The 55,495-nt window shown below is 59.2% G+C and carries 57 protein-coding genes, 1 other RNA gene and 6 pseudogenes (2 of these 64 running past the window's edge); 32 read left to right on the top strand and 32 right to left on the bottom strand.

The genetic code is table 11. The annotated features are described in order from the left end of the window. The 3 genes in view from BST95_RS17855 to BST95_RS17845 are tightly spaced (at most 60 nt apart) and all read right to left on the bottom strand, a layout consistent with a single transcriptional unit that may run on beyond the window. On the bottom strand, window positions 1-426 hold the 5' portion of the coding sequence (locus BST95_RS17855; protein WP_169843992.1) for an ABC transporter ATP-binding protein. 348 nt of this gene lie to the left of the window's left edge; the window shows 426 of its 774 coding nt (coding positions 1-426); its start codon is at window positions 424-426; its stop codon lies off the left edge, out of view. Continuing rightward, window positions 426-1,556, bottom strand: coding sequence for an MlaE family ABC transporter permease (locus BST95_RS17850; RefSeq protein WP_084200782.1), 1,131 nt, complete (start codon window positions 1,554-1,556; stop codon window positions 426-428). The genes BST95_RS17855 and BST95_RS17850 overlap by 1 nt, the downstream gene beginning before the upstream one ends. Before the next feature lie 60 nt (window positions 1,557-1,616). Continuing rightward, window positions 1,617-2,123: a DUF3806 domain-containing protein gene (locus BST95_RS17845; protein WP_229801621.1), complete on the bottom strand. Its 507-nt coding sequence runs from the start codon at window positions 2,121-2,123 to the stop codon at window positions 1,617-1,619. Between the two features lie 171 nt (window positions 2,124-2,294). Here BST95_RS17845 and dapA point away from each other — a divergent pair. The 3 genes and pseudogenes from dapA to BST95_RS17830 all read left to right on the top strand — a co-directional run bounded on the left by dapA (window position 2,295) and on the right by BST95_RS17830 (window position 4,985). Beyond that, window positions 2,295-3,166, top strand: a pseudogene (gene dapA, locus BST95_RS17840) (4-hydroxy-tetrahydrodipicolinate synthase). Next, window positions 3,166-4,221: an outer membrane protein assembly factor BamC gene (gene bamC / locus BST95_RS17835; RefSeq protein ID WP_066050640.1), complete on the top strand. Its 1,056-nt coding sequence runs from the start codon at window positions 3,166-3,168 to the stop codon at window positions 4,219-4,221. Before dapA ends, bamC begins: the two are co-directional and overlap by 1 nt. 8 nt (window positions 4,222-4,229) lie before the next feature. Continuing rightward, window positions 4,230-4,985, top strand: a complete 756-nt coding sequence (locus tag BST95_RS17830; RefSeq protein WP_084200781.1) for an MBL fold metallo-hydrolase — start codon at window positions 4,230-4,232, stop codon at window positions 4,983-4,985. Here BST95_RS17830 and BST95_RS17825 read toward each other — a convergent pair. Next, the gene (locus BST95_RS17825; protein ID WP_084200780.1) at window positions 4,982-5,863 is read right to left on the bottom strand and encodes a lysophospholipid acyltransferase family protein; all 882 of its coding nucleotides are present in this window, start codon (window positions 5,861-5,863) and stop codon (window positions 4,982-4,984) included. The genes BST95_RS17830 and BST95_RS17825 overlap by 4 nt on opposite strands. Further along, window positions 5,860-6,357, bottom strand: a complete 498-nt coding sequence (locus BST95_RS17820; RefSeq protein WP_084200779.1) for a leucine-rich repeat domain-containing protein — start codon at window positions 6,355-6,357, stop codon at window positions 5,860-5,862. Before BST95_RS17820 ends, BST95_RS17825 begins: the two co-directional genes overlap by 4 nt. Window positions 6,358-6,450: 93 nt before the next feature. Between BST95_RS17820 and BST95_RS17815 the strand changes: the two genes are divergently transcribed. The 3 genes from BST95_RS17815 to BST95_RS17805 are packed head-to-tail and all read left to right on the top strand — an operon-like array spanning window position 6,451 to window position 9,337. Beyond that, window positions 6,451-7,743, top strand: a complete 1,293-nt coding sequence (locus tag BST95_RS17815) for a hypothetical protein (protein ID WP_084200778.1) — start codon at window positions 6,451-6,453, stop codon at window positions 7,741-7,743. After that, the gene (locus BST95_RS17810) at window positions 7,688-8,518 is read left to right on the top strand and encodes a class I SAM-dependent methyltransferase (protein WP_084200777.1); all 831 of its coding nucleotides are present in this window, start codon (window positions 7,688-7,690) and stop codon (window positions 8,516-8,518) included. The genes BST95_RS17815 and BST95_RS17810 overlap by 56 nt, the downstream gene beginning before the upstream one ends. A 60-nt stretch (window positions 8,519-8,578) precedes the next feature. After that, window positions 8,579-9,337, top strand: coding sequence for an SDR family NAD(P)-dependent oxidoreductase (locus BST95_RS17805; protein ID WP_084200776.1), 759 nt, complete (start codon window positions 8,579-8,581; stop codon window positions 9,335-9,337). On the opposite strand, the gene dapE is transcribed toward BST95_RS17805, so the two are convergent. The 3 genes and pseudogenes from dapE to BST95_RS17790 all read right to left on the bottom strand — a co-directional run bounded on the left by dapE (window position 9,323) and on the right by BST95_RS17790 (window position 11,868). Continuing rightward, window positions 9,323-10,456, bottom strand: coding sequence for a succinyl-diaminopimelate desuccinylase (dapE, locus tag BST95_RS17800; protein ID WP_102106173.1), 1,134 nt, complete (start codon window positions 10,454-10,456; stop codon window positions 9,323-9,325). The two genes, BST95_RS17805 and dapE, sit on opposite strands and share 15 nt — an antisense overlap. Window positions 10,457-10,469: 13 nt before the next feature. After that, a pseudogene (gene dapD / locus BST95_RS17795) lies at window positions 10,470-11,488 on the bottom strand (2,3,4,5-tetrahydropyridine-2,6-dicarboxylate N-succinyltransferase). Between the two features lie 23 nt (window positions 11,489-11,511). Then, on the bottom strand, window positions 11,512-11,868 hold the full coding sequence (locus tag BST95_RS17790; protein WP_084200774.1) for an ArsC family reductase: 357 nt from the start codon (window positions 11,866-11,868) through the stop codon (window positions 11,512-11,514). Window positions 11,869-11,944: 76 nt separating this feature from the next. Between BST95_RS17790 and BST95_RS17785 the strand changes: the two genes are divergently transcribed. Then, on the top strand, window positions 11,945-12,373 hold the full coding sequence (locus tag BST95_RS17785; protein WP_084200773.1) for an MAPEG family protein: 429 nt from the start codon (window positions 11,945-11,947) through the stop codon (window positions 12,371-12,373). A 5-nt stretch (window positions 12,374-12,378) separates the two neighbouring features. Here the strand turns inward: BST95_RS17785 and BST95_RS17780 are convergent, their stop codons facing one another. The 4 genes from BST95_RS17780 to gatC are packed head-to-tail and all read right to left on the bottom strand — an operon-like array spanning window position 12,379 to window position 15,891. Then, window positions 12,379-12,669, bottom strand: a complete 291-nt coding sequence (locus BST95_RS17780) for a PA4642 family protein (protein WP_084200772.1) — start codon at window positions 12,667-12,669, stop codon at window positions 12,379-12,381. Then, on the bottom strand, window positions 12,666-14,108 hold the full coding sequence (gene gatB, locus BST95_RS17775; RefSeq protein WP_084200771.1) for an Asp-tRNA(Asn)/Glu-tRNA(Gln) amidotransferase subunit GatB: 1,443 nt from the start codon (window positions 14,106-14,108) through the stop codon (window positions 12,666-12,668). Before gatB ends, BST95_RS17780 begins: the two co-directional genes overlap by 4 nt. Beyond that, window positions 14,108-15,574: an Asp-tRNA(Asn)/Glu-tRNA(Gln) amidotransferase subunit GatA gene (gene gatA, locus BST95_RS17770; RefSeq protein WP_084200770.1), complete on the bottom strand. Its 1,467-nt coding sequence runs from the start codon at window positions 15,572-15,574 to the stop codon at window positions 14,108-14,110. The genes gatB and gatA overlap by 1 nt, the downstream gene beginning before the upstream one ends. 29 nt (window positions 15,575-15,603) lie before the next feature. After that, window positions 15,604-15,891: an Asp-tRNA(Asn)/Glu-tRNA(Gln) amidotransferase subunit GatC gene (gatC, locus tag BST95_RS17765; RefSeq protein WP_066050602.1), complete on the bottom strand. Its 288-nt coding sequence runs from the start codon at window positions 15,889-15,891 to the stop codon at window positions 15,604-15,606. Window positions 15,892-16,128: 237 nt separating this feature from the next. Between gatC and BST95_RS17760 the strand changes: the two genes are divergently transcribed. The 6 genes and pseudogenes from BST95_RS17760 to BST95_RS17735 all read left to right on the top strand — a co-directional run bounded on the left by BST95_RS17760 (window position 16,129) and on the right by BST95_RS17735 (window position 24,684). Next, window positions 16,129-17,166: a rod shape-determining protein gene (locus BST95_RS17760; protein WP_066050600.1), complete on the top strand. Its 1,038-nt coding sequence runs from the start codon at window positions 16,129-16,131 to the stop codon at window positions 17,164-17,166. Window positions 17,167-17,271: 105 nt separating this feature from the next. Continuing rightward, complete coding sequence (mreC, locus tag BST95_RS17755) at window positions 17,272-18,129, top strand: rod shape-determining protein MreC (RefSeq protein WP_308428298.1); 858 nt, start codon at window positions 17,272-17,274, stop codon at window positions 18,127-18,129. 97 nt (window positions 18,130-18,226) lie between these two features. Then, on the top strand, window positions 18,227-18,619 hold the full coding sequence (gene mreD, locus BST95_RS17750; RefSeq protein ID WP_240500228.1) for a rod shape-determining protein MreD: 393 nt from the start codon (window positions 18,227-18,229) through the stop codon (window positions 18,617-18,619). A 1-nt stretch (window position 18,620) separates the two neighbouring features. Then, complete coding sequence (locus BST95_RS17745; protein WP_084200768.1) at window positions 18,621-19,229, top strand: Maf family protein; 609 nt, start codon at window positions 18,621-18,623, stop codon at window positions 19,227-19,229. Further along, on the top strand, window positions 19,226-20,683 hold the full coding sequence (gene rng / locus BST95_RS17740; protein ID WP_066050591.1) for a ribonuclease G: 1,458 nt from the start codon (window positions 19,226-19,228) through the stop codon (window positions 20,681-20,683). The genes BST95_RS17745 and rng overlap by 4 nt, the downstream gene beginning before the upstream one ends. Before the next feature lie 9 nt (window positions 20,684-20,692). Then, window positions 20,693-24,684, top strand: a pseudogene (locus BST95_RS17735) (YhdP family phospholipid transporter). Here BST95_RS17735 and yjgA read toward each other — a convergent pair. The 13 genes and pseudogenes from yjgA to BST95_RS17665 form a co-directional block, all read right to left on the bottom strand. Beyond that, window positions 24,681-25,202 (bottom strand): ribosome biogenesis factor YjgA, encoded by a 522-nt coding sequence (gene yjgA, locus BST95_RS17725; protein ID WP_066050585.1) that lies wholly within the window; start codon window positions 25,200-25,202, stop codon window positions 24,681-24,683. The pseudogene BST95_RS17735 and the gene yjgA sit on opposite strands and share 4 nt — an antisense overlap. Next, window positions 25,195-26,547 carry a magnesium transporter gene (gene mgtE / locus BST95_RS17720; protein ID WP_066050582.1) on the bottom strand — a complete coding sequence of 451 codons (1,353 nt, stop codon included), beginning with the start codon at window positions 26,545-26,547 and terminating at the stop codon, window positions 25,195-25,197. The genes yjgA and mgtE overlap by 8 nt, the downstream gene beginning before the upstream one ends. 92 nt (window positions 26,548-26,639) lie before the next feature. Further along, window positions 26,640-26,909, bottom strand: coding sequence for an HPr family phosphocarrier protein (locus tag BST95_RS17715; RefSeq protein WP_066050579.1), 270 nt, complete (start codon window positions 26,907-26,909; stop codon window positions 26,640-26,642). Window position 26,910: 1 nt separating this feature from the next. Then, window positions 26,911-27,765 carry an RNase adapter RapZ gene (gene rapZ / locus BST95_RS17710; protein ID WP_084200765.1) on the bottom strand — a complete coding sequence of 285 codons (855 nt, stop codon included), beginning with the start codon at window positions 27,763-27,765 and terminating at the stop codon, window positions 26,911-26,913. Between the two features lie 4 nt (window positions 27,766-27,769). Beyond that, a complete protein-coding gene (gene ptsN / locus BST95_RS17705) occupies window positions 27,770-28,222 on the bottom strand; it encodes a PTS IIA-like nitrogen regulatory protein PtsN (protein WP_084200764.1) in 453 nt (150 codons plus the stop codon). A gap of 8 nt (window positions 28,223-28,230) precedes the next feature. Beyond that, the gene (hpf, locus tag BST95_RS17700) at window positions 28,231-28,518 is read right to left on the bottom strand and encodes a ribosome hibernation-promoting factor, HPF/YfiA family (RefSeq protein ID WP_066050572.1); all 288 of its coding nucleotides are present in this window, start codon (window positions 28,516-28,518) and stop codon (window positions 28,231-28,233) included. Between the two features lie 133 nt (window positions 28,519-28,651). Further along, window positions 28,652-30,140 (bottom strand): annotated as a pseudogene (locus tag BST95_RS17695) (RNA polymerase factor sigma-54). Window positions 30,141-30,295: 155 nt separating this feature from the next. Continuing rightward, on the bottom strand, window positions 30,296-31,021 hold the full coding sequence (lptB, locus tag BST95_RS17690) for an LPS export ABC transporter ATP-binding protein (RefSeq protein WP_084200763.1): 726 nt from the start codon (window positions 31,019-31,021) through the stop codon (window positions 30,296-30,298). Then, a complete protein-coding gene (lptA, locus tag BST95_RS17685; protein WP_169843990.1) occupies window positions 30,999-31,559 on the bottom strand; it encodes a lipopolysaccharide transport periplasmic protein LptA in 561 nt (186 codons plus the stop codon). Before lptA ends, lptB begins: the two co-directional genes overlap by 23 nt. Continuing rightward, window positions 31,543-32,100 carry an LPS export ABC transporter periplasmic protein LptC gene (lptC, locus tag BST95_RS17680; RefSeq protein ID WP_084200761.1) on the bottom strand — a complete coding sequence of 186 codons (558 nt, stop codon included), beginning with the start codon at window positions 32,098-32,100 and terminating at the stop codon, window positions 31,543-31,545. Before lptC ends, lptA begins: the two co-directional genes overlap by 17 nt. Continuing rightward, window positions 32,100-32,618, bottom strand: a complete 519-nt coding sequence (locus tag BST95_RS17675) for a KdsC family phosphatase (protein ID WP_084200760.1) — start codon at window positions 32,616-32,618, stop codon at window positions 32,100-32,102. The genes lptC and BST95_RS17675 overlap by 1 nt, the downstream gene beginning before the upstream one ends. Next, window positions 32,618-33,601 carry a KpsF/GutQ family sugar-phosphate isomerase gene (locus BST95_RS17670; protein ID WP_229801619.1) on the bottom strand — a complete coding sequence of 328 codons (984 nt, stop codon included), beginning with the start codon at window positions 33,599-33,601 and terminating at the stop codon, window positions 32,618-32,620. The genes BST95_RS17675 and BST95_RS17670 overlap by 1 nt, the downstream gene beginning before the upstream one ends. A gap of 12 nt (window positions 33,602-33,613) precedes the next feature. Further along, window positions 33,614-34,588 (bottom strand): calcium/sodium antiporter, encoded by a 975-nt coding sequence (locus tag BST95_RS17665; RefSeq protein WP_084200758.1) that lies wholly within the window; start codon window positions 34,586-34,588, stop codon window positions 33,614-33,616. 175 nt (window positions 34,589-34,763) lie between these two features. Between BST95_RS17665 and BST95_RS17660 the strand changes: the two genes are divergently transcribed. The 5 genes and pseudogenes from BST95_RS17660 (at window position 34,764) to hisD (ending at window position 38,985) form a co-directional block, all read left to right on the top strand. Next, entirely contained in the window at window positions 34,764-35,435 is a 672-nt protein-coding gene (locus BST95_RS17660) for an MlaC/ttg2D family ABC transporter substrate-binding protein (RefSeq protein WP_066050547.1), read from the top strand. Window positions 35,436-35,529: 94 nt separating this feature from the next. Beyond that, window positions 35,530-35,769: a BolA family protein gene (locus BST95_RS17655; protein WP_084200757.1), complete on the top strand. Its 240-nt coding sequence runs from the start codon at window positions 35,530-35,532 to the stop codon at window positions 35,767-35,769. A 22-nt stretch (window positions 35,770-35,791) separates the two neighbouring features. Beyond that, window positions 35,792-37,054, top strand: a complete 1,263-nt coding sequence (gene murA / locus BST95_RS17650) for a UDP-N-acetylglucosamine 1-carboxyvinyltransferase (RefSeq protein WP_084200756.1) — start codon at window positions 35,792-35,794, stop codon at window positions 37,052-37,054. 2 nt (window positions 37,055-37,056) lie between these two features. Next, window positions 37,057-37,692: an ATP phosphoribosyltransferase gene (gene hisG / locus BST95_RS17645; protein WP_084200755.1), complete on the top strand. Its 636-nt coding sequence runs from the start codon at window positions 37,057-37,059 to the stop codon at window positions 37,690-37,692. A 1-nt stretch (window position 37,693) separates the two neighbouring features. Beyond that, window positions 37,694-38,985 (top strand): annotated as a pseudogene (gene hisD / locus BST95_RS17640) (histidinol dehydrogenase). Window positions 38,986-38,990: 5 nt separating this feature from the next. Here hisD and BST95_RS17635 read toward each other — a convergent pair. Beyond that, entirely contained in the window at window positions 38,991-40,094 is a 1,104-nt protein-coding gene (locus tag BST95_RS17635; RefSeq protein ID WP_084200754.1) for a S1C family serine protease, read from the bottom strand. 114 nt (window positions 40,095-40,208) lie between these two features. Here BST95_RS17635 and BST95_RS17630 point away from each other — a divergent pair, with 114 nt between their 5' ends. Then, the gene (locus BST95_RS17630) at window positions 40,209-40,970 is read left to right on the top strand and encodes a Nif3-like dinuclear metal center hexameric protein (protein WP_084200753.1); all 762 of its coding nucleotides are present in this window, start codon (window positions 40,209-40,211) and stop codon (window positions 40,968-40,970) included. Here the strand turns inward: BST95_RS17630 and BST95_RS17625 are convergent. After that, window positions 40,886-41,446 carry a Z-ring associated ZapG family protein gene (locus BST95_RS17625; RefSeq protein WP_084200752.1) on the bottom strand — a complete coding sequence of 187 codons (561 nt, stop codon included), beginning with the start codon at window positions 41,444-41,446 and terminating at the stop codon, window positions 40,886-40,888. The genes BST95_RS17630 and BST95_RS17625 overlap by 85 nt on opposite strands. A 202-nt stretch (window positions 41,447-41,648) precedes the next feature. Here BST95_RS17625 and zapE point away from each other — a divergent pair, with 202 nt between their 5' ends. The 7 genes from zapE to BST95_RS17590 all read left to right on the top strand — a co-directional run bounded on the left by zapE (window position 41,649) and on the right by BST95_RS17590 (window position 47,805). Beyond that, window positions 41,649-42,749, top strand: a complete 1,101-nt coding sequence (zapE, locus tag BST95_RS17620; RefSeq protein ID WP_084201230.1) for a cell division protein ZapE — start codon at window positions 41,649-41,651, stop codon at window positions 42,747-42,749. A gap of 167 nt (window positions 42,750-42,916) precedes the next feature. After that, the gene (gene rplM, locus BST95_RS17615; protein ID WP_066050897.1) at window positions 42,917-43,345 is read left to right on the top strand and encodes a 50S ribosomal protein L13; all 429 of its coding nucleotides are present in this window, start codon (window positions 42,917-42,919) and stop codon (window positions 43,343-43,345) included. 11 nt (window positions 43,346-43,356) lie between these two features. Then, window positions 43,357-43,749, top strand: a complete 393-nt coding sequence (rpsI, locus tag BST95_RS17610; RefSeq protein ID WP_066050525.1) for a 30S ribosomal protein S9 — start codon at window positions 43,357-43,359, stop codon at window positions 43,747-43,749. A gap of 252 nt (window positions 43,750-44,001) precedes the next feature. Next, window positions 44,002-44,598, top strand: a complete 597-nt coding sequence (gene petA, locus BST95_RS17605; protein WP_066050522.1) for a ubiquinol-cytochrome c reductase iron-sulfur subunit — start codon at window positions 44,002-44,004, stop codon at window positions 44,596-44,598. Further along, window positions 44,598-46,655, top strand: a complete 2,058-nt coding sequence (locus BST95_RS17600; protein WP_084200751.1) for a ubiquinol-cytochrome c reductase — start codon at window positions 44,598-44,600, stop codon at window positions 46,653-46,655. Before petA ends, BST95_RS17600 begins: the two co-directional genes overlap by 1 nt. An 81-nt stretch (window positions 46,656-46,736) precedes the next feature. Next, window positions 46,737-47,369 (top strand): glutathione S-transferase N-terminal domain-containing protein, encoded by a 633-nt coding sequence (locus BST95_RS17595; RefSeq protein ID WP_066050517.1) that lies wholly within the window; start codon window positions 46,737-46,739, stop codon window positions 47,367-47,369. Window positions 47,370-47,403: 34 nt separating this feature from the next. Further along, on the top strand, window positions 47,404-47,805 hold the full coding sequence (locus tag BST95_RS17590) for a ClpXP protease specificity-enhancing factor (protein ID WP_084200750.1): 402 nt from the start codon (window positions 47,404-47,406) through the stop codon (window positions 47,803-47,805). Between the two features lie 32 nt (window positions 47,806-47,837). Here the strand turns inward: BST95_RS17590 and BST95_RS17585 are convergent, their stop codons facing one another. From BST95_RS17585 to BST95_RS21055, 5 genes and pseudogenes are all read right to left on the bottom strand, one after another. Next, window positions 47,838-48,413, bottom strand: coding sequence for a BON domain-containing protein (locus BST95_RS17585; protein ID WP_066050512.1), 576 nt, complete (start codon window positions 48,411-48,413; stop codon window positions 47,838-47,840). Then, a complete protein-coding gene (locus BST95_RS17580; protein ID WP_066050509.1) occupies window positions 48,410-48,979 on the bottom strand; it encodes a D-sedoheptulose-7-phosphate isomerase in 570 nt (189 codons plus the stop codon). Before BST95_RS17580 ends, BST95_RS17585 begins: the two co-directional genes overlap by 4 nt. A 32-nt stretch (window positions 48,980-49,011) precedes the next feature. Then, on the bottom strand, window positions 49,012-49,359 hold the full coding sequence (locus tag BST95_RS17575; protein ID WP_084200749.1) for a YraN family protein: 348 nt from the start codon (window positions 49,357-49,359) through the stop codon (window positions 49,012-49,014). A 21-nt stretch (window positions 49,360-49,380) separates the two neighbouring features. After that, window positions 49,381-50,007 (bottom strand): penicillin-binding protein activator, encoded by a 627-nt coding sequence (locus BST95_RS21060; RefSeq protein WP_084201229.1) that lies wholly within the window; start codon window positions 50,005-50,007, stop codon window positions 49,381-49,383. Next, window positions 49,959-50,969: pseudogene (locus BST95_RS21055) on the bottom strand (penicillin-binding protein activator); the annotation flags it as partial. The pseudogene BST95_RS21055 and the gene BST95_RS21060, both read right to left, overlap by 49 nt. Before the next feature lie 292 nt (window positions 50,970-51,261). Here BST95_RS21055 and rsmI point away from each other — a divergent pair. The 6 genes from rsmI to BST95_RS17535 form a co-directional block, all read left to right on the top strand. After that, window positions 51,262-52,083, top strand: a complete 822-nt coding sequence (gene rsmI, locus BST95_RS17560; protein WP_255359714.1) for a 16S rRNA (cytidine(1402)-2'-O)-methyltransferase — start codon at window positions 51,262-51,264, stop codon at window positions 52,081-52,083. Between the two features lie 13 nt (window positions 52,084-52,096). Then, an RNA gene (rnpB, locus tag BST95_RS17555) (RNase P RNA component class A) lies at window positions 52,097-52,441 on the top strand. A gap of 353 nt (window positions 52,442-52,794) precedes the next feature. Beyond that, a complete protein-coding gene (mraZ, locus tag BST95_RS17550) occupies window positions 52,795-53,250 on the top strand; it encodes a division/cell wall cluster transcriptional repressor MraZ (RefSeq protein WP_066050892.1) in 456 nt (151 codons plus the stop codon). 9 nt (window positions 53,251-53,259) lie between these two features. Beyond that, window positions 53,260-54,177 (top strand): 16S rRNA (cytosine(1402)-N(4))-methyltransferase RsmH, encoded by a 918-nt coding sequence (gene rsmH / locus BST95_RS17545; protein WP_066050888.1) that lies wholly within the window; start codon window positions 53,260-53,262, stop codon window positions 54,175-54,177. Then, the gene (gene ftsL, locus BST95_RS17540; protein WP_084200747.1) at window positions 54,174-54,509 is read left to right on the top strand and encodes a cell division protein FtsL; all 336 of its coding nucleotides are present in this window, start codon (window positions 54,174-54,176) and stop codon (window positions 54,507-54,509) included. The genes rsmH and ftsL overlap by 4 nt, the downstream gene beginning before the upstream one ends. Beyond that, window positions 54,506-55,495, top strand: the 5' portion of a protein-coding gene (locus BST95_RS17535; protein WP_066050498.1) for a peptidoglycan D,D-transpeptidase FtsI family protein. It continues 747 nt past the right edge of the window; 990 of the gene's 1,737 nt are visible here — the first part of the coding sequence; its start codon is at window positions 54,506-54,508; the stop codon falls past the right edge of the window. Before ftsL ends, BST95_RS17535 begins: the two co-directional genes overlap by 4 nt.

Below are 55,495 nucleotides of genomic sequence, written 5' to 3'. Positions count from 1 at the left end.
ACTGATCTCCGAGGGATAGTACTCCTGATAACCCGCGAGCCCGACGAGGGCGAGCTTATAGGCCACAATGTCGGCGATATCGTCCGCGGCAAAGTCTGTGTAGAGCTGCAGCGGCAGCGCGACGTTGCCACCCACGGTCATAGCACTGAACAAGCCTCCGGACTGGTAGGTAATGCCCCAGCGGCGGCGCATGGCCTCGCGGTGGTCAGCGGTGGCGTTCACGAAGCTGTCACCGGAATAAAGTATGTCCCCGGAGGCGGGAGGCAGCAGCCCCAACATGTGTTTTAGCAGGGTGCTTTTACCGCAACCACTGCCGCCCATGATGACGAAAATGTCGCCGCGGTGAATGTCGAAGTTCAAGTCGCGCTGAATCAGCAATGATCCGTAGGCCATGGTCAGGCCGCGAACGGCGATATGGGTATCCATCAGATACCCACCTGCTGGCAAATGATATTAATCGCCGCATCAGCCACGATCAGATAAACGATAGACGTGACGACGGCCTCGGTGGCGGCCTGGCCGACTGCGGCAGAGCTGCGGCCGCTGTTAATGCCAGCGCGACAGCCAGCGGCCGCGATCAGAATGGCGAACACCACGCTTTTGCACATGCCAACCAGGATATGGTTCATGTGCAGAGCGGTCTGGCCTTCAGCGATATACATCAGTGGTGTGATTCCCATGCCGCCGGCGACGATACCGCCGCCAATAATGCCGAGCAGATTGGCGTACACGGTCAGCAGCGGCATGATGACCACCAGAGCCAGCATGCGTGGCACAACGAGAAATTCCATGGGCGAAATTCCCATGGTGGTGATTGCGTCAATCTCTTCGTTGGTCTGCATGGTGCCCAGTTGCGCGGCATAGGCGGCGCCGGTGCGTCCCGCCATCACAATTGCCGTCATCAATACGCCCATTTCGCGGAGCATGCCGATAACCACCAGGTCGGCCACATAGATTTCCGCGCCGAACTGCTGCAGCTGCACCGCACCCAGATAGGCCAGAATCATACCGACCAGCAGGCTGGTCAGGCTGATAATGGCAAAGGCATTGGGCCCGGCCTGATAGCAAAACTGCCGGAAATCGGTGTAGCGGGTGTTGGCCCGGCCGCGGACGAGGTTGACCAGCGCGACGCTGAGTTCGCCGATAAAGGCCAGCGTTTCCCGTGTTCGCTTCCAGAATGTCCTCAGCAGCCCCGCTGGGTTCAATTGCTTCCATACGGATGTGGGGGGAGGGTCCGGGGGCGTGTGCTCGGGAACGGCAGTCGCCACGCTCAGCAGGCGCTCGACGCCCTCGGGCATGTCCCGGGTGCTGAACGCCAGTTCGGCATCGCGACATTGATTGAAACATTGCAGGAGAAACGCCATCAGGACTGAGTCCCACTGGCAAATGGCAGAGCCGTCGACGATCAGGCTCTTGCTCTGCACGAAGGGTAACTCGTCCCGGAGAATATAAAAGTCGCGGTGTGCGTTTCCCTGGGCCCAGTCGCCCGAGAGCTCCAGGATCGCCTGGTCGGGATCCTCAGTGAGAAGTTGGAAGCCAGCCGGGTTGGAGTCCATGCGGTTCGTGATCAGCCCTTTGCCATCAGTCTACTGCCAAGCTCAGCGAATACCAATGATTTACTGCTGGTAGGGCAGGGGTGGTTTGCCTGCCTGGATGGCGGCCTCGGCGCGGGCGTAGATATCAGCCACCGATTCGGTATTCCCTACTTCGTAGCGCCTTGCAATCATGGTCATTGGGAACACAAAGGTATCGGTGTTGCGATAGCGCAATGCGCGGCTGCGCCCGATCTTATCCTCGTAAATGACCCAGTGCAGATCGTGCTCTTTTGCCAACAGGTCGCCCATTACTACACCCATTGCCTGCAGTTCGCGGGTTTGTCCCGGAGCAATGAGGCGGTCGTCGATAACCCGTTGTAGTAGCTCGAGATCATTGCGTTTCACCATCTGGAAACGGCGGCCATACTCGCTTGCCACGAGATTGCCCATGAGGTCACGCTGCTGCTGGAGATACCCCAGGTCCAGTTTGGAGGGTTCGCTGATGTGCAGTTCATCCTCGTCGGCCGCCGCGATCGGTGCAGCTGTGATTAGCGCGGCCATGAACAGTGAGGCAAGGAATTTATACATAGGGACGATTCCATGGGGTTTGAGTAGCCATTCTAGGTCCCCCGCCGGCTTAGCGAAAGGGCGCTGCCGGGGCGTTGACGCGGTTGTTATTCCGCCCCCTACATGGATAATGGCCCTCTTCCCTCGGGCGAGCAGTTTCGGACGGCCCTGGATCAGTATCGGAGACAGTAAATGATTAGCGGTAGCATAGTTGCCCTGGTAACGCCCATGAATGCAGATGGTGGCGTGGACTGGGCGGCCCTGGAGCGGCTCCTGGAACTGCACATCGAGGCGGGTACAGGTGCTATTGGTGCGGTGGGAACCACCGGCGAAAGCGCTACATTGAGTGTGCCCGAACACTGTGAAGTGATTAAATTCTGTGTTGACTCTGTGGCTGGCCGCATTCCGATCATGGCTGGCACCGGTGCCAATGCCACTCGCGAGGCGATTGAACTGACACGCGCCGCTGCCGATGCCGGCGCCGATTGCTGCCTGTTGGTCACTCCTTACTACAATCGCCCCACTCAGCGAGGCCTCTATGCACACTTCAAGGCGGTAGCTGACGCTGTTGATGTGCCTCAGATTCTGTATAACGTGCCCGGTCGCACTGCTGTCGATATGGACAACGAGGTCGTTGCCGAGTTGGCGACACACCGGAATATTGTAGGCATCAAGGATGCCACGGGCGATCGGGAGCGCGGTCGTGACTTAATCGCCCGATGCGGCGATGAGATTGCCGTTTACTCTGGTGATGATCCCACTGCAATGGACCTGATGTTGGCCGGTGGTAAGGGCAACATCTCGGTTACCGCGAATGTTGCCCCCGGCAAATGGCACAGCTGTGTGCGCTGGCCATGGCGGGTGATCGCGAGGGCGCCAGTGCCATCAACGAATTGCTGACACCACTCAACAGCGCGCTGTTCCTGGAAGCCAACCCAATCCCCGTGAAATGGGCCATGGCGCAACAGGGGTTGATTGGCGAGGGCATTCGCCTGCCACTGACCGTGTTGGACGAGCAATACCACGCCGACGTTCGAGCCGCGCTGGAGGCTGCAGGAGTATAATGATTTCACTAAGCACAGCGATGCGCATTCCAGCGTCTATTGCCCTGGCGGCAGCACTGAGCGGCTGCGGCTATCTGTTTGGCGACGGGGGCATGTTCCCCGATCGTTCTCAAGACTATAAAAAAGCCGAAGAAGTCCCCGTGATCGCAGTTCCGGATGGCAAGGACTCGCGGTCGCTGCAGGAAATTTATCCAATCCCTGAAGTGGAACAGGATGTGGTACTGGCGGGCGACTTCGAGGTGCCACGCCCTACGCCACTGGTCGCGGGTAACTCCGATCAGCTGGTGCGTATTCAGCGGCTCGGTGCCGAGCAGTGGGCACTGGTCGCAGAAGCTCCTGGAGAAGTCTGGCCACAGGTGCGCAGTTTTCTGACGGGCGCGGGTATTTCGGTGGCCCGGGTGGACGCGCGTGCGGGTCTTATGGAGACCGGTTGGTTGGAGCTGGAGTCACAGCCTATTGCCAGCCGCTTCAGAATTCGCATCGACCAGGGGGTTCAGCGCGGTACCAGTGAGCTGCATGTGCTGCAGATGATCCAGGCGGGCGATGTCGATAACTGGCCCTCTACGTCGGATAACCCCGATCAGGAAACCGAAATGTTGCGCGCCCTGGCACAGTACATTGCCAACGCCGCAGGCAGCGCCCAGGTATCCATGGTGGCCAACCAGACCATTAATGCCACAGGTAAGATCGCCCTGCAGGAGACTGCAGCCGGTGAACCTTATATAGCGCTGGAACTGCCCTACGATCGTGCCTGGGCATCACTGGGCCGGGCGATTGAGAAATCGACCTTCGAGATTTCGGATCGGGATCGCAGCACCGGCGACTACTTTGCGGTATTCCTGGGTCAGGCTGCGCTTGAGGAAAGCAGCTGGTTCGATTGGCTGTGGGACTCTGACGATGATCAGCCTCACGTGGGCGAGACGTTTGTGATCAGCCTCAAGCGTGAAGACGACAACAACATGGCGATCTTCCTGCGGCCGCAAGATTCAGAGATCGCGTTCACCAAGCGTGAGCAACAGGCCATGCTCAGTTTGATCAAGGGTAATATCAACTAGGGCCTGTAGTGCGTTTTGCATCTCTCGGGTCTGGCAGCAAGGGTAATGCGACCCTGGTCCAGGCCGGTGACACACTATTGATGGTGGACTGTGGTTTCTCCGTGCGGGAAACCACTCGCCGCCTGGCCCGACTGGGCCTTGTCCCTGACGACCTCTCCGCGATTCTGGTGACTCACGAGCACAGCGATCACTGTGCGGGCGTTGCCAAGTTGTCACGCAAGTTCGACATCCCTGTATACCTTTCCCACGGCACTGCCGGCAGCGGGCGCTGTGACGGTGCCTATGAGTTGCGCTGCTTTAACAGCGAGGACTGTTTCGCCCTCGGTGACATTTCCGTGCAGACGGTGAGAGTGCCCCACGACGCAGCCGAACCCTGCCAGTACCGGTTTGATGCAGCTGGCCTCAGCCTGGGGATTCTGACCGATCTTGGCTGTATTACGCCGCATGTCGTCGAGGCTTATCGCCACTGTGGCGCGCTCGTGCTCGAGTTCAACCACGATCAAGACATGCTTCAGGCGGGCCAATATCCGCCCCAGTTGAAACGCCGGGTCGGCGGTGACTGGGGGCACTTGAACAACATGCAGGCCGCGGATTTACTCGGGCACCTGGCGCCAGCGTCCCTCAGCCACCTGGTGATTGCCCACATCAGCGAACAAAATAATGCGCGGCCGCTGGCGGAAGCCGCTCTGCAGCCGGTGGGTGAGTGTGCCCGCAATATAATCTGGGCCTGTCAGGCCGACGGCTTTGGCTGGCTGGAGGTTTAGGAGGACGGTTCCTGAGCCTGCTCGGCGGCCTCTTCGGCGGCGCGATCGCGCTTCCAGCGACGATTGCTCCACAGCCAGCTTTCGGGATCTTCGCGAATGGCTTTTTCAGCGAGCGCCACGTAGCGGTCGGTGATGACGTGGGATTCCTTGTCGTAGGGCCGCTCGGCGAGTTCATGGAACTCGATTTCATAGCGTCCCTTGCTGCGTCTATGGCACTGGGCAAAAACCACGGGAAAGCCTGTCATTTTAGCGATGGTCTCCGTACCCAGGTAAAAATTGGCTTCCTGATTCATAAAGGTCGTCCAGTACCCGCGTTCGCTGCGAATGGGCGACTGGTCGGCCACCATGACAAAGATTCTGAATTCTCTGCGGCGTCCGAGAATGTCCCGGGTGGCCTTGTCCATGGCCAGTGGGCGTGAGCCGAACTGGCTGCGAATGTCATAGATCAGCTGATCAACCTGAGCGTTGTGCAGCGGCTTGTACACGGGGTCAATGGGAATGCCCAGCTCGGCTACCGCGCCATGCAGCATCCACTCCCAGTTACCCTGGTGGATGGTGACAACAATCACGGAGCGGGTGTGGTCCTCGCTGGCCTTGCGCAAAACCTCAGGGTTGAGCACCTTCATACGATCGAGAAATTCATCCCGCTGCATCCGGCGGGCTTTGAGGATCTCCAGCGCTACCTGGGCGAGGCGGCGATAGAAACGCCTGCCGATATCCGCCCGCTCGGCTTCTGACAGCTCCGGAAATGCCCCCGCAAGATTTTCGCTGACGACTTTGCGCCGATATCTGGCCACGTGGTACAGCAGTACATAGACCAACCACGCCGTGACATACAGCAGCGGGAATGGCAGAAAGGCGATGAGGCGATAAATCATCGTTGCGGGCAGTGGCCGGGCAGTGTCAGTGTATTCAGTTGCAGCAGGGCGCCACCGCCGGGGCAGGTAAGGGAGCCGTTGCCGCGCAAGTCCAGGCTCTGCAGCGCTGGCAGGTCGTAAAGCGGGCGGGGGTCAACAATTTGATTGCTGCGTAAGTCCAGTTCAATCACCAGACTGAGTTTGTCCAGCGGTGCGACGCTGGTAATGCTGTTGTCCCGCAGGATGAGCCTGCTGAGCCCAGTGAATACTTCGATCCCGGAGAGGTCTGCAACGTCCGAATCCGAACAGTTCAGGTCGCGTAGTTGGCTGGCATGGGTGATGTTCAGGCGTTCAATCTCGTTTTGTACGCAGCTGGCCAGTGCCGGGTCCGCTATCGTGTATTCACTGAATAGCGGGCGGGGCGTGTACACCACGCGATCGTTTACCGAAAGATCGTAGCTGCCGCAGCCTGCCAGGAGCAGCAGCGCAGTCACCGTCAGAATTCTCTGGATCACTGCAGAGTTCTCCTTACAATGGGTGAGGGCCTTGGCCCGGTCACATCAGGGTTTCTATAATAACACCTGAGCACGGAGGAAAAGAGAATAGAAATGGACGAGAAAGGCAGTAATACCCATACCGATGCCGCCGCGATGTCCATCGTGCAGCGGGGTAATCTCAAAACTCTCGAGCAAACCCTGCGTAAGCAGTGGCGTCTTGGCCAGAATATTGTGTTGTGCTGGAGCGCTGACGAACGCGGTCTGCTGGTGGTCATGGTGCCCCACTACTTTCTCGGCAACTATTGTGCTGGCGATAACCATGACAACGAGGAATTTGTTCGCGAATTGATTTCCGGCAGTCGGCGGCGCAGTCGCGACGATATGTTTGCTATCTCGAAGCGTCTGGAGGTGGCGCCCATCTTTATTAAACTGAGCTCACCACTGAGTGATGGGGCCGCTGTGCTCAACGCAGTTGAACAAATGATTTGCCGCTATGGCGTCAGTTATGTTGATAGCCGTGCGGTGCTGCTGTTCGATATTGTTGAGTTTTCGCTGTTCACGCCGTTTGAACAGGCGAGCCAGCTCAACAGTCTGTCCTACTCCTTTAACTCCGCCTATAACAAGCTGGCGTCGATTGGCATTGATATTGATTTTGCCCGCACCACCACCGGTGATGGCTACTACGTCTGGAACAAAAGTCTCGGGCCGGAGGCAAATCGCGATTTGTTCTACTTCATGTTACTGGTCGTTGCCGATAACGCGGTTGCTCGCGCCGCGTCCAAAGGCAACACCGTCCCGAGAATACGCACGGCCTATCATGTGGGTGGGCACTATGAGCTCTATCAGGCTGCGGGCGTTAACCCGTCCGTATTCAGCTATATCGTCGGTGATGTCACGATTGAGCTGGCGCGTATGGTCGACACCGCAGTGGCCGAGCAGATCTTGGTCGGAGAATTTGATACGTCGATTGTCGACAGCAATCTGGGTTCCCAGAAAGTGCCGGCGCCGGCATTTGTCAGCGCTTGTAACAGAGGGCTGGCAGCACTGGCAGGCGTGCAACTTTCCGGTAAGCGCCTCAATGCCATGCGGTGCCAGCTCACTGAATATCTCGATTGCGATGCAACGCGCCAGATATTCCGCCTGCTGATTACCGATAAACACGGTCTGTCGCGGTACGCGCACAATCTTCAGGTGAGTCTCGACCTCGAGGGCAGTAGGCTTGAACTGGGTCTGGAACAAGCGCGCCTGAACAGCGCAATGACGGATACGGCGGCTCCCGAGCCGCGCCAGGAGGCTGTCGTGCCTGATTCAGCGCTGGAGCCCGCCGCGTCAGCTGAGGAATTGTTTGATGACCTGGCACAACTGCTCGCCAGGCGCAGGCAGGGTGGCGTTGGCGAGGAGTAATACGGCTGGCATTGTACCGGCGGATCCTGTCTATCTGGCCACAGCGGAAACGCTGGGAGAGCAACTGAATCTGCCAGTTCTGCCGGTGGGTACCGTGGCCCGGGATTGCATTGAGTTTGATCTGCTCCTGCATTGCGGTGACGGATTGTCCCTGCAATTGACCGGGCGGAGAGCTCCGGGGCCAGTGACAGTGGATTTTGGCGCCGCAGATATGCGTCACAGGCGCCAGTCAGGTCACAATGAGTTACTGGGGCGTGCTGTCGGGGTGGGGAAAAAATCCAGCTTGCATGTGGTCGATGCCACTGCCGGGCTGGGACGGGACAGCTTCGTGCTGGCAGACCTTGGCTGCCATGTGTTGATGTGTGAGCGCAACCCATTGATTCAGAGCCTGTTAAGTGACGGCCTGGCGCGGGCCGTTCGCGGTGACTCGTGGTTGCAGGAGGTCGCCGGACGGATGGTGCTCTGGCAGGGTGACAGTACTCTGGCGCCGCAGCGGGTAGATGATCCTCGGGATGTGATTTATCTCGATCCTATGTTTCCCGCCCGAGACAAGAGCGCAGCGGTCAAGAAAGAGATGGCGCTGTTCCAGTTTCTGCTGCAGGACGACAACCAGGATCAGGCTGGATTGCTGCACTGGGCCCTCGCCCAGGATGTGGCCAGAGTCGTCGTTAAGCGGCCGCCCAAGGCGGGCTTTCTCGATGAGCTGAAGCCCTCGCACAGTATAAAGGGCAAGGCTGTGCGCTATGATGTTCATGTGTTGCGCGCTCTGGCCTGACACCCACCCTGATCACGGGGTATGATCCTCGGCTCTTAAATAACACCTGATGGATATCGCATGCCTGATTCGAAAACTATCGCGCTGGTCACAGGCGCTTCGTCTGGCCTCGGCATAGAGTTTTGTCGCCAGTTGGCATCCCGTTGTGATGTGATTATCGCGGTAGCGCGTCGCCTGGATCGATTGGAGGCGCTGGCGGAGGAGTTGGCGGCAGAGTGCGAGGTTCACGCTGTGGCGGCGGACCTGGCGACTGTCGAGGGGGTTGCCCACACCATGGAGATGTTACGCCAGAAGGGGCCGGTCGATATTTTGGTGAACAATGCAGGTTACAGCCCCTACGGGCACTTCGCTGATTCTGCTATTGAAGAGCAGCGAGGTATGCTGGCCCTGCATTGCGATGCGACCATCACCCTGTGTCGTGCAGCGATTGGTTTTATGGCTGAGGCCGGTGGTGGCGCGATTATCAATGTGTCGTCGCTGGGCTCATTTGTGCCCGGACCGGGCCTGACCGTGTATGGGGCGACCAAAGCGTTCCTGAACTATTTCTCGCAATCGCTGGCGGCAGAGGTTGCCGATCAGGGTATCGAAGTGCAGGCGCTGTGCCCCGGGCTGGTGCGCACCGAGATCCACGACTCAATGACCGAGCAGGGCTTTGACGGTTCCCGGTTCCCCGATGAGATGTGGGCGGAGAGCGGGGAAGTCGTCGCCGCCAGTCTGGCCGCATTGGGTAGCGGCCAGTTGTTTGTGATTCCCGGTACAGGCAATGGCGATATTGCCCGTATGGGTGCTCAGGCCATGCTGACGTCAGTTGGCGGTTAACAGCCGCTCCATAATGCCTTTGTAGATGGCGGTGAGACGCGGCAGGTCCGGCGCGTTAACCTCCTCGTTGAGCTTGTGAATAGTGGCGTTAATCGGGCCCAGCTCTACCACCTGAGCTCCGGTGGGCGCGATAAACCGTCCATCGGACGTGCCGCCTGATGTCGACAACTCGGTCTCTGTACCGGTGACATCTCGAATGCTCGCCACCGCCGCCTCTACCAGGGCGCCGCTGGAGGTGAGGAAAGGCTGGCCGCTGAGATTCCAGTCAATGCTGTAGTCCAGCGCATGCGCATTCAGAATGTCTTCGGTGCGGCGACGCAATTCAGCGTCGGTCACTTCGGTTGAGAAGCGGAAGTTGAACACCACCTCTACCTCGCCGGGAATAATATTGGTGGCACCGGTGCCGCCATTGATATTGGATACCTGCATAGAGGTCGGGGGGAAGAAGTCGTTACCCTCGTCCCAGATTTCCCCGGTCAGTGCCTGTAGCGCCGGTGCCATGGAGTGAATGGGGTTGGATGCCAGGTGTGGGTAGGCGATATGCCCCTGAACGCCGTGCACCGTGAGTCGCGCATTGAGTGACCCGCGGCGGCCGTTTTTGATCACGTCGCCGAGGGAGGCCGTGCTGGAAGGTTCACCCACCAGGCACCAGTCAATCTGCTCGCCGGCATTGGTGAGATGTTCGACAACGCGCACCGTACCGTTTACGGCCGGCCCCTCTTCATCAGAGGTAATCAAGAAACCAATACGTCCGTGATGGTCGGGGTGTTCAGCGACAAATTCCTCACAGGCGACGACCATTGCCGCGAGACTGGCCTTCATATCGGCAGTGCCGCGGCCGAACAGGGTATCGCCGATCAGGGTGGGTTCGAAGGGCGGGGTATTCCACTGCTCCAGTGGACCCGTGGGGACGACGTCGGTGTGGCCGGCGAAGACCAGGATGGGGCCTGCATCGCCGCGTGTGGCCCAGAAATTTTCGACTTCGCCGAAAGGCAGTGGGGTGCAGTCGAAGCCGATGGCCGTCAATCGCTCCATCATCATCGCCTGGCAGCCGGCGTCCTCCGGGGTGACCGAAGGGCGTCGAATCAGGTCGCAACATAATTCCAGGGTCTTATCCACGTTGGTCACTCAATCAGTTGTGAGCGTGCAGCTCTTCGTTCAATTCAATGGCGGAGCGGTTGGTCAGGCATTCCACCGCGCCATTGGCGGAGTTGCGGCGGAACAGCAGATCGTTTTTACCGGCCAGGTCGCGGGCCTTAATCGTCTCAACGGTGTTGCCCTCACTGTCGAGCATAGCAACCTTGGTACCCGCGGTGACAAACAGTCCTGCCTCCACGGTGCAGCGATCGCCGAGGGGAATCCCAATGCCGGCATTGGCGCCGATCAGGCACTCCTGGCCAACGGAAAGCACAATGTTGCCACCGCCAGAGAGTGTGCCCATGGTGGAGCAGCCACCGCCAAGGTCTGAGCCTGCACCGACCTTCACGCCTGCGGAGATCCGCCCTTCGATCATGCCGGGGCCGTCGGTGCCCGCGTTAAAGTTAACAAAGCCCTCGTGCATGATCGTGGTGCCTTCGCCCAGGTGTGCACCCAGGCGCACGCGCGCGGTGTGGGCAATGCGCACGCCGCCGGGGACCACGTAATTGGTCATTTTCGGGAACTTGTCGACGCAGCTCACTTCCAGTACTTCATCGCGCAGACGCGCGGCCATCTGACGCTCGGGCAATTCCTCGAGATCGATAGCGCCCTCGCTGGTCCACGCCACATTGGGCAACACGCCAAACAGACCGGTCAGGTCGGTACCGTGGGGCTTCACCAGACGGTGAGACAGCAGGTGCAGTTTGAGATATCCCTCAGGTACGTTACCGGGGCCGTATCTTCCTTGAGCAACACTGCGGCGGCGGGGCGGCCGCTGTTGCGCATGCGATTCGCGAATGCTGCCAGCTCTGTCTCGCCGGCAGAAGTAAGCTTGTCTTCGATCTCGCGCAGTTGTTCTGGTGTCAATACAGCGCCGCTGTCACAGTGATCTGCCGCAGCCGCCAGTTCTGCCGATGGATTGAGAACCGGCTGCGGATAAAAAATTTCTAGCCACTCGCCCTTGGCGTTGAGTGTGCCGACGCCGAGGCCGAAGGCAAAGGCTGCATCTGTCATGTTGTTGTCCTGTTCTTGCCCTGTCAGAGGGTGTGGTGATTGAATATCTGGGCGTACTGATCCGCCTTGAAACCGCAGTGGTATTCGCCGCCGGTGTCCAGCAGGGGGCGTTTAACCAGTGTGGGTTCCTCGACAATCGCGCTCAGTGCGCTGTCTCGATCCATTCCCTCGCGCTGCTCGGAGCTGAGGCCCTTCCAGGTCGTGCTGCGACGATTGACCACCGTCTCCCAGCCCAGGCTGTCCAGCCAGTTGGCTACCTGATCGGCGTCAACGCCGTCGGCGCGGAAGTCGTGAAAGCGGTAATCCATGCCTTTTTCGTCGAGCCACTTGCGGGCTTTTTTTACCGTGTCGCAATTTTTGATACCGTAGAGCGTAATCACTGGCGTTCCTGTGGCTGAGTATGAAAATCAAGGGGGCGCTAGCATAGCAAAAAATCACAATAACCGAGGTGAAAAAATGGAATCGATCGACCACTCCCTGGCGCTGCCTATGCTGGGTATGCTGAGCCTGACACTGCTGGTCTGGATCTACATGTTTGTCCAGCGTGGGGGGTACATGACAGCCAACGCCATTGATATCGAAGATGTGCGCTCGCCAGACCAGGTCGCAGCGCAGATTCCGCCGGAATCCTCCTCAGCCAGCCACAACTTCAAGAACATGTTCGAGCTGCCGGTGCTGTTCTATGTGGTCTGCCTGTACCTGATGGTCCTGGGGCAGGTGGACAATATTCACGTGACCTGCGCCTGGGTATTCGTCGCGCTGCGAGCTCTGCACTCACTGATTCACTGCAGTTACAACCGGGTATTACACCGATTTTTGGCTTACTTGATCGCCAGCCTGGCCCTGTGGGCAATGGTGATGAGGGCGGTGCTCGCCGCGATGTAGCGGCCTTATGCTGCGCCGGCGCTCTTCAGTATGTCGGCGTAGGCGCTGCCATTGCGGTGCTCGCTGACAATGGCGAGTACCGTGCGGCCATCGCGGCCTGCAGCATTCACATCGCGCTGTTGCTCGGTAAACATGCCAAGAAATAGCGCAAAGTCGTCGGCGCGCATGCTCTGGTATGCCTTCAAAAGGATGTGGAAATCCTCATTGCTGCCGTCGTGAGGGCGGAAATTCAGGAAGCTGCGAACGTGGTCTTCGGTCCAGACTTCGTCGATAATTTTTTGTTTGTCTTTCTTCATTTCAGTTTCTGCGCAAGTAGTTTGTTAACCATGCCAGGGTTGGCCTGGCCCTTAGAGGCTTTCATAACCTGGCCGACAAAATAGCCGACCAGTTTTTTTCGTTTGGCGTCGTCAGCCGCCAGGTACTGCTCGACCTGTGCGGCGCTGTTGGCGATGACTTCATCGACCATGGCTTCAATGGCGCCTGTGTCGGACACCTGCTTCAGCCCTTTGGCGTCGATAATTTCATCCGCCGTGCCTTCACCCTGCCACATGGCTTCGAACACCTGCTTGGCAATTTTGCCCGAGATGGTGTTATCGAGAATGCGGGCGATCAGATTGCCCAGTGCATCCGCGCTGACGGGCGAGGCAGTAATCTCCTGTTCGACCTTGTTCAGCTGGCCGAGCAGCTCAACCTGCACCCAGTTGGCGGCAATCTTGGCATCGCCACAGGCCGCGACAACCGACTCATAGTAGTCGGCCAGCGCAATGCTGCCTGCGAGCACATTCGCATCATAGGCAGACAGATTGTACTGCGCCATGAAGCGGTCGCGCTTGGCGGTGGGCAGCTCTGGCAAACTCTCGCGGACGGCCTGGACATAGGCTTCGTCAATGACGACAGGCAGCAGATCTGGCTCAGGGAAGTAGCGATAATCGTTGGCCACTTCCTTGCTGCGCATAGAGCGTGTTTCGTCGCGGTCGGGGTCGTACAGGCGGGTCTCCTGGACCACCTTGCCGCCGTCTTCCAGTATGTCGGATTGACGTTCGATCTCGTGGCGAATCGCGCGCTCTACAAAGCGGAACGAGTTGACGTTCTTGATTTCAGCCCGAGTGCCGAATTCTTCCTGACCGTGCGGGCGCAGGGAAATGTTGATGTCGCAGCGCATCGAGCCCTCGGCCATATTGCCGTCGGAGATGCCCAGATACGTGACCAGGCTGTGCAGGGCCTTGAGGTAGGCCACCGCCTCCACCGCCGAGCGGATGTCTGGTTCGGAGACAATTTCCAGCAATGGTGTGCCGGCCCGGTTGAGGTCGATGCCGCTCATGCCATGAAAGTCTTCGTGCAGCGATTTGCCGGCGTCTTCCTCGAGGTGGGCGCGGGTAATGCCGATTTCGCGGGTGCTGCCGTCTTCCACTTGGATCTCAAACGTGCCCGTGCCGACGATCGGTGCCTCGAACTGGCTGATCTGATAGCCCTTGGGCAGGTCTGGGTAAAAGTAGTTCTTGCGATCAAATACTGAGCGCATGCCGATCTCGGCGCCGATACCCAGGCCGAACATGACGGCCATGTGCACCGCCTCTTTGTTCAGTACCGGGAGCATGCCCGGCATGGCGAGATCGACTGCGCTGGCCTGGGTGTTGGCTTCGGCACCGAACGTGGTTGGTGAGCCAGAAAAAATCTTCGACTGCGTGGCCAGTTGCAGGTGTACTTCAAGGCCGATGACTGTTTCCCATTGCATCAGGCGGCACCTCCTTCGGCGATGGCAGGCATGGCTTTGTGCCAGTCGGTGGCCTGCTGCAGGCGGTGTGACACGTTCAGCAGACGCGATTCTTCAAAGTGGCGACCAATCAGTTGCAGGCCCACCGGCTTGCCATCAACCAGGCCTGCTGGGGTGGAGATGCCCGGCAGACCGGCCAGGTTGACGGCCAGTGTGTAGACATCTTCCAGGTACATGGCAACCGGGTCATTGCTCTTGGCGCCCAGTGCGAAAGCCGGACCTGGTGTGGTGGGGCCGGCGATAACATCAACTTTGTCGAAGGCGGCCATAAAGTCGTCGCGGATCAGGCGGCGTGCCTGCTGTGCTTTCTTGTAGTAGGCGTCGTAGTAGCCGGCCGAGAGCGCGTAGGTGCCCACCAGAATGCGGCGCTTCACCTCGTCGCCAAAACCCTCTTCCCGGGTCCGGGTATACAGGTCGTGCAGGTCGGCCGGGGTGTCGCAGCGGTGGCCGTAGCGAACGCCATCAAAGCGCGACAGGTTGGTGGAGGCCTCCGCCGGCGCGATGATGTAGTAGGCCGGAATCGTCAGGGCGGCATTGGGAAGGGAAATTTCCACCAGCTCGGCGCCCTGGGCCTCAAGTTCCCTGAGCGCTGCCTGAATGCATTCGCCCGTTGCCGGATCCAGTCCGTCGCCAAAATATTCGGCGGGCAAACCGATGCGCAGGCCCTGCAGGTCGTTGTTCAGTGCAGCTGTATAATCTTCGGTGGCCTGTTCGGAAGAGGTGGAGTCCAGAGGGTCGTGCCCGGCCATTACATTCAACAGCAGGGCGCAGTCCTCGGCGGTATGGCCCATGGGGCCGCCCTGATCGAGGCTAGAGGCATAGGCAATCATGCCCAGGCGCGAGACTCGGCCGTAGGTCGGCTTGAGGCCGGTGATGCCACAGAACGCCGCAGGCTGACGGATGGAGCCGCCGGTGTCAGTACCGGTGGCTGCCGGGGCGAGTCGGGCAGCGACGGCAGCGGCAGAGCCGCCCGAGGATCCGCCTGGAACCAGCGACAGGTCCCAGGGGTTGTGGGCAGCGCCGTAGAAGCTGTTCTCGTTGGAGGACCCCATGGCGAACTCATCCAGGTTGGTTTTACCCAGAATGACTGCGCCGGCGTCGCGGAAGCGGCGAATCACGGTGGCGTCGTAGGGGGGCACAAAGTTGTCGAGTATGCGCGAGCCGCAGCTGGTGCGCATGCCTTCGGTGCAGAAGATGTCTTTATGGGCAATGGGTACACCCGTCAGTGGGCCACCCTGGCCGCTGGCCAGCAGGGTGTCGGCCTCGGCGGCAGCGGCAAGCGCCGCTTCGCGATCTACGGTGATAAAGGCGTTCAGATCGCCGTTCAACCGCTCAATACGGCCGAGATAAGTGCTGGTGAGCTCGACACTGGAAAAGCGTTTGTTTCGCAATCCCGCGGACAGCTCGGCAACAGTCAATTGGTGCATGGAGATAATCCTGAGGCGGCGCAGGCCGCTTATTCGATAACTTTGGGGACGAGATACAGCCCGTCTTCCGTGGCGGGTGCGATGGCCTGGAAGGCGTCGCGGCGATTGAGTTCGGTGACCTCGTCCGCGCGCAGGCGCGCCGTGGCGTCCAGCGGGTTGGCCATGGGCTCCACCCCGGCGGTATCGGCGGCCTGGAGTTGGTCCACCATGCCGAGAATCTCGGTAATTCGCTGGGTTACTTCGCCGATCTGGTCGGCGCCGATGCGGATGCGTGCGAGTTCCGCAATTTTCTCTATTTCGTCTTGCTCGATAGCCATGCTTGTATAACCAGAGGAGGGCCGCCCCGGGGGCGGCAGGGGGCGTAAACTTATCACATTTGCGCCTTGCCCAAAATCCCCGGCGTTGATACAGTTGCTCGAATAAGCCGACAACATATAAGTCGGTCAAAATCGCCCGTAATCTGGCTCTCAGGGAGCAATTTGGTGCGGTTGGTAGGGAGCTTCGCGGTCTGTCCAGCCCAGTTCTCCATCCTAGTCATAAGGTAGTAAATTTTAATGCTGAAGAAATTGCGTGGAGTGTTCTCCAATGACCTCTCCATTGATCTGGGTACGGCCAATACCCTGATCTACGTTCGCGACAAGGGTATTGTGCTGGACGAGCCATCGGTAGTCGCCATCCGGATCCACAATGGTCAGAAGACCATCGAGGCCGTGGGCACCGAGGCCAAGCGTATGCTCGGCCGCACACCTGGTAATATCACCGCCATTCGCCCTCTCAAAGACGGCGTGATCGCGGATTTCCAGGTCACCGAGAAGATGCTCCAGCACTTCATCGCCAAAGTTCACGAAAGTAAATTTATCCGCCCCAGCCCCAGAGTGCTGGTGTGTGTGCCCTGCATGTCGACCCAGGTTGAGCGCAGGGCGATTCGCGAATCTGCACTCAGTGCCGGTGCGCGCGAGGTACGCTTGATTGAAGAGCCCATGTCGGCTGCCATTGGTGCAGGTCTGGACGTGGAGGAAGCCACCGGCTGTATGGTGGTGGATGTGGGTGGTGGCACCACGGAAATTGCGATTATTTCCCTCAACGGCATCGTCTATCGCGACTCCGTGCGAGTCGGCGGCGACCGGTTCGATGAGGCTATTGTCTCCCACGTGCGGCGCCGCTATGGCAGCCTGATTGGTGATGCCACAGCAGAGCGCATCAAGGTCGAGGTCGGCTGTGCCTTTGCGGGCAGTGAGTTGCGTGAAATCGATGTTCGTGGTCGCAACCTGGCCGAAGGTGTGCCGCGCAGCTTTACGCTCAACAGCGATGAAATCCTGGAGTCACTGCAGGACCCCCTGACGTCCATCGTGCAGGCCGTGAAGTCCGCGCTTGAACAGTCTCCCCCTGAGCTCGCTGCCGATATCGCCGAGAGCGGTATCGTGCTTACTGGCGGCGGCGCATTGCTGCGCGATCTGGACAGACTGATCTCCGAGGAAACCGGCTTGCCCGTGATCGTTGCCGAAGATCCCCTGACCTGTGTAGCCCGCGGTGGCGGCCGGGCCATGGAGTTGATGGATCGTCGAACCATCGATCTGCTCTCTACCGAATAAGGCGATTTCTGGCCGCGCAGCTAGTGCGGTCAACCATTGCCTGCGGCCGCGCGAATTTGTTCGCGACCCCAGTCGCTCCTGCAGTAGAATGGGGCTGATGCCTGAATTGCCAGAATAGGAATTGTCATCAAGCCACTGTTCGTCAAAGAGTCTACCCTGGGGTTGCGCCTGCTACTGGCAGTGGTGCTACTCGCCGTCCTGATTGTCGCCGATTTACGCTATAACGCCCTGCAATCCACGCGCTCAGTGATGGAAATCGCTGCCGCGCCGGTTTATTGGGTAGCGGATCTTCCCGGGCGGATGGCCGAGTGGAATGAGGACAATCTCGTCTCCAGAGATGACCTGCAGGAAGAAAATGCCCGCCTCAAGCGCGAGAATCTGGTACTGCAGGGGCGCTCCCACCAAATGGCATCGCTGCAGGCCGAAAATGTTCGCCTGAGAGCACTGCTCAATTCCAGCGCGATATTGCGCGATGACGTACTGGTTGCGGAGCTGATCGGCGTATCACCCGATCCAGTTCGTCACCAACTGGTGCTCAATAAGGGTGAAATGGACGGCGTATATGTCGGCCAGCCCCTCATTGATGCGGACGGTTTGTTGGGTCAGATTGTCGAGGTCAGCCCGATCAACTCGCGCGCACTGCTGATTACCGATGCTACCCACTCCATTCCAGTGCAGGTTAACCGCAACGGCGTCCGGGCCATTGCGGAGGGTACTGGTAGCCTCGGATCACTGGAAATCCATCACGTATCAGCGACGACGGATATCCAGGAGGGTGACCTGCTGGTGACATCGGGTCTGGGCGGGCGTTTTCCGGTCGGTTACCCGGTGGCGGTGGTCGACAAAATAGAGCGCGACCCCGGCCAGCCGTTTGCATACATTACTGCCATGCCCAGTGCGGCGCTGGATCGCAGTCGTCACGTGCTACTGGTATTCACTCCAACTCCTGCTCGGGAAGGCTGACCTTGGTTGAGCAGGGTGCGCACGGTTATTGGGCCATTCTGGTCTCTTTTTTTGTCGCGCTGGTATTGGCCGTCATGCCCCTGCCGCTGTGGCTGGCATGGGGCGCCCCGAGTGGGTTGCGGTGGTGTTGATCTACTGGGTCATTGCCTTGCCGCACCGGGTGGGTATGGTCACCGGGCTGCTGCTGGGGGTGATGCTCGATATTCTCGAGGGCGCCGTGCTTGGGCAAAACGCCTTCGCGCTGGCGGTGGTGGCCGCACTGTCCATGACCCTTTATCAGAGGCTGCGTGTGTTCAGCCTGGGGCAGCAGGCGGGCGTCGTGTTTGTCCTGGTGGGCATTAACCAAATGATTTGCCAGTGGGTCCAGAACCTGCAGGGAGCGGGTGCAACGACGTTGTTGTTCCTGTTGCCGGCCTTCTCCAGTGCGTTGCTGTGGCCGTTTGTGCTGCATATTCTGCGTGGTGCCCGGCGCCACTATCGGGTGAGCTGAGATGCGCCTGCTGCTTGCATCGGCCTCGCCACGCCGTCGCGAACTGCTGGCACAGCTGGGCGTGCAGTTTGATCTGGAGTCGGCGGATATCGACGAAACCGTGAATGTCGGCGAAAAGCCCGCTGACTATGTACTGCGGATGGCCAGAGAGAAAGCCGCCGCGGTAGCCGGGCGGCATACCGGTGAAGCACTGGCCGTGCTTGCCGCCGACACCTCGGTGGTCATTGAAGATGATGTCCTGGGAAAACCGGTTGATCACTTTGACGGCCTTGCCATGCTGGCGCGCCTGTCCGGACGTTGGCACAGCGTCATGACGGCGGTTTGCCTGTGCTGTGAGGATGGTCAATCCGAAGAAATCCTGGTTGAGACGCGCGTGCGTTTCGGCCAGCTGACCCGGGCCCAGTGTGAGGCCTATCTGGCCACAGACGAGCCCTGGGACAAGGCCGGCGGATATGGCATCCAGGGGCTGGCGGGGGCTTTTGTCAGCAGCATCGAGGGAAGCTACAGTAATGTCGTCGGCCTGCCTCTCCATGAGACCTGGCAGCTGCTGGCAGCGGCCGGTGTCACCACGCGACTGGAGCGGACTGAAGACATGGGAGGTAGTGAGTGAGCGAAGAAATCCTGGTCAATGTCACGCCCATGGAAACCCGGGTAGCGGTTGTCGACAATGGCGCCCCCCAGGACATCCACATCGAGCGCAGTGCGAATCGCGGTATCGTCGGGAATATCTATGCAGGCAAAGTTGTTCGGGTGCTTCCGGGCATGCAGGCTGCCTTTGTCGAAATTGGTCTGGAGCGAACCAGTTTTATCCATGTCTCGGATATTTATGTCGCTGGCGGTCGCAGTTCCGACTCAATTCGCGATCATCTGCACGACGGCAAGAAAGTCATTGTTCAGGTGACCAAGGAACCTCTGGGAACCAAGGGAGCCCGCCTGACGACCGAGCTCTCGGTGTCCTCGCGCTATCTGGTATTTATGCCGCAAACTTCGCATGTCGGTGTCTCGCAGCGCATCGACGATGCCGCTGAGCGAGAGCGTCTGCAGGCACTGTTGGCTGAGGGGCTGGAACTGGAGGATATGGCGCAGGAAGGCGGTTACATTTTGCGCACCGCTGCGGAAGGAGCGGGTCTCGACGAAATTCGTGCCGATCTGCGTTTTCTCAAGCGTCTCTGGAAAGCGGTCACCCGGCGTGCCGAAGCGGCGACCAAAGCGGAACTACTGTACACCGATCTGCCGCTGCACATGCGCACTGTGCGCGATCTGGCTCGCCCCGGCGTGAGTCGCATCCTGGTCGATAGTCGTGAAAGTTTTACGGCCCTGCAGGAGTTCTGCAGTGACTATGTGCCGGAGGTATCGGGGCTGCTGGAGCACTATCCCGGTGAGCGCCCGCTGTTTGACCTGCACGGCATCGAAGACGAAATTCAGCGCGCCCTGGGGCGTAAGGTCGAGCTGAAATCAGGTGGCTATCTCATTATCGACCAGACTGAGGCGATGACGACCATCGATGTGAACACCGGTTCATTTGTCGGCCGGCGCAATCTGGAAGAAACGATTTACAAGACCAATCTCGAGGCGGCAACCATGCTCGCCCGGCAGCTGCGGGTGCGCAACCTGGGCGGCATTATTATCGTTGATTTCATCGATATGCGTGATGAGGAGCACCGTCGCCAGGTGCATCGGACCCTGGAAAAGGCCATGCAGAAAGACCCCGCGCGCAACAAGATTACCGGCGTATCTGAGCTCGGCCTGGTCGAAATGACGCGCAAGCGCACGCGTGAGAGCCTTGAGCATGTCCTGTGCGAAGATTGTCCGGTTTGCCAGGGACGCGGGGTACTGAAATCGGCCGAAACCGTCTGCTATGAGATATTTCGTGAAATTATGCGCGACGCCAGGGCCTATGACACGGCCGACATCATGGTGTTGGCCACCCAGGGTGTGGTGGACAGGTTGCTGGATGAAGAGTCCGCCAATGTCGCTGATTTGGAAGAATTCATTGGTAAGACCATCAGCTTCCGGGTAGAACCTCACAGCAATCCGGAACACTTTGACATTGTACTTCTCTAAGTCCTCACCATGAGTGAAGATACCTCGCCTCGCGACTCCTTTTTTCATCGTCTCAGTTCCCTGCTCTGGGCCGGGGCGGTGCTGGCGATTGTGCTGCTGGCCAGCTACGTCAGCCTGGGGCGTTTGCTCAGCCAGAATCTGCAGAATTTCCAGGTCGAGATCCTGGCAGAGCTGAATGGGCGAGTCCCCTTCGAGATTCAGGCGGACAGCCTGCGGGGGGAGTGGCGCTCCTTTACACCGGAGATCGTGCTCGAGGGACTGCGACTCAAATTGCCCGGGGCCCAAGGTGACACGGTAGAACTCAGCGGTGGCCGCGTGGGTCTCGACGTGCTGGATTCGTTGCTGGCGAGAAATCTCCACATTACGTCCATTGAGTTGGACGCCCTCGAGCTCTACGGTGAGCTCGATGCTGAGGGACGGCTGGTTTTTCCGGGACTACAGGGTGGGAACACCCCGGTGGGCAGCTGGCTGCGGGAGTTCCTGCTCAACGTGGAGTTTGCGGCGCTCAATCAAAACAAGCTACGCCTGGCCTTGCCCAGCGGCGAACAGCGCACGTTTGACCTCAACCTGCAGCTGCAACGCGCGGGCAGCCAGCGGCAGTTTTCGGCCCAGTTGGCATCGACGCGTGGTATTGATATTGAGTTGCGTGGCACGGGGGTAGGAAATCCCTTCGAGGCTGATGCGTTCACGGGGCAGCTATATCTTGCTATCGCCTCCAGTGATATCGCCGCCGCCCGGGAGATGCTGCCGACGCCGGCACTGTTGTCGGCTGAGGGCGAGCTCGACACCCAGGTCTGGTTGGACTGGCAGCGCGGCGTACTCGATGTCGATATGGACCTGCGCTTGCGCAACCTGATGCTGCAACCCGTGGCGGCCGAGTGGCGCATGCCCTTGGACGAATTGTCGATGTCCATAAGCCTGGTGGAGCACAGTAACCGCCGTACGCTGTATGCATCGAACGTGCTGGCGCGCAGCGGGGACGTGGAAGTATTGCTACCGCGCTTGCAGCTCGACACCTGGGGCGAGTCCGGGCGTTTACGGGCGCGGGACGTGCCGGTGGAACCGCTCAATCAGCTGGCCCTGACCTCCGGCGTACTGCCCGACAAGGTTGCAGCCGTGTTTTCCACACTCGACGCCAAAGGCGATGTCACTGCACTGGAATTGACCGTGGGTGAGTTGAGTAATCCCGTGGCGGACTGGCAGGTAGAAGCCAATTTCGACAACGTGCAGGTCAACTCGTGGAAGGGGGCGCCGGGCGTGACCTCCGGCGCGGGTTACCTGGAGCTGTCTGACAGCGGTGGCTATGTGGTTATCGACAGCCAGCAGTTCACGATGGACTTTCCCACCGTGTACCGGGAGCCGTTGTTCTTTGACGACTTCAGCGGCACCCTCAATATCGACTGGGATGATCAGTCCCTGTTGCTTGACAGCGGCCTGATTACCGCAGCGGGTGTCGTCGGTACGGTGAAATCGCTGTTCCGCCTGAACATTCCCTTCGAACCGACACCGACCGGGCTGGAGATGGATCTGGTTATTGGTATCCAGGATACCCATCCCGTCCACCGTCTGAAGTACCTCCCTTATATCCTCAATGACAACCTGCTTGACTGGCTCAGAGGCGCCATTGGTGAGGGCGAGGTCCGGCAGGGCGCCTTTATCTGGCGGGGCAGCCTCAAGCGCGGTAGCGCACCGCTGCGCACCGTGCAGTTGTTCTTCAACGTGGCTAATACACGGATCAATTATCACCCTCAGTGGCCGCCGGTTAGCAAGGTGGCGGGCACTGTGCTGATTGACGATGTGGACGTCAGTGTCTGGGCCGATTTTGCTCAAATGTATGAGGCTGAGCTGAGCCAGTTGTCGGTTGAAGCCTGGATGAATCAGAGCAAGGAAATGCAGTTGGCGGTGCACGGCGAGCTGGCCGGCGATGCTTCAGACGGGTTGCTCATCGTCAATAATTCGCTGCTGGCAGACCTGACCAGCGATGCATTTTCCCGCTGGCAGGCATCGGGAGAGCTTGAGGCGGAGCTCGATTTACAACTTAATCTGGCGCGACCTGGGAGCGCCCCCACGGTGGAGGTCAATGCAGTCCTTGCGGATACCTCGCTCAGTATTGAGCCAGGCAATTTGGCCTTGGAAGCGGTGGCGGGCCGGGTGCGTTATAACTCCCAGTCGGGGTTCAGTTCCGAGGATTTGACAGGCCTGCTGTGGCAGCGCCCGGTCACCGCGCGACTACAGCAGCGCGCTCTGGATCCGGCGCTACCTGTTGCCGGATTCAGCAACGCTGTATTGGAGGTCGGCCTGGAGAGCACGGTAGATACCGCGGCGCTGCAGGAGTGGCTGCCCTTTGAGGTCATGCATCTGGCCAATGGTGAGGCTGATGTTTCCGGGCTGCTCGCGATTCAGGCGGGGCAGGCACCGCAGCTGCAACTGGATTCAATGCTCGAGGGGGTGAGCCTCGATCTTCCTGCGCCCTATACCAAAGCCGCCGATGAAGCCCGTCGCTTTCAGCTACTATTGCCGCTGGAAAGAGATCGCGTGAACCTGGATATCCGTCTGGGCGGCGATTTGAGTGTCAGTTTGCTACAGGCGCAGGGCAATTTACTGGGAGCATCTGTCGGGGCAGGGGTGACTGCCGCACCCGTGGAGCTTGGTATTGTTCAGGGGAATGGCCAGTTATCGTACCTGGACCTCGAACAATGGTTGGCGTTTAGCGACCGCTATCTGATACCGATGGAGGAGGGCGATGCTCGGGTCGAGCAAGAGCCGGACGTTGAGCCGCAGCTGCTACGGCTGCAACTGGACGAGATTTACGTGGACCGGGCGCGATTGTGGGGCAAGGAGTTTGCTGACGCCCGATTCAGCCTGGCGCTGGACCAGCAAATCATGCAGGTGCAGGCGGAAACCAAGTGGTTGCGCGGTACTTACTTCCAACCCACCGAGGGGCGAGCGGGGCTCAAGCTGGATTATCTCGATTTCACGGGCATGAGTGCCGCGCTGGGCGAGGTGGATGAGGAAGTCGCTGCAGAGGCAACTGCGCCACAGCTGCTGGAGATACCTGACATGCAGGTGGTGGTGTCGAATCTGGCGCGGGGTGAGGAAACTTTGGGTGAGTTCCAGTTCAGTCTGGCCTCCGAAGGCACGTCGGTGCACGCGCGCGATATTACCGGCGAGATCGCGGGACTGCGCTTATCCCCTGAGGCGCCTGCGCAGCTGCACTGGCGTCAGAATGAACAAACGGAACTTACTGCGCCGATGAGATTTAGCGACTTCGGCGACACCCTGGAGCAGTTTGATTACGGTCGCTTCCTGGAAACCGCCAGCGGTTCCCTGGAGATTGCGTTAACCTGGCCGGGCTCCCCCAGGCATTCTCGCTGGCAGAATCCGACGGGCGCATTGATATTGGTATGGGGCGTGGGCGTTTCCTCGAGACGCCTGCAGGCGCGACGGGCGCCTTGCGCCTGGTGAGTATTTTTAATCTGGCTGAAGTCGCGCGGCGTCTCAGCCTGACGCATATGTTTGAGTCGGGGGTGCCTTTCAATAGTTTGCAGGGGCAGATGAATCTCGCCAGTGGAACCCTGGAAGTACCCGCCATAGCCATAGAGGGCAGTTCCAGTCGGTTTGTGTTCAGCCTTGAGACCGACCTGGAAGCAGAGACCCTGGATGGCGAACTGGTGGCAACCCTGCCAGTGGCCAATAACCTGCCCTGGGTGGCTGCGCTAGCCGGCGGCCTGCCGGTGGCAGCGGGCGTCTTCGTGGTGTCGAAGGTATTCGAAAAGCAGGTTAATCGACTATCCAGCGGGGTTTACGCCATCGGTGGTACCTGGAGTGAGCCCAGCATTGAATTTGATCGCATTTTTGACGATGAAACACGGCGCCAGGTCGAAGCCCTGGTCGAGGCGGTGGACCCCAACAACGTGCCCGATCCCAACGAGACGGCGTTAATCGCCGTAGAGCCGGTGGCCCCCAATTCACCCATTGATGAGGGTTCTACTGCCGACTAGGCGTGCTCTTGAAGTTCACGCAGGTAGCGAAATAGCTTGCGGCTGGCCGCCGGTGGCTTATTGTTTTTCTTCTCGCGCTGCGCCTGTAGTACCAGCTGGCGCAGTTGCTGACGATCCGCGTCAGGCCACTTGGCCATGACCTTCTCTACGCCATTCACTCCTGCCGCGAGCACGTCATCGCGCAGGGCCTCGAGCTCGTGAAATTTCTCATTGGCAACTTTGGCCGGCTTGTGCAGGGCTTCAAGCGCGTTTTCAATCGGTGTGGGGTCAACGTCGCGCATCAGCTTGCCGATAAACTGCAGGTGTCGCTTGCGGGCGTTATTACTGCGGATATTGCGCGATTCCAGGATGGCTTCCATCAGCCGGTCATCCTCGATGGGAATGCGCGCCAGCTCCTTGTCCTTGAGGCGGGTGAGTTTCTCGCCCAGGGCTTGTAGGGCCAGCATCTGCCGCTTTATTTCGGTTTTGCTGGGGCCTTCTTCGAGTTCGTCGTCAAATTCTTCGGGATCGTCACGCATAAAATAGAGTCGCCAGGCCGAGGAAAGAGACAAAGCCCACTACATCGGTCACGGTGGTGAGAATGACACCGCCGGCGAGGGCGGGGTCGATATTCAGGCGCGATAATAACAGAGGGAGGGCTGCGCCGGTAAAGGCCGCGGTAATCAGGTTGATCACCATGGCAGCGGCGATGATAATGCCGATATCCCAGTCATCAAACCAGAGTGAGGCGGCAACTGCCACCACGGCCGCCCACAGCAGGCCATTAATCAGCCCGATACCAAGTTCGCGCACCAATAGCCAGTTCTGGTTGTTCTTCCCCACCTGACCGATCGCAATACCGCGAATGAGCACCGTCAGGGTCTGGGTGCCGGCGATGCCCCCCATAGAGGCCACAATGGGCATGAGCACCGCCAGGGCAACGACCTTCTCGATGGTGCCTTGAAACATGTTGATCGTGGAAGCGGCGATAAAGGCGGTGACAAGGTTGATGCCCAGCCACACTGCGCGTCGTGGCGCTGCCTTTGCCAGGGGCGCAAAGGTGTCTTCTTCTTCATCCAGACCAGCCATGGACATGAAGGAGTGGTCGGCGTCTTCCCGGATCACGTCAACCACGTCGTCAATGGTAATCCGGCCGAGCAGTTTGCCGCTCTCGTCGACCACCGGCGCGGACACCCAGTCATTGCGCTCAAACAGGCGGGCCACCTCATCGTCGGGCGTGTCGACGGGGATAGGGTCGATGTCGGTGACCATCATTTCGCGCACAGTGGCCGAGGGGTCAGAAACCAACAGCGTCCGCAGGGGCAGCAGGCCGATATATTGATCGGTGCGGTTGACTACGATGAGGTTGTCGGTCATCTCCGGGATCTCATCGTGGCGACGCAGGTAGCGCAGAACAACGTCGAGCGTCAGGCGGGCACGAATGGTAATGGTGTCCGTGTTCATCAGGCCGCCGGCGATATCGTCGGGGTAGTGCATTACCTGCTCGAGGCGAGCACGGTCCTGATGGTCCATGGCAGTGAGGACTTCGCGGGTTACCCGGTCCGGCAGCTGCTGGAGAATGTCGGCGATATCGTCGTCTTCCAGGCCCTCGGTAATGGTGGCAACCTCAGCTGCGTCCATGCGAGACAGGAAGTGCGCCTGCAAGTCATCCGACAGCTCACCGAGCACTTCACCTTCGACCTCGACGTCGACCATTTTCCAGAGAATGTGGCGGAACTTTGGCGGAGAGGATTCCAGTAAATGGGCGATGTCGGCGGGGAGGAGGCCGTTCAGCATACGCCGCACGTCAACCATGGCGCCGCTGTCGAGCGCCAGGGTCAACCTGTCGAGGGTAGCCTGTGATTTGGCCAAGTTATGGGGCATGCCCGCACTCCCTATGTGGTCCGCGACTGCGCGGTATCCGGAAAATTATCCGGCAAAGCGCCGTATTCAACAACGGGATTAGTTACGCGGCGTTATTCGGCTTCGTCAAAACGATTGGCGATAAGCGCGGTAATGGCTTCCAGCGCCTGCTGCTCATCGCGGCCGTCGATGCGTAAATCCAGCACCGTGCCCTTGCCTGCAGCGAGCATCATGACAGACATGATGCTTTTGGCGTCGACCATATTGCCGTCGCTGCCTGCTTCAATGGAGCTCGAGAATGCCGATGTGCAGCCCACAAGCTTTGCTGCCGCCCTGGCGTGCAGGCCGAGCTTGTTGATGATGGTCACCTGGGTTTCTATCACCTTACTGCAATTCCCTGTGGCGTAAGTGTATGGCTGGAAACTGCTCCTGATAGTGCCGGAACAGGCGGTCAGCCAAATATACTGAACGATGTTGACCGCCGGTACAACCCAGCGCAATTGTCATGTAGCTGCGGTTGCTGTCCCGGTAGCGAGGCAACCAATTGTCCAGGTAGGTCCTGATGTCGTTGAACAGTTCATCCGTGAGCGACTGGGCTTCGAGAAATTCACGCACTTGTGAGTCGAGCCCGGTCATGAGTCGCAATTCCTTTACCCAGTGCGGGTTGGGTAGCATGCGCACATCAAAAACCAGATCGGCATCAGCGGGGACGCCGCGTTTAAAGCCGAAGGATTGTACGAGTACTGACATGCTACCGCTGGCTGCGCCCAGCAGCCGTTGTTTGATCGCATCGCGCAGTTCGTAAATGGTCATCTGGCTGGTATCCAGCACCAGTGATGCGGCGCTGGAAATAGACTCCAGCAGTTGCCATTCGCGCTCGATAGCCTCGGGCAGTGCCAGGGCCTCAGAGGTCAGCGGGTGCTTGCGCCGGGTCTCGCTGAAGCGTTTGATGAGGGTGGCTTCCTGGGCGTCGAGAAACAGAATCTCGGTGCTTACCGAGGCGGGCAGCGATTCCAGAATAGCGCTGAAGTTGGCGAGATCCTTCCACGCATTGCGAGCGTCGATACACACGGCGGTGCCGCGAAAATGGGTGAAGTGGTCGCCGCGGGTTTCCTCTACCAGCGCAGGGAGTAGGGAGCAGGGCAGATTATCAATACAGTAGTAGCCTTCATCTTCGAGCTGATGCAGGGCAGTACTTTTGCCCGAGCCCGACCGGCCACTGATGATAATAAGCTGCATTGCGCTATCCTGTGGCCAGATCGTAAAGGGCCGCGGTGTTGTCGGCCTGGCGCAGGCGCTGACAGAACTCGGCGTCGCTGAATTTGCGGGCGATATGCGCCAGCGTATCCAGATGCTGCTGGTGCGCTTCACTGGGCACCAGTAACGCGAAGACCAGATCGACCTGACGGCCGTCCGGTGCGTCGTAGTCAATGGGCTCAGCGAGCGTGATCAGCGTACCCAGTGGCTGGGTGCAGTTGTCAATGCGGCTATGGGGAATGGCAATGCCGGCACCGAGACCGGTGCTTCCCAGCTTTTCGCGAGCGATGAACTGGGCGAAAATTTCGTCGTAACTGAGTGAGAGTTGGTCCTCGCTGATAATGCGGGCGATGGTTTCGAAAAGTCTCTTTTTGCTGACTCCGGGCACCTGGCAGGCAGTGCGCTCCGGAGTCAGGAGATTATCCAGCGGTTGTTGCATGGCTGGGTTTAGTGTCCTCTGGTTTTTTCCTTGTGTTTAATAAGCTGGCGGTCAAGCTTGTCCGCCAGGGCGTCAATCGCGGCATACATGTCCTCGGACTCCGCATGGGCGAAAATGTCAGCCCCTGATATGTGTACGTTGGCTTCTGCTTTCTGAACCATTTTCTCCACGATCAGCGTGACCTGGGTGTTGGTGATCTGATCAAAATGTCGCTGCAGTCGTTCAAATTTACTCTCGACATACTCCCGCAGGGCTGAGGTGACCTCTACGTGGTGTCCGCTGACATTCAGTTGCATACACTTGCTCCTTCTTCTGATGAATCCAGGCGGTGGCCCGGAACCGGCAGTACCGGATTTAATCCTCTGAAGTAAAGTCTAGACCAAGCCATGGCCGGCGCGTAACTTTTTCCCGCAGGTAGCCCGCCGTCATCTAGACCAACCTCTTGCGTTCGTTCGACGGAGGAATCAGCAGGGTGTCGCGATACTTGGCGATGGTGCGCCTGGCGACTTTAATCCCCTGTTCCTCCAGCAGCTGGGTGATCTTATTATCACTCAGTGGTTTGCGCGGATTCTCAGCCGCGACCAGTTTTTTGATAAGTGCTCGAATAGCGGTGGAGGAGCATTCTCCCCCGGCCGTCGTGGCCACATGACTGGAGAAGAAGTACTTCAATTCGAAAATGCCGCGAGGTGTGTGCATGTACTTCTGGGTGGTGACCCGGGATATTGTTGACTCGTGCATTTCCACTGCCTCGGCGATATCGTGCAGCACCAGTGGCTTCATGGCTTCTTCGCCATATTCCAGAAAATTGCGCTGATGTTCGACAATTTTGGTGGCAACTTTCATCAGGGTTTCGTTGCGACTCTGCAGGCTCTTCAAAAACCAGCGCGCTTCCTGCAGGTTGTCCTTGAGATAAGTGTTGTCTGCACTGTTATCGGCGCGCTTGATGAGGCTGGCATACTCCGCGTTGATACGCAGTCGCGGGGCGATGTCCGGGTTGAGTTCCACCAGCCAGCGGCCGTCTTTCTTGCTCACAAATACATCCGGAACAACGTATTCGACTTCGCTCGGAGCGAAGGTTTCCCCGGGGTTGGGGTCCAGGGTCTGAATCAGCCCCAACACGTCTTTCAGTTGCTCTTCCTTCAGTCGTGTGCGGCGCATGATCTGGCTGAAATCGCCGCTGGCGAGTTGACCGAGATGGCGATTCAGTATTTGCCGGGCTTGCTCAAGGTAGGGGGTGTCAGCCGGTAGCTGCTGTAGCTGTACCAGAAGACACTCCTGCAAGTCGCGCGTGCAAACCCCGGCAGGCTCGAACTGCTGCAGCATATGCAGCACTGCGACAACCTCGTCCTCATCGATCTCCAGTTCATGCCCCTGCAGCGACTGATGGATGTCTTCAACACTTAACATCAGTCGCCCGTTGTCGTCCGTGGCATCGATAATCGCAAGCGCGATCACTCGGTCGGTGTCCGATAGCCGGCTCAGGCCAAGCTGCCATAGCAGATGCTCCTGCAGCGACTGGCGCGCACCGCCGCGGGTTTCAAAGTCGCTGCCGGGAACGTCCTCGGGAGGGGGTGGCGGGGCTGAGCCGGAGGGCAGTAGGTCCTCCCACTGGGTGTCTACGGGTAGGTCGTCCGGCAGGGTCGCCGAAGCGGTATCCTGGGGAGTGTTTTCCCCTGCGGTAGCGGTTTGCTCCAGGTTTTCGAGGGGGCCGTCGTGGCTGGGGGTGCTATCGGTGTCAGGGGGCTGTCTACCGGCCCCGGCTCGTCTTCGCCGGCTTCCAGCAGGGGGTTGTTATCCAGCGCCTGTTGAATTTCCTGTTGTAAATCCACGGTCGACAGCTGCAGCAGGCGTATTGCCTGTTGCAATTGGGGGTCATGGTCAGCTGCTGGCCCAGCTTTAACTGCAGCGATTGTTTCATGAGTGGATTTTGCGCCCTCAGGTGCACTTCGAGAGGTGCACTTCGAGAGGTGCACCGCTATACAACGAGAAGAAGTTTAGCTCCCCTCTGACGGGGGTGGCAAGGTTGTGGCGCGAAATTTGCTTGTTGACATGTGCCCCCAAAAGGGACAAGGGCTATAGCGAGAATTGTTCGCCCAGATAGATGTCGCGAACGCGCTGGTTGGACAGCACATCATTGGCGGTGCCAGAGGCGATAATATGCCCCTCGCCGACAATAAAGGCCTTTTCGCAGATATCGAGGGTATCCCTGACGTTGTGGTCGGTAATCAGTACGCCGATACCGCGGTCACGCAGATGCGTAATAATGTGCTTGATGTCATTCACAGAAATCGGATCGACGCCGGCGAAGGGTTCATCGAGCAGGATGAAGTCGGGCTCGGTGGCCAGGGCTCTGGCGATTTCAATGCGTCGCCGCTCGCCGCCGGACAAGGCCTGCCCGAGGCTGTCCCGTAAATGCTGGACATTAAACTCCTCGAGCAGCTGGTCGCAGCGCTCCCGGCGCTGGGCCCGGTTGAGGTCCGGCCGGGTTTCCAGGATAGACATAATGTTGTCGGTGACGGTGAGCTTGCGGAAAATGGACGCTTCCTGGGGCAGATAACCGATGCCGTGGCGGGCCCGCTCGTGCATTGAGAGTGGGGTAATGTCGTTGCCGTTGAGCTCGATGCTGCCCCGATCGGCCTTGACGATTCCAATGATCATGTAGAAGCAGGTCGTTTTGCCGGCGCCATTGGGGCCCAATAAGCCCACCACCTGGCCGCTCTCCAGTTGGATGGAAACGTCCTGTACAACCTCGCGGCCCTTATACGCCTTGGCCAGATTACTTGCGATCAGTGTTGCCACTGGCTTCCTTTTCCTTTTGTACCGCGGTCGCTTCGATCACGACCTGTACGCGGCTGTCTTCACGGTTTTTGTCGGAGTCCGCCCGTACCAATTGTTCGGTGATAAAGTAATCGATGCTGTCGCCGGTCACGGTCGAACCTTCCTGCTCGATGCTGGCGTTATCGCGCAGCTGCACCCGATCTTCACTCTTGTGATACTCGATCACGTTGGCACGGGCTTTGATCAGACCCTTGTCGGGTTCCGGTTGCTGCTGCATGTGTGCCGGGGAGCCCTCGGCGAGGATGCGGTCAGCTTTTTCCGCATCGTGATAAACGGTGATGCGCTCCGCCTTGATGTGCAGGCTGCCCTGGTCCATGGTCACATTGCCCTGGTAAAGGGTGAACCCCTGTTTCTCGTCGCGCACAGCTTCGTCCGCCTCAATCAGAATCGGCTGATTACGGTCGTCCGGCAGGGCGATTGCGGCGGTGGTAGAGACCAGGCTCGCGAGAATCAGTAAACACGCTGCCAGCGGGGCAGGTCGCTCATGGCGACGGAACATAAATGCTCTCCACATTGGGTTTCAGGCTAATTGTTTCATTCTCCAGGTTGGCGACCATGCCATCGGCCACCGTCTGATTTTTCCCCTGGGTAATCGTCACCTGCCGATTGCTCTCGGCGATTTGGGTGTCCAGGAAAATATCCATAAGGTGCGTGTTCATGCGAGTGCCGGTCTGGTCGTGGGACAGTACCACATTTTTGCGTAACAGGAGGCGCTCATGTTTGTGCTCCCAGCGGCCGCGAGTGGCACTGGCAGACCAGGTCTTGCCATCGGCACTGTGGGAGTAAAATTTGGGGTTCATGATCATCGAGTAGTTGCCCTCGCGAAACCGGTCGACCCGTTCGGCCTCGAGAATATCGCTGAGGTAGCCCTGTTCATCGAATGCCCAGGTTCGAACGCCCTCAATGTAGGTGAGCGGCAGTGCCTCGTGACGCTCACTGGTCGCCACATCCGCGGTACTGGCGGTCCTTGGGTTCCAGTAGTAGGTGGCTGCGAGCAGGATGGTCAGCGCCAGCAGGATTTGCAGGGTGGGTCTTGGCATTAGTTGAACTCGGCCAGTAGCGTATCTAGTGAGCCGCGCATGTGCAGGATCCACTCGCCGGCTTCGCGGACTGCACCGCGCCCGCCAGCGGCCTCACTGACCCAGTCTGCGGCGTCGTGCAGCGCGGTGGCACCGTCGCTGACGGTCAGGCCAAGGCCGGCGGCCCTGACAGCGGCCAGGTCGGGCAGATCGTCGCCCATGTAAGCGCATTCGCGAAGCTCGACACCGCGTGAATCACACAGTGCCTGGAGGGCGACCAGTTTGTCTTCGCGGCCCTGTATGACGTCGGTAATGCCGAGCTCGCGCGCGCGTCTGGCGACGATCTCAGACTGGCGGCCAGTGATAATGACGACATCCACCCCGCCGCGCTGCAACAGTTTTATACCCAGGCCATCCTTGATATTGAAGCTCTTCAGTTCTTCGCCATTGTTGCCGTAGTAAATGCAGCCATCGGTGAGTACCCCATCGACATCCAGGGCGAGCAGCTTGAGTGATTGCGCGATTTCTGTGTGGGTCATTAGGCTATTCCCGCATGCAGAAGGTGCATGAGATGAAGGACACCGCGAATCTCCCGGCTGTTGTTGTCGGTAATGATCAGCGAGGTAATTTCCGATTCTTCCATGGTCTTCATGGCTTCCGCGGCGAGTATGCCTGGCGCTGCGGTTTTCGGGTTGCGGTGCATCAATTCGCCCATGGAGGTGGTGGTAATGTCGACCCTGGCATCGAGGGCTCGACGCAGGTCGCCGTCGGTGAAGACGCCTTCCAGCAGGCCGTCGCTATCGACAATGGCGGTCATGCCAAGGCCCTTGGCGCTGATTTCGAGCAGTGCGTCCGACAGCGATGTGGTTGTGGTCACCGTGGGAATGGCGTCGCCGGTCTGCATAAGGTCAGCCACCTTGAGCAGCAGCTTTTTGCCCAGCGTTCCGCCGGGGTGGGAGAAGGCGAAATCCTCGGCAGTAAACCCGCGGGCTTCGAGCAGCGCAATGGCCAGCGCGTCGCCCATCACCAGCGCGGTGGTGGTCGATGAGGTAGGCGCCAGGTTGAGCGGGCATGCCTCGGTTTCTACGCCGGTGTCGAGGTGGGCGTCAGAGGCAAGTGCAAGCGTTGAGTCGGGGTTGCCGGTAAAGCTGAGCAGCGCGGCTCCAATCCTTTTCAGCAGTGGCAGAAGGGTGACAACTTCGCCGACTTCGCCGCTATTGGACAGCGCGATAACGACATCGTCGCCGGTAATCATCCCCATGTCGCCGTGACTGGCTTCGCCGGGGTGGACGAAGAACGCCGGAGTGCCGGTGCTCGCCAGCGTTGCGGCTATTTTGCGGGCGATGTGCCCGGATTTGCCCATGCCGGTAACGATAACCCGGCCTCGACAGCCCAGCAGAATGTCACAGGCGCGATCAAATGCTTCGCCGATGCGCGATTCGAGTTCGGTGACTGCGGCCGCTTCCATACCGATGGTGCGCCTTGCTGAGGCGGCGTGGGAGGAGCTGGACTGTGTTGCCATAGACAGACCCTGTCAAATGGTGATGTACAGCCAGTAATAATACAGTCCGTAGAACGAGACTAACAGGGTTCCTATGGTGCGCCCGACATAGGCGTGACCTTCCTGGGAGCGACTGCGGCGCCGGCTGATGTAAATGGCCAGCGCTAGGAAAACTGTGAGAAACGTCATGGTGGGATAATCGCGCGTCACCACCGAGCTCTCTAGTGTCTCCGCACCGACAATGCCGGGGATGGACATAACGGCCAGCAGGTTGAACAGGTTGGAACCAATCACGTTGCCCAGGGCAATTTCGGTATGGCCGCGCAGGGCGCTGGCGATGGTGGCAGCCAGTTCCGGCAGACTGGTGCCGATGGCGACAATGGTCAGGCCGATGACAAGTTCGGATACACCCAGGGTTTCGGCCACTTCGACGGCGCCCCATACCAGCATACGGGAGCTCGCGATCAGCAGTGACAGGCCAAGCGCAAAGGTGAGCCAGGCGCGCAGGGGTTTGAGGTGGGGCAGGTACTCCTCTTCAGCCTCTTCGACCAGCACCTCGTCGTGAGTCTGGCTGCGCACCATGTGCACCATGATGAGGGCCAGTGAGCCGAGCATCAGCCAGCCATCGACGATGGAAAGAACATCGTCGATGAGCAGCACGCCGGCCCCAAAGGTGACGATCAGCAGGGTCGGCATTTCTTTCTTCATACAGCTCTCGTGCACCATCATGGGTGCCACGAGCACAGTAATACCAAGTACCAGGCCGATGTTGGCGATGTTTGAGCCAATGGCATTGCCAATGGCGAGATCACCCGCGCCGGACAGGGCGGCGGTGAAAGAGACCAGCACTTCCGGAGCTGAGGTACCCAGGGACACGATTGTCAGGCCGATGATGATGGGCGACATACCCATATTTTCCGCAATCGAGGATGCCCCGGCCACGAACAGGTCGGCACTCCAGATGAGAATAATAAAGCCGACCAATATGGTGGCGGCAGCTAACAGCATAGAAAATCGTTTCCTGTTACAGTAAGCGCCCTTCGCGCGGGGAACACTCCCGGCCAGCTGTTGTCTGACAGCTAGAGGGCCTGTACCTCGCGCCCGATTTGTGGCGCAGTGCAAGGCGCGATTATACAGGGCACAGCCCGAGAGCATAGTAGCTTTGATGGTTAAGGAAGAAGAGATGAGATTTGTATCGCAGTTCACGTCACTGGCGGTGTGTATGATGCTTGCGTTTACCGTCAGCGCTGAGGGTGAAGCCCCAGGTGCGCACGACGTTGTTCGGGAGGCCAGCGAGAAGGTGATGCAGGTTGTCGAAGAGGCCCAGGGCTACGCCGAAGAGGACCCCGACCGCTACTACGGCGAGGTGCAAGCCATTCTTGATCCCGTTATCGACTTCCGCGGATTCGCTCGCGGTGTCATGGGTCCCTATGCCAGCAGCGACAGGTACCGCTCCCTCGATGAGGCCGGCCGCGCCGAGCTGCGCGACCAGCTGGATCGCTTTACTGAGGTGATGCGTGTGGGGCTGGTCCGCACCTACAGCAAAGGCTTGCTGGCCTTTGGCGGGTCGCGCATTGAGGTGTCCGCTCCGGCGCCGGATGAAGCCGAGCAGCGCCGGGTGGCGGTTGAGCAGCTTATCTACACCGAGGGCACCCAGCCTTACATACTTATCTACCAGATGGGCCGGGACAAATCCGGCGACTGGAAGTTGCGTAATGTGATTATCGAAAGCGTGAATCTGGGCGAAATCTACCGCAACCAGTTTCAGGCAGCAGCACGCAAGGAGGATGGCAACCTCGACGCTGTCATCGACAGCTGGAGCGCCATTGAAGTCGAAGATGAGAGCGATAGCTGACACAGTCGCCAATCCCCGCATTTTCTCCTAAAATGCCGCCCTTTGTCCGCGGGCCGCTCTGGCCCTGCGGCCGACAGCTTAACGGGAGAGGACTATGGATGCCGCCACGGTAAAGAACCTGCTAGAACAGCACCTGCCGGATTGTGAGTTTCAGGTGCAGGGCGAGGGCAGTAATTACGACATCATCGCCGTGGGCAGCGTGTTTGAAGGTCTGCGTCCGGTTAAGAAGCAGCAGCTGGTATACGGCGCCCTGAGCGAAGAGATTGCCTCCGGCGCTATCCACGCGGTGAACATTCGCACTTTGACGCCCGCGGAGTGGCAGGCCGAGGCCTGAGATTCCCACGCCGGGTCTGTCCATGCAAAAACTGCTGATCAAGGGTGGTGGCGCGCTGAATGGTGAGCTGCGCATTTCCGGCTCCAAGAATGCCGCACTTCCCATCCTGGCTGCGACCCTGTTGGCCGACGGGCCGGTGGTGGTGCGCAACCTGCCACATCTTCAGGATGTGACGACCATGATCGAGTTGCTCGGTTGTATGGGGGTGACCCTGACCATTGACGAGAAGCTTGGCGTGGAGGTGGATAGCCGCTCGACCTCGCGTTATGAAGCGCCGTATGAGTTGGTGAAAACCATGCGCGCCTCGATTCTGGTGCTCGGGCCGCTGCTCGCGCGCTTTGGCACGGCCAGGGTGTCTTTTCCCGGTGGCTGCGCCATCGGCAGTCGCCCGGTTGATCTGCACCTGCGAGCGCTCGAAGCCATGGGCGCCACGATAGAGGTTTTGGAGGGCTATATATACGCCCACGCCGACGGCCGTTTGCGCGGCGCGCATATCGTCATGGAGACGGTGACCGTCGGTGGGACCGAGAACGCCATGATGGCCGCGGTTCTTGCCAAAGGCCGTACGGTGATCGAGAACGCAGCGCGTGAGCCTGAAGTGGTGGATCTGGCAAACTGCCTGGTGGCTATGGGGGCGAACATCTCTGGTCACGGTACGGGTACCATTACCGTGGAGGGCGTGGAGCGGCTGCAGGGCGGCGAGTACACCGTTATGTCTGATCGGATAGAGGCAGGCACTTACCTGGTGGCTGCAGCAGCCACGCGAGGGAGCATACGCCTGCGGGATGTTAACGCGCATGATCTCGACTCGGTGTTGGCCAAGCTCGAGCAGGCGGGCGCAGTTATTGGCTCAGGTGACGATTGGATCAGCCTGGATATGGAGGGGCGCCAGCCTCGGGCGGTGAATATCCGCACGGCGCCTTTTCCGGGCTTTCCGACGGATATGCAGGCCCAGTTTACCGCCATGAATGCTGTGGCTCAGGGAACCGGTACCGTGACGGAAACGGTGTTTGAGAACCGCTTGATACAGGTCCATGAAATGAACCGTATGGGCGCGAACATTGTGCTCGAGGGGGCCACTGCGATTATTACCGGTCGGGACCGGCTGCAGGGCGCCCCGGTGATGGCGTCAGATCTGCGCGCCTCGGCCAGTCTGGTGATCGCCGGCCTGGTCGCCGATGGAGAAACACAAGTAGACCGCATTTATCATATAGATCGCGGTTATGAATGTATCGAAGAGAAACTACAATCGCTGGGTGCCAATATTCGTCGCCTGCCGGACTGACTATGACTGAAACCATTACCATGGCCCTGACCAAGGGGCGCATTCTGAAAGAAACGCTGCCGCTGCTGGCGAAATCGGGGATTGAGCCGACCGAGGACATTGCCAAGAGTCGCAAGCTGGTTTTCGAAACGACGATACCTGGCCTGCGCTTGCTGGTCATTCGCGGCACCGATGTGCCTACCTATGTGCGCCACGGCGCGGCGGATATAGGCGTGGTTGGCAAGGACATCCTGCTCGAGCATGGCGCGGAGGGGCTGTATGAGCCACTGGATCTGGGTATTGCGCGCTGCCGCCTGATGACTGCGGGGCCCGTGGGATGGCGCCCGAGTGGTGCCCGTATCCGGGTGGCGACCAAGTTCGTCAATATCGCCCGGGAGCACTTTGCCCGCCAGGGCGTGCACGCAGACGTGATCAAGTTATACGGGGCGATGGAGCTGGCGCCGATCATGGACCTGGCAGATCTGATTGTCGATATTGTCGATACCGGTAATACGCTGCGGGCCAATGGCATGGAACCGATGGATGAAATTGCCACGGTGAGCTCGCGGCTTATTGTGAACAAGGCCGCCATGCGTTCCAGCTGCGCCGGCATAGAGCGCATTATTGCCGACCTCACCAGCGCGGTAGAGGCATCCTGATATGCAACGACTCGATTCCAGTCAAGCTGACTTCGCGCAGCGCCTGGAGGCGCTGACCGCCTGGGAGGAAGAGCTGAACCTGGCGGTGAACGATACCGTGCGTGAGGTGCTGGCGGATGTGGCGCAGCGCGGTGACGTGGCGCTGCTGGAGTACACGGCGCGCTTTGACCAGCTCGCGGCGCAAACGATGGCGGAGCTTGAGGTTTCCCGGGACCGCCTGCACGAGTCGTTGGAACAGATTCCCACGGCTCAGCGCGAAGCGCTGGAGGCGGCTGCCTCTCGTATTCGCAGCTATCACGAGCATCAGGTGCAGGACAGCTGGCAGTATCGCGACGAACAGGGCAACTTGCTTGGCCAGCAGATTCGCCCCCTGGATCGCGCCGGCCTCTATGTGCCTGGCGGCAAGGCCAGCTACCCCTCCTCGGTGTTGATGAATGCCCTGCCTGCCAAAGTTGCGGGTGTGGGTGAAATTATCATGGTGGTGCCCGCCCCCGGCGGCGAACTCAATCCCATGGTGTTGGCTGCGGCGGCCATTGCAGGCGTTGACCAGGTATTTACGCTGGGGGCGCGCAGGCGGTGGGCGCTCTCGCCTATGGGACGGCGACTGTGCCTGCGGTGGATAAAATCGTAGGCCCCGGCAATATCTATGTGGCCACTGCCAAACGCCAGGTGTTTGGCCGCGTGGGCATTGACATGATTGCCGGTCCCTCTGAGATTCTGGTGATCTGCGATGGCAGTACCGATCCTGATTGGGTGGCAATGGATCTGTTCTCCCAGGCCGAGCACGATGAGAATGCCCAGGCGATTTTGTTGTGTCCGGATAGTGCCTATCTCGATCGCGTTGCAGAGGCCATTGATCGGCTGTTACCCGACATGAATCGCCGCGACATTATCCAGGCCTCACTGTCGGGGCGCGGTGCCATGATCAAAACTCGGGATCTGGCGGACGCCGTCGCCATTAGCAACCAGCTTGCGCCAGAGCATCTGGAATTATCCGTGGCAGATCCGGAGCAGTTGCTGCCCGATATCCGCCATGCTGGCGCCATTTTCATGGGGCCCTATACATCTGAATCGCTCGGCGACTACTGTGCCGGCCCCAATCATGTGCTGCCGACCTCGCGCAGTGCGCGATTCTCCTCGCCGCTGGGCGTGTACGATTTCCAGAAGCGCAGCTCGCTGATCATGTGCAGTGAGCAAGGTGTGCAGACGCTGGGAGAAGTGGCTTCTGTACTGGCCCATGGGGAGTCGCTGCAGGCACATGCCCGCAGCGCGGAGCTGCGGCTCAAGAAGTAGCCTTACTATCTGACAGGGCTGGTCTGGCCCTGGACGCCAACCACAGCCCGCAATTCCAGGCTTTGCTGACGGCGCCGGATTGAGATCGCGATGGTGTCACCGGGCCGCAACTGGGCGATGTGGTGCATGGTCTGGCGACCGTCGAGAATCGGGTCGCCGTTAATGTGGGTAATGACATCGCCCTGGGCAAGGCCGGCGCGTTCCGCCGGACTGCTCGCTGCGACATCCATAACCAGCAGGGCCTGGCCTTCACCTTGTACGGGCCGGATTGGGTCCACACTGACGCCCAGCCAGCCGCGGATGACTTCGCCGTATTCAATCAGGTCGTGCATGACAAACGCGGCCATGTTGATGGGGATAGCCAGGCTAATGCCAATGCCTGTTGTGCCCTCGCTATCGCCGCCGCTGGTATAGATCAGGGTGTTAATACCCATTAGCTGGCCGCGGGCATCGATCAGAGCACCTCCCGAGTTGCCCTGGTGTACCGAAGCATCGGTCTGGATATAGTCTTCGTAAGCCGCGTTTGGCTGCAGCCCCCAGCGGCCCAGAGCCGACACAATACCCTGGCTGACGGTGTGTCCGAATCCGAGCGGATTGCCAATAGCCAGTACCACATCGCCCACCTGCAGGCGGTTGGAGTTGCCAGTGGAGATGGGTTTGAGATCCGGCAGGTCAATGCGCAGTACCGCCAGATCGGTGGCAATATCTGAGCCTACAACCGCCGCGTTTGCGGTGCGGCCATCGTGCAGCAGGACCTGAATGGCATCGGCGCCGGCGATAACGTGGTGATTAGTGAGGATATGGCCTTGGGCGGTCATGATGACGCCTGAGCCCAACGAGCGTTCTATGCGTTCGCGCACGGACTGGGAGGGTGCCAGGACCAGGGCAGAGCGGCGGTCGAGTAACGGTGCGCGCTCGAGAATACGCTTGGCGGTGTAAATGTTCACTACCGATGGACTGGCGTCTTCGACGGCGTTGGCGTAGCTGCTGACAGCCTGCCCCGGTGCGGTGGCGTCACTGGCGGGTAACACCCAGCGATCCAGGATGAGTAAGGCGGCCAGGATGCCGGCGATGGTGGGCCAGGCGATAAATTTCAGGCTCTCTTGCATTGGATTTGTCAGCGCCCCTTCCTGCGGTAAAGTACCGCTTGATTTGCCGTTCGACGATTCGAGTGGTGGGACATTGTATCTGATGCAGCTCGGCTGCGAACAGGATTTGACCAAATGAGCACTACGCTGGACGAACTGCTGGCTTATATCGACACAACGTTGGAGCCTGGGAGGTTTCGCGATTACTGCCCGAACGGATTGCAGGTGCAGGGCCGGGACAAAGTGACCCGGATTGCCTCGGGCGTCACGGCCAATCAGGCCTTACTGGATGCCGCGATCGAATGGGGTGCCGATGCCATATTGGTGCACCACGGCTATTTCTGGAAGGGCGAGTCTGCGCCCGTTGTGGGGATGAAGCGCCGCCGCCTGGGTGCACTGCTGGGCGCCGATGTCAGCTTGCTCGCCTATCACCTGCCGCTGGATGCGCACCCCGAATTGGGCAACAACGCTCGTCTGGGGCAACTGCTGGGGATTGATGGCTTTGAGCCGCTTGACCCGGAGGATCGCCAGGGCGTGGGCAATATCGGCAATCTGCCGGGTGGTCAGACAGCCAGCCAGTTTTGTCGCCAGATTGAGGCGCTCACGGGGCAGGTGCCGCTGCTGATTGGCGAGGCTGAAGCGCGTGTTAATCGTGTGGCCTGGTGTACCGGGGCTGCGCAATCCTATATCGATGCCGCCGTGGCCGCGGGTGCGGATTTGTTCCTGACGGGTGAAGTGTCGGAGCCCACGGTGCATACGGCGCGGGAGGAGGGTGTTCAGTTTGTCGCCGCGGGTCACCACGCCACCGAGCGTTATGGTGTGCAGGCGTTAGGTGAGCGGCTGGCACAGGTGTTCTCTATCGAGCACCGGTTTATCGATATCGCTAACCCGGTGTAACGCCTAGACCCGCGGGGGGGCGGTGGGGACTCCTCGGCTGCGGTTGCAGTGCGGTCCAAGCCAAACTCTTCGTTCAGCATGCCTTTTTCATCAGGTGATGTTTTTGGCGCGTAGTCCAGGGGTTGTTGAATGTCTGCCAGGTTGGCAGGAATCTCGGCAGGGTCCTGGCTGGCAGCATTCACCATGGCGACTGGCCCCTTGCCCTGGCACAGGTCGCTGGCGCCCTTGGCGAGATGATTGTGCACATCGCGATAGCTGCTGGTAAGTTGGTTAAGCAGCTGTGCTGTCTCTGAAAAGTGCTCGACCACTTCGTCTTCGTACACTTTCTTGTCTTGCAGAACCTGGTCCAGTTTGCGCTCTACTTCACGGTGTTTCTGGCCGGCAGGAGAGGAGCGGCGACCGATGAGCAGGCCTGCGGCCAGGCCGGCAATCAGTGCTGCTGCGGCAGCGGCAATTACAATAGTCAGGTCGTACACAAATCAATCCTCTTGCCAACATCCCGCCTGAAGCGCGGGCCGCCAGTATACAAGGATTGCCTGAGTCGCCAAAGGGTCTGACCACATTGCCCCCCAGAAGGACGCGCTCGCGCTGCGCACGTGGCGGTTTGTTAAAGGGCGTGCATTGCCAACGGCAGGCGCGGTGGGTAAAGTGTTCCGCCAAATTTCAGCCGGTATTGTCATGTCTACACCCTGGCAGCGCTATCAGTCAGATCTCCAGCGGGAGGGGTTTAGTCACGACCCTGCCCAGGAGGAGGCTGTACGCCTGTTGCAGGACCTCTACGAGCGCCTGGTGGCGCGCTATCAGCAGCGCGAAACCGGTCTGGGCAGCTTTATCCGGCGCCTGCGCAAGCAGCCATTGGAGCCGGAGGTCGGCCTTTATCTGTGGGGCGGGGTGGGGCGCGGCAAGACCTATCTCGTCGACACGTTTCACGACAGCCTGCCTTTTGAGCGCAAACTCAGAATCCACTTTCATCGCTTCATGCAGCGCGTTCACAGTGAGCTGACGCAGCTGGAGGGCGAAAAAAATCCGCTCGAAATCGTCGCGGATCGCCTGGCAGAGGAGGCGATCGTAATCTGCTTCGACGAGTTTTTTGTCACCGACATTGGCGATGCGATGATTCTGGGAGGGCTCATGGAGGCCCTGTTTGCACGTGGCGTCAGCCTGGTGGCGACCTCCAATATAGTCCCTGAGAACCTCTATGAGAACGGCCTGCAGCGCCAGCGTTTCCTGCCCGCGATTGCGCTGGTCCAGAAATACACCAAGGTGGTGAACGTCGACGCGGGTATCGACTACCGGCTGCGCACGTTGCAGCAGGCCGAGTTGTATCACTATCCATTGGATCAGGCGGCAGATCTCAGTTTGCGCAGTAGTTTTGAGGCCCTGGCGGTAGAGCCGGGTAAGCATTGGGAGCGTATTGAGATCAACGGCCGGTATCTGACCGTGCGCTGTCTTGCCGACGATGTGGCCTGGTTCGAATTTGCCGAACTTTGTGACGGGCCCCGCTCCCAGAACGACTACATCGAGCTGGCACGTATTTTCCATGCGGTGCTGCTGTCCGGCGTGCCCCGGTTTACCTCGGATCTGAACGATCAGGCCCGCCGCTTTATCAATCTGGTGGATGAGTTCTACGATCGCAATGTGAAGCTGGTGCTTACCGCACAAGCCCCGCTGCTGGAGCTCTATGCCAGTGGCAGCCTGGAGTTTGAGTTCCAGCGCACTCAGTCACGTTTGCAGGAGATGCAGTCTCACGAGTATCTGGCCCGTGAGCACCGGCCCTAGGCCCCGCCCCATTGGGGAATCGGCGGAGTGTGAAAATTCCCACAAATGTCCGCCGATAGGTGCCGATAAGTCGCGAAATAACTTCGATTTTCTGCTTGAAAAGGATTGGGGCAGCGGGTAGTATTCGCGCTCTCGAAATTGGAGCCCTCCAAGAGGCGGTTATTCTCATGAAAACTTATAGTGCCAAAGCAGAAGACGTATCCCGCGACTGGTTCGTGGTGGATGCCTCTGACAAAACCCTGGGGCGCCTGGCAAGTGAAATTGCGCATCGTTTGCGCGGCAAGCACAAGGCCGAATACACACCTCACGTAGACACTGGCGATTACATCGTCGTGATCAATGCGGAAAAGGTACGTGTAACCGGCGCCAAGGCGACCGACAAGATTTACCACAGCCACACTGGTTACCCCGGTGGTCTGAAGTCTATCTCTTTTGAAAAGCTGATCGACAAGGCCCCTGAGCGCGTTATCCAGGGTGCAGTTAAAGGCATGCTGCCGCGTAACCCGCTGGGCCGCGCCATGTTCAAGAAGCTCAAAGTGTACGCGGGCAGCGAGCATCCGCACGCCGCACAACAGCCGCAAGCACTTAATATCTAACGGGTTTTATTATGTCAGCTACTCAATATTACGGAACCGGTCGCCGCAAGACCTCTACTGCACGGGTTTTCCTGCAGTCTGGTGCCGGTAACATCACCATCAACAAGCGTCCGCTGGACGAGTACTTCGGCCGCGAAGTGGCACGCATGATCGTGCGTCAGCCGCTGGAGCTGGTTGAGATGAACGACAAGTTCGACGTCAACGTGACCGTTGCAGGCGGCGGCAGCTTCGGCCAGGCCGGTGCGATTCGCCACGGCATCACCCGCGCGCTGATGGAGTACGATGAGTCTCTGCGCGGCACCCTGCGCGGTGCGGGCTACGTGACTCGCGACGCTCGTGAGGTTGAGCGTAAGAAGGTCGGTCTGCGCAAAGCGCGTAAGCGTCCTCAGTTCTCCAAGCGTTAATTCGCTTGTCGGCCCGGATTCGGGCCGAGCCAGGATTCGAAACGTCCGCTCCCGGATGGGAGTGGACGTTTTTTTATGCCCACGTATTGCATAATTGATTAGGGCCAATTCACACCGTAAAACGCTTAAGAATCAAGGCGCTTACCTTGTAACAAAGGGCCAAAATCCGTACTATTTGCACGATTTTGTGAGGCGCGGATTTCGGGGCGACATTTCCCACGCCCGCCCGCGTCAAACCTAGGGGAGAAAAGCATGAGTAGTGATGGCGTAAACACCGGCAGGAGAAAGTTCCTGACGGCTGCCACCAGTGTGGTGGGCGCTGCCGGCGCAGTGGGCATAGCTGTGCCTTTTCTGGGTTCCTGGAACCCGTCAGCGAAGGCGAAAGCCGCCGGCGCGCCTGTTAAGGCAGACATCGGCAAGCTCGAGCCGGGCCAGATGGTAGTGGTCGAGTGGCGCGGTAAGCCCGTGTATGTCATGCACCGGACACCCGAACAGGTCGCGGACCTTCCTAAGCTCGACGGCATTTTGAAGGATCCCCAGTCCGAGATCTCCGAACAGCCCGCCTACATCGGCGGTGTTGATCGCTCATTGCGTCCGGAAATTCTCGTGGTTGTTGGTCTGTGCACGCACCTGGGCTGTGCGCCCAAATTCCGTCCTGAAGTCGGCGCAGCCGATCTCGGCGGCGATGACTGGCTGGGCGGTTTCTTCTGTCCTTGTCACGGTTCCAAATTTGACCTGGCGGGGCGCGTCTATTCAGGCGTACCGGCTTCCGCCAACCTTGTGGTTCCCCCGTATTCCTTCGAGGGTGACAACGTCCTTGTAATCGGCGTGGATACGGAGGCTGCCTGATGATCAATATGCTTGTTGGATTGCGTGACTGGGTTGATGAGCGTCTGCCTATCATGCGCGCGTGGGACACCCACATGGGCAAATACTACGCGCCCAAAAACTTTAATTTCTGGTATTTCTTCGGGGTCCTGTCCCTGTTGGTACTCGTCAACCAGCTGCTCACCGGTATCTGGCTGACCATGAACTACACCCCCAGCGCGGAAGACGCGTTCGCCTCTGTCGAATACATCATGCGCGATGTCGATTACGGCTGGATTCTGCGCTATATGCACTCCACCGGGGCCTCGGCCTTCTTTGTGGTGGTGTACCTGCATATGTTCCGCGCACTGTTATACGGATCGTATAAAAAGCCGCGCGAACTGATCTGGATCTTCGGCATGCTGATCTTCGTGGTCCTGATGGCTGAGGCTTTCGTGGGTTATGTGCTGCCCTGGGGCCAGATGTCCTACTGGGGAGCCCAGGTTATTATCTCGCTGTTTGGCGCGATCCCGGTTGTCGGTGAAGACATTGTGACCTGGATTCGCGGTGACTACCTGATTTCCGGCGCTACCCTGAACCGCTTCTTCGCCCTGCACGTGGTGGCGTTGCCCATCGTGCTACTGGCCCTGGTAGTACTGCACCTGCTGGCGCTGCATGAGGTGGGTTCCAACAATCCCGATGGTGTGGATATCAAGAAGCACAAAGACGAAAATGGTGTGCCTCTGGACGGCGTTGCCTTCCACCCCTACTACACCGTTCACGATCTGCAGGCGATTGCGGTGTTCCTGTTCATTTTCTGTGCGGTGATGTTCTTCCTGCCGGAAATGGGTGGTTTCTTCCTCGAATTCGCGAACTTTGAGGAGGCCAATGGTCTTAAGACGCCGGAGCACATTGCCCCGGTCTGGTATTTCACTCCGTTCTACTCGGTGCTGCGTGCAGTACCGGACAAGTTCTGGGGCTTCGTGGCGTTTGCTGCTTCAGTCGCTATTCCTTTCCTGCTGCCCTGGCTAGACCGCAGCCCGGTACGCTCCTGGCGCTACCGCGGCAACATCACCAAAGTGATGCTGGTGTTGTTTGTGGCTTGTTTCTTGATCCTGGGCGTTCTCGGCGTTCGTTCAGTGACCGATGGTCGTACTGTCCTGGCGCAGATTTGCTCGGTGTTCTACTTCGCGTTCTTCCTGCTGATGCCGATCTGGTCGTCTATGGACAAGACCAAGCCTGTGCCCGAGCGTATTACTACCGATGGCGGTATTGGCTTCTGGGGCAGCATGGGCGGTCTGGCGCTGATTATGGCGTTGACAATTCTGCCGCTCAAGGCCGTGGGTGCCGAATCCGCTTTTAACTGTGGCGAGATCGAATGTGATGAGTTTGTCGTCGATCTGGAGGACAAAGCTTCCCTGCAAAATGGCGCCAAGCTGTACATGAACTACTGCATGGGCTGTCACTCTCTGCAGTACTCGCGTTACAACCGTGTAGCTGACGATCTGGGCATTCCCGCTGACCTGATGGAAGCGAACCTGATGTTCGATCCCGCCAACAAAATCGGCGATCTGATGGAAAATGCCATGGACGACGGCACCGCCAAGGTCTGGTTTGGTGCGACCCCGCCGGATCTGACGCTTGTGGCACGTGCGCGCTCTTCGGTAAGCCGTACGGGCCCGGAGTGGCTGTACACTTACCTGCGTAATTTCTACCGGGATGACAGCCGCCCCTATGGCGTCAACAACCGCGTATTCAAGGATGTGGGTATGCCCCACGTCATGCTTGAAATGCAGGGCATGCAGGAGTGTGCCATGGGGCCGGTCAAGGCCAGCAACGGCGGCATTAAGCGCGATCCGCTCACAGGCGAGAATATTCTCGAGGATCCCTGTGGCTCCTGGTCCATCGCTGAGCCTGGCACATCGACGCCAGAAGAGTTCGATGCGGCCATTTACGACCTGGTGAATTTCCTGGCTTATACAGCCGAGCCAATGGCAATGGAGCGCAAGCGCACCGGCGTCTTTGTACTGCTATTCATCGTACTGTTCTTTGTCTTCGCCTGGTTGCTCAACCGCGAATACTGGAAAGACGTACACTGATCCTGAGCAATCGCACTGCAGCAGCGTGGCGGGATGCCACGCTGCGTTTTTGTTTCTAGCTTATTTAAAGAGGAATTTTCCATGGGTGTTGTGGCAAAGCGGTCTTCAATGACCTTTTTCTCGGACCCCACCAGTCACTACAGCCACCGGGTACGCATTGTCCTGGCGGAGAAAGGCGTGACCGTGGACCTGATTGAATCCGACTCGGCACACCCCCCTGCGGAGCTGTCCGAACTGAACCCCTACAACAGCCTGCCGACGCTGCTGGATCGCGACCTGGTGTTGTACGAATCCAAAGTGATGATGGAATACCTGGACGAGCGCTTCCCGCACCCGCCGCTGTTGCCGGTGTACCCGGTGGCTCGCGCCGAGAGCCGTCTGCTGATTCACCGCATCGAAAAAGACTGGTGCGCGCTGGTGGATGCTATCCAGCACACCCGCAGTGAAAATGTGATCAAGAAGTCCACCAAGGAACTGAAGGAAAGCATCACCGCTATTGCGCCGATTTTTGCCGAGAAGCCCTTCTTCATGAGCGAAGAGTTCACCCTGGTGGATTGCTGCATTGCCCCCATTTTGTGGCGCCTGCCTTCCCTGGGTGTGGATATCCGCAATACCAAGCAGACCAAGCCGCTGTTTACCTATATGGATGCACTGTTCAATCGCGAGTCCTTCCAGGAAAGCCTTTCCGAGCAGGAACGGGAAATGCGCTCCTGAGGGAGCGCCAGTCTCTGCTCGATATCACGCCAGGATGACACCTAGTCGCCCCTACATCATGCGCGCACTCTACGAGTGGATCGTGGACAATAGCTGCACGCCCTATATTCTCGTCGATGCCACCATGGAGGATGTTTCGGTGCCCGAGCAGTATGTTAAGGACGGTCAGATTGTTCTCAATATATCGCCGACAGCGGTGATGGACCTAGACATGAGCAATGATGCCGTGGTCTTTAATGGTCGCTTCGGGGGTGTGGCTACCGATGTCTATGTGCCGGTGACGGCTGTGGTGGGTATCTACGCTCGAGAGAACGGCCAGGGTATGGTGTTTGAGCCGGAAGATCCGCCGGAAGACGATCCCACACCGCCCGAAGACACACCACCGGAACCCTCCGGTAAGCCCGAGGGGCGCCCCTCGCTGAAAATCGTCAAGTAAGCACGCCCTGCGACGGGGCGTGCCGGCGACGCTTAATCGATGAGCTCAAACAGTTTTACCACTTTCTGCACGCCACCAATATCGGATGCCTCTGCCGCAATGCGCTCGGCTTCTTCGCGGGTGGCCAGACCCATAAGATAAACCACGCCGTTCTCGGTCACCACCTTGACGCGGTTCCCCTGGATATCGGTATTGCCCAGCAGGAACGATTTCACTTTAGTCGTTATCCAGGTGTCTGACGTGCGGGTCATGCCTGAACTGGGCGCCGAAATTTCTAATTCATTGTAGATGCGTCGCACACCGCGAATCTCGCGGACCACATCCGTTGCCTTGCTCTTGAGTGCCTCGGAGGCGACCTGGCCGACCAGCAAAACGTAACCGTTGTAGCTGACGATGTTCAGGTGGGCATTGTCAAAGGCTTCATCGGCGGCGTGGATATTCACCCTGGCTTTGGTCTCTATGCTGTCGTCTTCAATCAGGCGGCCCCAGGTGCGCTCGCCCTGATCCTCCTCGATGGTGTTGGATTCCATAGAAGCTAGCATGTGGCCGCAACCGGCTAGGCTTAGCAGCGAGGACAGGAAGAGGCATTGCAGCAGGCGTTGGGTCATGAGTGTCCGATTCCGAATAAATTAGCTTCAATGAGTTGGCAAAGTGTCTGTAGCACCATGGTGTGTAATTCGACCACGGTGCGCCGGCAGGTTCCGTTCACCGCAATGGAAAAGTGCGCATCGGCCAGAGCGGCGCCAGCGCACAGTGTCAGGCTGGTCATGCCGCGATCGTTGGCGCAGCGCAGTGCCTCTAGTATGGCTGGGTCCGGATCGAGGCTGCTGCTGATGGCAAGCAGTACGTCGCCTTCCTGTCCCAGGGCACGCAAGCTGTGGCTGAATCGCCCTGCGGCAGGAATGCTTCCGGGGATGCTGTTGTCGGTACAGATGTTCAGCGCAGGTAGTGCCGGGCGCTCTTCGCCGACGCTGTAGAGCAGGCTGGTGCAGAGCAGCTGGGCGAGGGCGGCGTCCACGCCGCTGCCACAGCTGATAATTTTGCGGTCCTGCAGCAGCGCCTGGGTCGATAGTTCGGCGGCACTGGCGATGGGGTCGGCGAGCTGATCCACCGACATGGCGGCGCTCTCGAGTGTGCCCTGAAAGCGTTCAGCAATGATCTGGTAGTGGTCCACGGGTTCTCTTTCTCTGCGATTGGTGCCGCGTTTTAGAAGGCCGAACGAATCCAGCGAACGGCGGGGTTGTCGGGGGATTGTCGCGGCTCAATGGCAACCACGTCAAATCTGCAGTGCACGGCAGTGGTTTGATAGCGTTGCAGTAGGTAGTGGAGAGCGGTTCTGCGCAGCTTGTCTTGCTTTCGCTGATCGACCGACTCGGGGGCGCGGGCGTAACGTGAGATGCTGCGTGCACGGACTTCAACAAAGACCAGCTGGCCGCGGTCACATGCTATGAGGTCGATTTCGCCCAGCTTGCAGCGATAGTTTCTGCTCACTATCTGCAAGCCCTTTTGCTCTAGCCAGTGGGCTGCCCATTGTTCGTAACTGTCCCGAGAGATTTCATCTCAAGGGGATTCTAGTCAGCGCGGTGTCACCCTGCCTCTATCAAATTCAGCCGGCACCAGCTCGCGTTCAATCTGTAGCTGCGGGTTGAGGCTGAGCAGGCCCGTGTTGCCGCGAATTAGCAGATCAGGGCCAGCCTGGAGTTGCAGGAATCTTGATTGCAACAGATAAGCATCCACACCCAGTGCGTTCAGGCGGGGGTAGGCGTTGTTGCCGCCGTCTGCCAGCCCTGCCTGAAGCGCAGGACTTGAGCCCAGTAACCAGGGGAGTTCGACCAGGTTCAGGCCGTTGAGGTCCCGGTCGCGTTCGTCGGGGCTGCCGTGGTAGACGCTCGATGTGGCGTAAACCGGCAGTGCGCCAGCGTAGTGAAAGGCCAGCAACGGTTTAAGCGAGCGGGCTTCTGCGGCATTGCGTGCCAGCAGGAAGATGGCGTCGACATCCTCGCGGCGGCGCGGGGTAAATTCCACCGGTTCTGCGAGCATGTCACGGATCTGGCGTCGACGGGCCTCGCTGCTGGCGATGCCCAGGCCGTTCTTGATGCTGGCGGAATAATCGTCCTGGCCGGTGTATGCAATGGCACTGCTAAAGCTGCCCCCAGTGTCTGCCAGCGCTCGCGCAGGGCCTGCTCCATTTTGTCGCCCCATGCCCCGGCCGGACGCAGTAGTAACGCGCGGCGGGCGGCATCGCCAAATGCCACCTCGGCGATTTGGGCTGCCTCGTCCTCGGGCGCCAGGGCGAACTGGATCAGGGCGCTATCGCCCGGTGGCAGGGCGCCGTCCATCTGGTTGAGAGCCAGTACGGGAACGGGACGCGAGGGTGACAGAGCAAGTTCGGCGACCGCGTTTTTGCTCAGTGGGCCGACCACCATGCCGGCGCCGCCAGTGACGGCGGCCTGATAGGCTTCGGAGATCGTCGCGTACCGGTTACTGTCAATAATCCGCACCTCGTAGGGCGCGGCATTGCCCTTGCGCGCCGTGAAATAGCTCGCCAGATAGCCGTCCCGAACGGCTTTTCCTGCAGGGGCGAGACGCCCGGACAGCGGGAGCATCAGTGCTACCTGTGAAGGTGCGGCGGGTGTGCCCTGCAGGTATTGCAGTCCGCCGGGCAGCGGCGAACCCGCGGGATGGGCGGGGTAGGTGGATTGCCACTGCGGCAGTTCGCTGGCGATGTGGGTGGGATCCTGGTTGGCAATCGCTGCCAGGGCCAGCCATCCGCGCCATTCGGTCTCGGTGCTGGCGGCGGCCGCTTGTTCAATGTCCGTTGCTTTCACGCGCATCAAGTCGTGCCAGACACTGCGTTTCAGGGCGGGCTGGTCGGCGCTGGGCGCGATGGCGATTAACTGGGCGCCCAGTTGGGCGCTGTTGAGGTGGTCGCGCTGCAGGTCGAGTAAGTGGCGGCGGAAGTTGTAGACACGATAGGTAATAGCGGGGTGCACGCCGGGGGAGGCCGCTTGGTTCAGCAGCGAAAGTGCCCGGTCCTCTTCGCCGCGCATGTGCGCTATGCGCGCCTCGAGATAGTCCCAGAGTGCCTTGTCGTTTGTGCCCAGCGGTTCTTCCGACAGCGGGGCGAGTGTAGTTTCTGCGACCATCCACTCGCGGCGGGCCAGCGCCGCCTCCGCTACACGAAACTCAGCATCGAAAGCGCTGGGGGCATGTTCAGTTCCTTCATGCCGGGCGTTATCTCAATGGTGGGTTCGGCCGTCGTGGAAGTCTCTTGCGGCTGCGGGCCGGCGCACGCGATCAACAGCGCGGACAGGGCGGCACCGAGTCCGGTTTTACAACGACGCCAACGGGGGGATTGAGTTGCTCTCATGCTATGCTGCACCGATTGAATTCTGGCAAGCCTGCCACAGAGTGCGGCGGCACGCGATAGTATAAGGGGTATTTGTGGACACCGGGTTGTATATTGTTGCAACACCCATCGGTAATCTCGGCGACATGGGGCAGCGGGCGATAGAGGTATTGGCGGGCGCTGACCTGATCGCCGCCGAAGATACGCGGCACAGCGCCCGGCTGTTGCAGCACTTTGGGGTGACCACGCCTGCTATCCCCTATCACGAACACAGTGGTGACCGTACCCCCGAGCGGATCATGCAAACCCTCGCTGAAGGTGGTGCGGTGGCGCTGATCTCCGATGCCGGTACGCCGCTGATTTCTGACCCGGGGTATCGTCTGGTCAGGGACGTACAGTCTGCGGGTTACCCGGTCGTCGCAATTCCCGGCCCCTGTGCAGCGATCGCCGCGCTCAGTGCTTGCGGTCTGCCCACTGATCGCTTCCGTTTTGAAGGCTTTCTGCCCGCCCGAGCCGGCCCTCGGGAGCAGCGGTTGCAGTGCCTGGTGGACGAATCGGCCACGCTGGTGTTTTACGAGGCGCCGCACCGCGTCCTTGAAGTGCTCGGGGCAATGGCGGCGGTGTTCGGGGAAGAGCGTGAGGCGGTACTGGTGCGCGAGCTGACCAAAACCTTTGAGACTTTGCGCCGGGCGCCGCTAGCTGAGTTGGAGGCGTTTGTTGCGAGCGACGCCAATCAGCAAAAAGGTGAAATTGTCTTAGTGATTGCCGGCCGCGATGAGCGCGATGTCACCCTGGATGCGGCCACGGCGAAGTTGCTGCAGCGTCTGGCCGAGGAAATGCCCGGCAAAAAAGCCGCTGCTATCGTTGCGGAGCACACGGGGCTCAGAAAACGTGAACTCTATGACTATTTACTTGCGCAGAAGGGATAGGTAGTCTTCGCCGCGAGTCGGTTGGGCGATCGCTCTTCACCTGGTGGAGGGAGGAAAGTCCGGGCTCCACAGGGCAGGGTGCCAGATAACTTCTGGGGGGCGCGAGCCTACGGAAAGTGCAGCAGAAAGGAAACCGCCTCTGCGTGCAGAGGTAAGGGTGAAAAGGTGCGGTAAGAGCGCACCGCGCGGCTGGTAACAGGCGCGGCGATGGTAAACCCCACTCGGAGCAAGACCAAATAGGAACTCGTGTGCCGCGGCCCGCGGTGGGTTCGGGTAGGTCGCTTCAGGCAGCTGGTGACAGTTGTCGCAGATGAATGGTCGTCCACGACAGAACCCGGCTTACAGACCGACTCGCTTACTGAAGCCCCCCGACCTGCCGGTCGGGGGGCTTCTTCATCTTTGTCACCCGGTTTTTATGGCCTCTTATTCCAATTGGAAATAAAGAAACTCCCTTAGATGAAAAACTAACCTGTAACTTAAAGTAAATCATTAAGTGTTCGAGTTAGGGGGCTGTTTTCTAAAAATATTTAACTTGATAAATCTCGTTTTTCTCGTTGAAATCGTTCGTAAAGGCTTGAATTTACTGCGTTTTTTCTGGGAGGGCGCGGTTGACCTACTCCATCTGCAGGCCTATAGTGTCGAAAAGTGGGAATAAGTGGATAAATCTGTCTTTTTGTGGATCAAAAGGACGGTGGAGTGGGGAAGCACGCCGTGTTTCGTGGAGTACAGCACATATCAATGGATGCGAAAGGACGCCTGGCAATGCCGGCGCGTCAGCGCGAGCCGTTGCTGTCTCAGTGCGAAGGCAAAATTGTTGTCACCATTGATACCCAAACCGCCTGTCTGGCGGTCTATCCCCTGCCAGAATGGGAGCGCATCGAGCGCGAAATCCAGGCGTTGCCGGCTCTGAAGCCCGCAATCAAACGTTTCCAGCGCCTGGTACTCGGCTATGCCACCGATATTGACCTGGATGCCAGTGGGCGCATGTTGCTGCCCCAGTCCCTGCGCGACTACGCCGAGCTGGAGAAAAAGCTCGTGCTGGTCGGGCAGGGCAACAAGATGGAGATCTGGTCTGAAGCATTGTGGATGGCCGAACGGGAGCAGGCGCTGGCGGATGCAGGTCCGCTAACCGAGGTTCCCGACGAATTATTGTCGCTGACACTGTAGGTGGCCAGCATGCATCTGACAGTACTGCTACGAGAGGCAACTGACGCTCTGGTAACGGCGCCCAGTGGTTTCTACGTCGATGGCACTTTTGGCCGCGGTGGACACAGCCGCGCGGTGCTGGACTGTCTCGCCGACGACGGCCGGCTGTTAGGTGTTGATAAAGATCCCGTCGCGATTGACTCCGCTCGAGAGCTCGCAACCACTGACTCCCGCTTCAGCTTCTATCACGGCTCATTTGCCGACCTCCCTTCCCACTTGCACGAGATCGGCGCTGACCAGGTCGATGGTATTCTCGTGGATCTCGGCGTTTCCAGCCCCCAATTGGACGAGGCCGATCGCGGCTTCAGCTTCCTGCATGACGGCCCACTCGACATGCGTATGGATACCACATCCGGTCAAACTGCTGCCGAGTGGCTAATGTCTGCCGAAGAGCAGGATATCGCCCGGGCGCTTAAGGAGTACGGCGAGGAGCGTTTTGCCAAGCGTATCGCAGCGGCGATTGTCGCGGCTCGGCAAGAAGCGCCCCTGACCACCACAGGCCAGCTGGCGCGTATCGTCAGCGAGGCGAACCCCCGCTGGGAAAAGCACAAGCATCCTGCAACACGGGCGTTTCAGGGCATTCGCATTCAGGTGAATCGTGAGTTGGACGATCTGCGTGATCTGCTCGACGGCGCGCTCGATGTGTTGAGAGTCGGCGGGCGCCTGGTCGTGATCAGCTTCCATTCGCTGGAAGATCGCATGGTCAAGCGCTACATGCGCGATATGGCTCGCGGCGAGCAGTTGCCTCCCGGCGTTCCGGTCACCGATGCGGCACTGAATCGCCGTATGAAGTTGGTTGGCAAGGCCGTGAAGGCCAGCGCGGATGAGTTGGGCGAGAACGTCAGGGCGCGCAGCGCGGTCATGCGTGTGGCGGAGAAAATCGCATGAGCCCGCGAGTCAAAGGCAAGAAGATGATGACCGCCGCCGTGAGTGGGCAGGCACCTGCCCGGCGTGCACCGCTGTTCTGGGGCAATTTGGTGCTGGCCGTCCTGGTATTGGGCTCAGCTTTTGCCGTAATTCATTCAACGCACGCCTGTCGTGATCTGTATACCCACTTGCAGGCGCTGGAGGCGCGTCAGTGGCATCTGCAGGAAGACTACGGACGTCTGCTGCTCGAGGAGAGCACCTGGGCATCACATTATCGGGTTGAGAAAGTGGCGCGATCCGAGCTGAAAATGGCTGAGCCTGATCTGGCTCGCTATGAAGTGGTGGGTCGATGAAAACGGCCAGGAAGAAGTCTGTGCCTGCGGCGATCTCCATGTGGCGCCTGTATCTGGTTGCCTTTGCGTTGCTGTGCATGGCGGTGGTGCTGATTGGGCGGGTGCTGTCACTGCAGATTCTCGATACAGAGCGCGGCTACTCGTTCCTGCAGAATCAGGGGGATGCTCGCTCATTGCGCAGTGCCGAAATTCCCGCCTATCGCGGTGTGATTACCGATCGCCACGGCGAGCCTCTGGCGGTAAGCACACCGGTGGTGTCTATCTGGGCCAATCCGCGTCACCTGGATAGAGAGCGCCTGCCCGAACTTGCCGCAGCATTGGGGATGAGTCTGTCCTCCCTGCGCGAGCGGGTGGCGAGGTATGAAGGTAAGCAGTTTATGTACCTGGCTCGTCACCGCGTACCCCATGAGGCGCGCGAGATTCTTGCCAAGCGTATTGCCGGTGTTTATGGCGAGCGGGAATACCGCCGCTTCTACCCCGCAGGTGAGGTGGCCGCGCAGTTGGTGGGCTTTACCAACCTGGACGATGAAGGCATTGCCGGTATGGAGGTGGCTTATGACGAGCACCTTCGCGGCGTGCCGGGCAAGAAGAAGTACATCAAGGATCTGAAGGGGCAGATGGTCCGCGATATCGGCGTCGTGCAGCCTGCCCGTCCGGGCAAGCCGCTGCGCTTGAGTATCGACCTGCGCTTACAGCATCTTCAGCATCGCGAGCTGGCCAAGGCCGTGACGGCAGCGGGTGCAGAGAGCGGCACGGTGGTGACGCTGGACGCGCATACCGGTGAAGTTTTGGCCATGGTGAACTACCCGGTCTTCAACCCCAATAGCCGCAAGAACATGAAGGGCGGAACCACGCGCAACCGGGCGGTAACGGATACCTATGAGCCAGGGTCGACCATGAAAACCCTGACGCTGGTGGCCGCCCTGGAAAGCGGCCTATATACCACCGAGACCATGATTGATACTTCGCCCGGTTGGATTCGGGTG

The sequence above is a fragment of the Halioglobus japonicus genome, assembly GCF_001983995.1.
Taxonomy (GTDB): domain Bacteria; phylum Pseudomonadota; class Gammaproteobacteria; order Pseudomonadales; family Halieaceae; genus Halioglobus; species Halioglobus japonicus.
The sequence above is the reverse complement of the archived record's forward strand: the minus strand, read 5'-3'. Positions and strand labels throughout refer to the sequence as shown.

Bases quoted from the DNA above. Each gene is read 5' to 3' on its own strand.
- BST95_RS21060 (WP_084201229.1), bottom strand. From the start codon at position 50,007: ATGGGGCGACAAAATGGAGCAGGCCCTGCGCGAGCGCTGGCAGACACT.
- BST95_RS17845 (WP_229801621.1), bottom strand. From the start codon at position 2,123: ATGTATAAATTCCTTGCCTCACTGTTCATGGCCGCGCTAATCACAGCT.
- BST95_RS17585 (WP_066050512.1), bottom strand. From the start codon at position 48,413: ATGACCCAACGCCTGCTGCAATGCCTCTTCCTGTCCTCGCTGCTAAGC.
- BST95_RS17595 (WP_066050517.1), top strand. From the start codon at position 46,737: ATGGGTGTTGTGGCAAAGCGGTCTTCAATGACCTTTTTCTCGGACCCC.
- BST95_RS17635 (WP_084200754.1), bottom strand. From the start codon at position 40,094: ATGCAAGAGAGCCTGAAATTTATCGCCTGGCCCACCATCGCCGGCATC.
- lptA (WP_169843990.1), bottom strand. From the start codon at position 31,559: ATGTTCCGTCGCCATGAGCGACCTGCCCCGCTGGCAGCGTGTTTACTG.
- BST95_RS17590 (WP_084200750.1), top strand. From the start codon at position 47,404: ATGACACCTAGTCGCCCCTACATCATGCGCGCACTCTACGAGTGGATC.
- gatB (WP_084200771.1), bottom strand. From the start codon at position 14,108: ATGCAATGGGAAACAGTCATCGGCCTTGAAGTACACCTGCAACTGGCC.
- BST95_RS17665 (WP_084200758.1), bottom strand. From the start codon at position 34,588: ATGCTGTTAGCTGCCGCCACCATATTGGTCGGCTTTATTATTCTCATC.
- BST95_RS17780 (WP_084200772.1), bottom strand. From the start codon at position 12,669: ATGAAGAAAGACAAACAAAAAATTATCGACGAAGTCTGGACCGAAGAC.
- murA (WP_084200756.1), top strand. From the start codon at position 35,792: ATGCAAAAACTGCTGATCAAGGGTGGTGGCGCGCTGAATGGTGAGCTG.
- rsmH (WP_066050888.1), top strand. From the start codon at position 53,260: ATGCATCTGACAGTACTGCTACGAGAGGCAACTGACGCTCTGGTAACG.
- bamC (WP_066050640.1), top strand. From the start codon at position 3,166: ATGATTTCACTAAGCACAGCGATGCGCATTCCAGCGTCTATTGCCCTG.
- BST95_RS17810 (WP_084200777.1), top strand. From the start codon at position 7,688: ATGACCTGGCACAACTGCTCGCCAGGCGCAGGCAGGGTGGCGTTGGCG.
- hisG (WP_084200755.1), top strand. From the start codon at position 37,057: ATGACTGAAACCATTACCATGGCCCTGACCAAGGGGCGCATTCTGAAA.
- BST95_RS17660 (WP_066050547.1), top strand. From the start codon at position 34,764: ATGAGATTTGTATCGCAGTTCACGTCACTGGCGGTGTGTATGATGCTT.
- hpf (WP_066050572.1), bottom strand. From the start codon at position 28,518: ATGCAACTGAATGTCAGCGGACACCACGTAGAGGTCACCTCAGCCCTG.
- rpsI (WP_066050525.1), top strand. From the start codon at position 43,357: ATGTCAGCTACTCAATATTACGGAACCGGTCGCCGCAAGACCTCTACT.
- mgtE (WP_066050582.1), bottom strand. From the start codon at position 26,547: ATGCCCCATAACTTGGCCAAATCACAGGCTACCCTCGACAGGTTGACC.
- BST95_RS17670 (WP_229801619.1), bottom strand. From the start codon at position 33,601: ATGGCAACACAGTCCAGCTCCTCCCACGCCGCCTCAGCAAGGCGCACC.
- BST95_RS17760 (WP_066050600.1), top strand. From the start codon at position 16,129: ATGCTGAAGAAATTGCGTGGAGTGTTCTCCAATGACCTCTCCATTGAT.
- petA (WP_066050522.1), top strand. From the start codon at position 44,002: ATGAGTAGTGATGGCGTAAACACCGGCAGGAGAAAGTTCCTGACGGCT.
- ptsN (WP_084200764.1), bottom strand. From the start codon at position 28,222: ATGCAACAACCGCTGGATAATCTCCTGACTCCGGAGCGCACTGCCTGC.
- rplM (WP_066050897.1), top strand. From the start codon at position 42,917: ATGAAAACTTATAGTGCCAAAGCAGAAGACGTATCCCGCGACTGGTTC.
- BST95_RS17815 (WP_084200778.1), top strand. From the start codon at position 6,451: ATGGACGAGAAAGGCAGTAATACCCATACCGATGCCGCCGCGATGTCC.
- rapZ (WP_084200765.1), bottom strand. From the start codon at position 27,765: ATGCAGCTTATTATCATCAGTGGCCGGTCGGGCTCGGGCAAAAGTACT.
- yjgA (WP_066050585.1), bottom strand. From the start codon at position 25,202: ATGCGTGACGATCCCGAAGAATTTGACGACGAACTCGAAGAAGGCCCC.
- BST95_RS17850 (WP_084200782.1), bottom strand. From the start codon at position 1,556: ATGGACTCCAACCCGGCTGGCTTCCAACTTCTCACTGAGGATCCCGAC.
- BST95_RS17630 (WP_084200753.1), top strand. From the start codon at position 40,209: ATGAGCACTACGCTGGACGAACTGCTGGCTTATATCGACACAACGTTG.
- ftsL (WP_084200747.1), top strand. From the start codon at position 54,174: ATGAGCCCGCGAGTCAAAGGCAAGAAGATGATGACCGCCGCCGTGAGT.
- mreD (WP_240500228.1), top strand. From the start codon at position 18,227: ATGGGGCGCCCCGAGTGGGTTGCGGTGGTGTTGATCTACTGGGTCATT.
- BST95_RS17785 (WP_084200773.1), top strand. From the start codon at position 11,945: ATGGAATCGATCGACCACTCCCTGGCGCTGCCTATGCTGGGTATGCTG.
- BST95_RS17655 (WP_084200757.1), top strand. From the start codon at position 35,530: ATGGATGCCGCCACGGTAAAGAACCTGCTAGAACAGCACCTGCCGGAT.
- gatA (WP_084200770.1), bottom strand. From the start codon at position 15,574: ATGCACCAATTGACTGTTGCCGAGCTGTCCGCGGGATTGCGAAACAAA.
- gatC (WP_066050602.1), bottom strand. From the start codon at position 15,891: ATGGCTATCGAGCAAGACGAAATAGAGAAAATTGCGGAACTCGCACGC.
- BST95_RS17675 (WP_084200760.1), bottom strand. From the start codon at position 32,618: ATGACCCACACAGAAATCGCGCAATCACTCAAGCTGCTCGCCCTGGAT.
- zapE (WP_084201230.1), top strand. From the start codon at position 41,649: ATGTCTACACCCTGGCAGCGCTATCAGTCAGATCTCCAGCGGGAGGGG.
- BST95_RS17825 (WP_084200780.1), bottom strand. From the start codon at position 5,863: ATGATTTATCGCCTCATCGCCTTTCTGCCATTCCCGCTGCTGTATGTC.
- BST95_RS17805 (WP_084200776.1), top strand. From the start codon at position 8,579: ATGCCTGATTCGAAAACTATCGCGCTGGTCACAGGCGCTTCGTCTGGC.
- lptC (WP_084200761.1), bottom strand. From the start codon at position 32,100: ATGCCAAGACCCACCCTGCAAATCCTGCTGGCGCTGACCATCCTGCTC.
- BST95_RS17600 (WP_084200751.1), top strand. From the start codon at position 44,598: ATGATCAATATGCTTGTTGGATTGCGTGACTGGGTTGATGAGCGTCTG.
- BST95_RS17745 (WP_084200768.1), top strand. From the start codon at position 18,621: ATGCGCCTGCTGCTTGCATCGGCCTCGCCACGCCGTCGCGAACTGCTG.